Below are 56,366 nucleotides of genomic sequence, written 5' to 3'. Positions count from 1 at the left end.
GTTTCGAGCTGCTGCCCGGCTTCCGTACCGAGCTCACCGGCCTGAACCACGACGAGGCGCTCGCCCTGCTCGTCGCCGGATCGCGGCGCGGCGCCCAGGTGTTCGGCCTCGGATCGGCGCTCGCCTCGGCCATGCTGAAGGTGGTCGACGCGCTGCCCGCCGGCTATCGGGCCACCGCCGCGGGCGCGGCTCAGCGGCTGCTCATCGACCCGGAGACCGACCTCCTCTCGCGCCGGCTGGTCGCCGAGGAGGTCCCCGACAGCATCGCGGCCGAGGTGCGGAGCGCGGTGTTCGCCGGACACAAGCTGCGCATCCACTACGCGGCCGTGGACCAGACACCGAAGTGGCGCACGGTGGACCCGATCGGCCTGGTCACCGTCCGCGACCAGGGCTACTTGCTCGCCACGCGCTCCGGCGCGGACCGCACCTACCGGCTGTCCCGCATCCTGGCCGCCGAGGAACTCACCGAACCGGCCCAGCGACCGGACCGGGTCGACCTGGACCGGGCCTGGCAGGAACGCAGCAGGCAGTTCAGGACCGGCGGCGACCAAGTCACCGTGCTGGTACGGATACACCCGTCCCGGCGGGACGACCTGGTGGGCACCGCCCTTGCCGTCCTCACCGACGAAGCAGACGCGGCAAGCGAGTGGCTACGACTCGAGGTCACCTTCCAGGACCCGCGTCACGCCGAATGGGCGGTGTGGCAACTCGGCACGTACGCGGAGGCCTTGGGGCCGCAGTGGTTGCGCGACTCCCTGCGCGAGCGCGCCACCGTCATCGCCGGCCGATACGGCGTTTCCCCCGAAGACGGTGGGCACTGACGCGCGCCTCGCATGTCCGGATCTGCAGGGGATTCGTCATGGCGGCCCGGCAGCCCCGCGACTGACGATGGAGGCCGTACGGGGACTCGCCCGGAGACCCCTGAAGTGTTGGGAGACAGCCATGCGTGCCAAGGCAGGGACCCTCACCGCGGTTGTGGCCGCCATGACTTCGGTCGCCTTGCCGGCAGCCTGCTCGGCCGGCGACGACGCCGAAGCCAAGGCCAACGCCACGTCCCAGGCCACGAGTGCCCAGGAGAGCAGGAAGACGTCCGCGTTCCTCTCCTTCCCCTCGCCCAGCCTCCCCTGGGAGGAGCTTCCGGAGTCGGGCGGCGTGAAATACGCGAACGTACGCGGCGACCTCGCGGGGAGCGGCAGCTACGAGGCGTTCGTGCGCTTCCCCGCCGGGAAGGACAACCCGATGCACATCCACACCCAGGACCTCCCGACCGTCGTCCTGAAGGGCACCTTCTACGCGGACATCGACGGGAAGCGCGTCCAGTACCCGGCCGGCTCCTACTACAAGCTCCCCGCGGACAAGCCGCACCTGAGCGGATGCGAGAAGGGAGAGGACTGCCTCCTCTTCCAGTACCAGGACGACCACTTCGACCTGGTGCCCACCAAGACCGGGCAGTAGCCCGGGCGAGCCGCGTCGGGTGTCCGGTCGGGAGGCGACCACCTGCGGGCGCGCGGCACCCCGGACATACTGGACGTGTGCAATCGCCGTCACTGCTCGCCCAAGGACTGCGGGAACGAGCCGGTGAGGCCCTGTTGCAGCGGGTCGCGGGCCCGGCGGCGCACCAGAAGCGCGCCCGTATCCACGGCACGCCGGGGCCTCGATGGTTCGGCCCCGACCGGCCTGTGCGCCGGGTGCACTCCGACGCGTCCATGTACGTCGGGGGGCTCGCGGCCCTGTTGCTCCAGTCGCTCCACCCGGTCGCCATGGCCGCGGTCTCCGCGCACTCCGGCTTCCAGGGAGACCCCTGGGGGCGGCTGCAGCGCACCAGCACCTTCCTGGCCGTGACGACGTTCGGCACCAGCGACGACGCCGAGGCCGCGGTGCGCAGGGTGCGGGAGGTGCACGCGCGGGTCGTCGGGCGGACGTCCGCGGGAGTGCCGTACCGCGCGTCCGATCCGCACCTCCTCACGTGGGTGCACATCGCCGAGGCGTCCTGCTTCCTGCGGGCCCACCAGCGCTACGGCCGCCGCCCGCTCGGTACGGCCGAACAGGACGGCTACGTCGCCGACATGGCGCTCGTCGCGCGCCGGCTCGGCGTGACCGACCCGCCCGCGACGATGGCCGAACTGACCGCCCGCCTCGCCGCCTACCGGCCCGAGCTGCGCGGCACCCCGGAGTCCCGCGCGACGGCGCGCTTCCTGCTGGCGCACCCGCCGATCCCCCGCCCCGCACGGCTCCCGTACGCCTTCCTGGCGGCCGCGGCCGTCGCGCTCCTGCCCCGGTGGGTCAGGGCCGCGCTCGACCCGCCGCTCTCCGTCCGCCTCATGCTGCCCGTCGCCCCGCTCGCCGGGCGCGCGATCATCGCCCTGGTCCGGTGGGCGATCCCGCCCCCGCCCCTGCCACCGGCCGCCGGAGCGCCGTCCGCCGCGGGGGTGACCTAGGGCCTGTCGTTTGGATCAGGCCGGATCAGGGAGCGGGGTCTGGTGCCGTGTCTCGCAAGGCGGAGGAGGGAGTCAACGCGGAGCGTTGGCGACCGACGACAACGCGGCTGGGGGTACCCCCTGCTCGAAGAGCTTGGGGGAGCGGTGCCAGGGCCCGCGAGCCCGGCATGATCCAAACGAAAGGCCCTAGAGTGCGGGTGTGCCGTCGTACAGCATTGGGCAGGCCGCGCAGCTGCTCGGAGTGAGTTCGGAGACCGTTCGCCGGTGGGCGGACGGCGGCAGGCTCGGCATGGAGCGCGACGGGGCCGGCAAGCGCACGATCGACGGGGTCGCGCTGGCCCGGTTCGCGGGCGAGCGCGGCGCCGGGCTGCACGCCGTCCCGGAGGACGACGTCCCGACCTCCGTACGGAACTCGTTCGTCGGGATCGTGACCGCCGTACGCGTCGACGACGTGGCCGCGCAGGTCGAGGTGCAGTCCGGGCCGCACCGGCTCGTGTCCCTCGTGACGCGCGAGGCCGTCGAGGAGCTGGCCCTGGAGGTCGGCGTCACGGTCACCGCGCGGGTGAAGTCGACCAGCGTGCACATCGACCTTCCCTGACCCTCACCCTCGTCCCGGCAGCCTTCAGCGGCAGAGCAGGGCCGCCCGCAGGTCGAGCTTGTGGTCGAGGCGGGACAGGTCGCGGCCCGTGAGGGCCTCGATGCGCTCGACGCGGTAGTGGACCGTGTTCACGTGAAGGTGCAGGGCCTCGGCCGTCCTCGCCCAGGAGCAGTTGTGCGCCAGGAAGACCTCCAGGGTCTCCAGGAGCGTCGCGTTCGAACCCTTGCCGGCGTCCAGCAGGGGGCCGAGGACGGTGTCCAGGTACGCCGCCCGTACGTCGACGGGGACGCCCGCGAGCAGCGTCCCGAGGTCGGCGAGGTCCGCAGGGCGCGCCACCCGCGCCGCCGCCGCGCCAGCGGAAGCCTCCGATGTCGCCGACCGGGCGGCCGCGAGGGCGTAGCGGGCCTGGGCGAGGGCGCCGGGGAGGTCGGCGGGGCCCGGGACGGGGTCGCTGACCCCGGCGTGCAGGGCGGCCCCGGGGCGGCAGGCGTGGAGCAGCGGCCACACCTCGCCGAGCCGTGCGGGCACCGCCCCGCCCGGGTCCGGCTCGTGCGCGAGGACCGCGACGGCCTCGCCCTCCACCCGCCCGGCGACGGCGAACGCGACCGTACGCTGGTGCTTCAGGCCCTCCGCGAGGGCCGCGGCGGCGTCGCCCCGCTCGTCCGGGTTGTCCGAGGCCGCGACCACCACGGTGTACGCGGCGGCGCCGGCGAGGCCGCACGAACGGAGCGCCTCCTCAAGGGCGTTCACCTCCCCGTACGCCGAGCCCACCCGGGTCACCAGCTCCTCGTGGGCCTGCCTGCCGGGCGCCGCCCGCAGGTCCTGGCGCCGGCGGTGACGGCCGACCAGGTCACCGATCTCGTGCAGGATCCGGGGCGGCACCTGGCCGTCCTCGGGCAGGTGCAGGTACCAGGTGTCGAAGACGCTGTCGTCGGCCTCGATCCGTACGGTCGTACCGAGCCGGCCGCGCAACGCCTCCGCCGCGCGCCGGGCGGGGAGTTCGGGCGCGGTCGCGGTCCGGGCGACCGTACGCCCGCTGCCGGTGAGGAGGTGGCAGTCGGGCGTGCCGAGGTGGGCGAAGGAGAGGTCGAGGAGTTCGGCCGCCGACGCGCCGCGTTCCAGGGCGCGTTCGAGGTCGACGCGCACGTTCTCGGGGAGCGCGTAGTGGTCCGTGGGGCGGCGGCTGAGCTCGCCCCACTGGCGGAGGTAGACGGCCTCGGTGATGGCCCGGAAGCTGGTGTGCGCGGGCACCGCGAGCAGGGCGACGCGGTGCTTCCGGCAGGCGTCCGCCAGCTCGGCCGGCACCTCGCCGTGCGTCTCCTCCCCCGCGAGCAGGGCCACCGCACCCGCCTCGCGCAGGGCGGACACGAACCGGTCGGTCTTGACCGGATCGCCGTCGCGGGCCCACCACACGAGGCCGCTGAGGACGATCTCGCCCGGCTGCAGGAACCGGGCCGGGTCCTCCAGGTCGGTCGCCGTGACGCCGCCGATCTCCTGGTCGAGCAGGGCCTCTTCGCCCCAGACGAGGGAGAGGTCGAGACGGTCGAGACGGAGAAGGTGATCGACCTGCATACGGGACTCCTTGTCGTACTCGCGGACGAGGCCCGCACCTCACATTCACCAAGCGAATGAGGGTTCCGTCATCGTAGGTGCGAAGTCAGGGTGACGAAACACCTCTCGAATGTGCCGAGGGGCCAGGCTCCTCCCGTCCGAGGGGTGAGACGTCACCCCTCCCTCCCCGTACCTTTCTCCAAGCCCACTCTCATCCGCGATGGAGAGTCACACGACTTTGTTGCAGATGAGAGCCAGATCGCCCTACGGTGTCGCACATGCAGTCCTACACCATCGGGCAGGCCGCACGGCTTCTGGGCGTCAGCCCCGACACCGCGCGGCGCTGGGCGGATGCGGGCAGGGTCGCGACGCATCGCGACGAGAGCGGGCGGCGCGTCATCGACGGCAGGTCGCTCGCCTCGTTCTCGACGGAGATCGCCCAGGGCGGGGGCGAGGACGACGCGTCCTACACCTCCGCCCGCAACGCCTTCCCCGGCATCGTCACGGCGATCAAGCTCGGCGACATCGCGGCCCAGGTCACCCTCCAGGCCGGCCCGCACCGGCTGGTATCCCTCCTCACCCGCGAGGCCGTGGAGGAACTCGGACTGGAAGTCGGCATGCAGGCCACCGCCCGCGTGAAGTCGACCAGCGTGCACATCGACCGCACCTGAACGCACCCACCCGGCCGCCGGCGCGACCGGCCCCCGCCGCACCTTCCGTTCGTCCCCAAGGAGTTACGACCCTCATGTCCTTCACCCTCACCAGACGACGTGCCGCCGCTGCCGCCCTCACCGCGGCCCTGCTCGTCCCGCTCGCCGCGTGCGGCAACGACGACACCAAGAAGGACACCGGCGGCTCCACCGCCTCCGGCTCCGCGAGTGCCGCCCCCAAGGCCAACCTGACCGTGCTCGCCGCGGCTTCGCTGACCAACGTCTTCAAGACGGCCGGCGCCGCGTACGAGCAGGCCAACCCCGGCACCAAGGTGACGTTCTCCTTCGCCGGCTCGCAGGAGCTCGTCGCCCAGGTCTCGCAGGGCTCGCCCGCCGACGTCCTGGTCACCGCCGACACCAAGAGCATGGACAAGGTCAAGGCCGACACCGGCACCCCGGCGATCATCGCCAAGAACCGGCTCGTCATCGCCACCGGCGAGGGCAACCCGCACAAGGTCGACGACCTGAAGGACCTCGCGGACACCAAGCTCAAGGTCGTTCTCGCCGCGCCCGAGGTCCCGGCCGGCAAGTACAGCAAGCAGGTCCTCGACGCCCAGAAGATCACGGTCAAGCCGGTCTCCCAGGAGCCCAACGTCCGCGCCGTGCTCAGCAAGGTCGAGCTGGGCGAGGCCGACGCCGGCCTCGTCTACAAGACCGACGCCGCGAGCGCCGGGGACAAGGTCGACGCCGTCGAGATCCCCGACGCGCAGAACGCCATCGCGCAGTACCCGGCCGCCACGCTCAAGGACTCCAAGAACGCCGAGGCGGCCGCCGCCTTCGTCGCGTGGCTGTCCTCGCCCGAGGGCCAGAAGATCCTCCAGGACGCCGGCTTCCAGAAGCCGTAACAGCCCGGGATCGCTCATATCGTGAGGGGCTGTCCGCGTCCGGGGGGACGGACAGCCCCTCCTCATGTCTTCTCACTGCGGGGTCATCGATGAAACGAGCAGGCGCGCGTACGCCAGGCGCACGTCCCCCCCTGACGCTGGCGCTGCCCGCGTTGCTTGCCGTGGCCTTCCTGACGCTCCCGCTGCTCGGGATCCTCGTACGGACCGAGTGGGGCGAGCTCGCCGACCACCTGTCCTCGCCGGGCACCGTCGAGGCGCTCAAGCTGTCGCTCGTCGTCTCCTTCTGGGCGCTCGGGCTCTCGCTGCTGCTCGGCGTGCCGCTCGCCTGGCTGCTCGCCCGGGTCCCCTTCCCCGGCAAGGCGCTCGTCCGCTCGCTCGTCCTGCTGCCGATGGTCCTGCCGCCCACGGTCGGCGGTGTGGCCCTGCTCCTCGCCTTCGGCCGGCGCGGGCTGCTCGGGCCGTGGCTGGAGAACACCTTCGGCATCACGCTGCCCTTCCACACTTCAGGCGCCGTCCTCGCGGCCACCTTCGTCGCGATGCCCTTCCTCGTCATCAGCCTGGAGGGCGCCCTCGGCGGGCTGCGGCCCCGTTACGAGGAGACGGCGGCCTCCCTCGGCGCCTCGCCGGTACGCGTCTTCTTCACCGTCACCCTGCCCATGGTGGCCCCCGGGGTCATCGCGGGCGCGGCCCTCACCTGGGCGCGGGCGCTCGGCGAGTTCGGCGCCACCATCACCTTCGCCGGCAACCTGCCCGGCACCACCCAGACCCTGCCCCTCCAGGTCTACCTGCTGCTCCAGGACGAACCGGAAGCGGCCACCTCCGTCTCCCTGCTGCTCCTCGCCATCGCCATGGGCGTGCTCATCGCCCTGCGCGGGCGGTGGACCGGCACCCCGACCGACCGGGAGCGGCGTCCCGCTCCCCCGGTGGACGCGGACGCGGAAGCCGAAGCGGAGGCGGGACGTGTCCCAGCAGCCAAGGCGGAGCCTGTCGCGGCGCAGTCCTCTGAACGCTGGACCCTGCACGCCGAACTCACCGGCTTCACGCACCTCACCCTGGACGCCGAAGCGGGCACCACCATCGCCGTCGTCGGCCCGAACGGCGCCGGGAAGACCACCCTGCTCCGCGCCCTCCTCGGCCTCACGCCCCGCGCGCACGCGGACCTCACCCTCGGCGACACCGACGTCACCGCCCTGCCGCCGCACCGCCGCCACGTCGCCTGGGTCCCCCAGGACGGCGCGCTCTTCCCGCATCTGACGGCCCTCGCCAACATCGCCTTCGGCCTGCGCGCCCAGGGCGTCTCCCGGGGCGAGGCCCGGCGCGAGGCGCAGGCGTGGCTCGACCGGCTCGGGGTCGGCCATCTCTCGCACCGCCGCCCCGGCCAGCTGTCCGGCGGCCAGGCCCAGCGCGTCGCCCTGGCCCGTGCCCTCGCGGCCCGGCCCCGGCTCCTGGTCCTGGACGAACCGCTCGCCGCGCTCGACCAGACCACCCGCGCCCACGTACGGCACACCCTGCGCACCCACCTCGCGGGCTTCGGGGGCGTCTGCCTGATCGTCACCCACGACCCCGTCGAGGCCGTCTCGCTCGCCGACCGCGTGCTCGTGCTCGACGACGGACGCGCCCTCCAGGACGACTCCCCGGCCGAGGTCACCCGCCACCCGCGCTCGCCCTGGGTGGCCCGCATGCTCGGCCGCAACGCCTGGCCGGGCACCGCGACCCCGGAGGGCCTCGCCCTCGACGGCGGCGGTGTCCTGGTGGCGACCGATCCGCCGCCGCCGGGCACGCCCGCGCTCGCGATCGTCGCGCCCGAGGCGGTCTCCGTCCACCGTGAGAAGCCCGCCGGAAGCCCCCGTAACGTCTGGCCCGGCACCGTACGCGAGATCACGACCAGCGGCAGCCGGCTGCGCGTGCTCATCACCTCACACGAGACTCCCGACCTCGTCGCCGAGATCACCCCGCAGTCGGCCGCCGAACTCGGCATCGCCGACGGCGTGTCCGTCTGGACCAGCGTCAAGGCGACGGAGCCGACGCTCGTTCCGCTCTGATCCCCGACCGGAGGTCAGGCTGCGGCGAGGGAGATCTCCGTCGACTTGATCAGGGCGACGACGGAGGTGCCGGCGTTCAGGCCGAGGTCCTCGACGGCGTCCTTGGTGATGGCGGCGGTCAGCTCGCCGCCCTGGACGGAGACCTTCACCGAGCCCATGGCGCCGCCCGTCGCCACCTCGGTGACGGAGCCGGCGAGCTGGTTGCGGATGGAGATGCCCGTGACGGGGCCGGTCGCGAGGGCGACCTCGGTGGACTTCACCAGGGCCTTGACCGAGGAGCCCTCGGCCAGGCCGAGGTCCTTGGCGGCGTCGGCGGTGATGGCGGCGGTGATCTCCTGGCCGCCGTCCAGGCGTACCTTCACGGACGCCATGGCCTCACCCAGGGTGACCGCGGTGACGGTGCCGGGGAGCTGGTTACGAATGGACAGGGTCATGGAGCACACGCCTCACATAGCCGGGATCCAGCAGTCGTCACTTCTGCGACCTGCACTGAGACCGACGCTACCCGCGAGAAGATCACTCGCCGCGAACCACATCGCATCCACCAGCCGAACGGACGCGATGACCTCGCGTTTCCAGGAATGTCCCGCTTGATCTTGATGACACGGGAGCTCAGGTGGGTCCCGGGCGGGTCGCGGTCGCGGACCGGTGGTGGCGGCGGCGCTCTCTCAGGGCGTCCGTGGGGCGCCGGTGGACGATACGGAAGCGGTGGCTCTCGCGGGCGAGTTCGCGGCCCTCGGCGTCCACGAACCGGCCCGTCACGTCGTACGTCCCGCAGCCCCGGCCGACGGGCAGCCGCTCGGCCGGCAGCTGGACCTCGTACGGCCCTCCGGCCCGGAACCCGCCGAGGACGTTACGGGCGGTGGCGATCGTCCTCCCCTCGTACGACCGCTTCTCCACGAATGTCAGCCCGTCGACCCCCTCGCCGGTACGGAAGGTCAGCGCGACGCCGACGACCGTCCCCTCCGGCAGCTCGACGACGTCCTGCTCCGGCAGGCTCAGGTCCACGGTGACCCGGCCGAACTCGTCCGACACCAAGGCCACATCCGTCAATTGGAAGACCGCCATCTCGGACTCACGACCTCTCGCCACGGACGCCCGTCGCGTTCACTCCAGTGGAATCCACGGTACGCCCTGAGCGCGGTCACGCCGCGTGTACAGGGGGCCACGCGACGTGCCGCGCATGGCGGTCGCGCGGCCGGGCAGAGGCTCAGCGAGCCTGCTGCCATCAGCCGGAAGGAGCGTCCGATGGAGTCCGCCCGGACGGTCGAAGGGCTGCTGCGCGAGCACGGACGGACCTACGCCGACGAAGCCGGGATCACTCTCCGTGACACGCCGGCCCCGCTCTACCAGCTCCTCGTCCTCACGGTCCTGTGCTCGATCCGGATCAAGGCCGCGACGGCCACCGCGGCCGCCAGGGAACTGTTCGCGGCGGGTCTGCGGACGCCGCAGGCGATGGCGGACACCACCTGGCAGGAGCGCGTCGACGCCCTCGGGCGGGCCCACTACGTGCGGTACGACGAGAGCACGTCGACCGCGCTCGGTGAGGGCGCGCGGCTGGTGCTCGACCGCTTCCACGGTGACCTGCGAAAGCTCCACGAGGAGGCCGCAGGCGACACCGAGCGGCTGCGCGGGCTGCTGCGGGAGGTGCCCCGGATCGGGCCGGTGGGCGCGGACATCTTCTGCCGCGAGGCCCAGGCCGTGTGGCCGGAGTTGCGCCCGTACTTCGACGCACGCTCCCGCGCGACCGCCGCCGAACTCGGGCTCCCGCACACCCCGGCGGGCCTCGCGCGGCACGTACCCCCGGAGGATCTGGCCCGCCTCGCGGCCGCCCTCGTACGCGTCAGCCTGTCGTCGAAGACGTCCAGGTCGTCCCCGAGTTCCCCGTCGTCCCGTAGGACATCCTCAGACCGCTGACCCGGACGGCTCGGTCTCCTGCGCCGCCGTCAGCTTGCGGTGGCGGTCGAGTTCGAACATGGCGAGGACCGGGGCGGACATGCTCAGCGCCAGGACGAAGGCGCGGGAGACGGCGCCGCCGTCCCAGACCCGGGCGACGTTCGCCACCAACGCGCAGAGCAGCAGCACCGCAGGCAACACCCTGCGCCACAACGGCAGTTCAGTGATCCGCCACACGCGGACACACTGGACCGTGTTGAAGACGAGAAGGGCCAGCGCGACGAGCGCGAGGACCGGCAGCATGACGGGCACGACGGGACTCCTGAGCAGGCGGAACGGTGAGCCGCGGACCTCTCGGCTCACCAGCGCATGATCGTACCGGCGCCGTCTCCTCAGCCGTGCCCCGCGGCTACGTGGTCGCCCTGCGGTGCCGGTAGTTGACGGCGGACGCCTTGGCCACCGCCACGGGGTTCAGGAACCGCAGCGGGCCGATCAGGCGGGACGCGAACCGGTGCATGTGCCGGGCCATGGACGCGTCGCGCGCAGCCGCCGAGAACATCAGCCGTTCCACGGGGTTGAACGGCCTGGACCTGGCGAAGTCGACGGCCAGGTTCTGGTGCGGGGACAGCGTGCGCCGGTGCTTGCGGGCGTACAGCGCGAGGGACTTGTCGAGGTCGCCCTGACCCGCCAGGGCCGGGCCGACCGCTTCCGTCAGCCATTGCGCGGTCTCCAGGGCCCACGCGCAGCCCACTCCCCACAGCGGATCGCCGGTCAGCGCGGCGTCGCCGATGAGCGCGAGGCCCGGCGCCGTCGGCTTGCGGCTGTGCAGGGGGTAGTCGACCAGGCCGATGATCTTCGAGACGCGCTCGGCGGAGTCGATGGGCGGCGCCTCGGGCAGGCCGCGGATCATGGCGTTGAAGCTGCCCTCCAGGTCCTCCCGGAAGGCCGGCAGCCGCTTCTTGTCCGGGACCACGGCGAGGACCGTGATCCCGTCGTCGTTCGGGAACGCGTACGCCATGTCGGGCTCCAGGAACCAGACGTGCCCGATCCCGTCGCGCAGGGGAAGGTCCCGGTAGTGCGCGAGGTAGGCGAACCGGGCGTTCTCGTACTGCCGTGTGGCCACCCCGGCGTACTTCGCCACGGCCGAGTCCTTGCCGTCGGCGCCGACCACCAGGCGGGCCCGTATCTCCCGCTCGCCCTGCGGTGTCGAGGCCCGCACCCCCACCGTCCGCCCGGCTTCCGTGACCAGGCCGGCCACTCGATGGCCGAGGAGCAGATCGACGCCGGGAGTCTGCGCCGCCTGGGACCTGATCAACGGATCGAGGACGCTGCGCCGGATGTTGTACGCGTACGGCAGCTCTGGGCCCCCGGGTGCGGGCCTCGGCTCGATCCAGCCCCAACGGGTGTACCAGCGGGCGTCGTTGTGGAGGGCACCCGCCTTCTCCAGGGCGGGGACGAGGCCGATCTCCTCGAGGACCGGGTAGGCGTTGGCCGAGATGGAGTGGGTGCACAGCACCTTGTACGCCTCGGGGTCCGAGCGGCGTTCCAGCAGGGCGACGCGGGCGCCTCGTCGGGCGAGCAGGACCGCCGCCGCGCTGCCGGCGAGGCCGGCTCCGCCGATGACGACGTCGTAGTCGTCCCCCGCGCTCTCAGGCTTGGTCATTGCGCTGATCTCCCCCTCGGGGTGTGATGAGCCGTTCACAGGAGTGGTCGTCCAGTACAACTGCGGTCAGGCGCAAGCGAATGGTAGTGCGAGATAGTGTGCCGCTGACGGTGCGTACACGGGGGCGAGGCGGGAGATGACACTGCGGGACGGGGATCCGCGGGCGATCGGTGGGTATGTCCTGATCGCCAGGCTCGGATCCGGCGGGATGGGGACGGTGTACTCGGGGCGAGCCGCTTCGGGCCGGCTCGTCGCGGTGAAGCTGGTGCACCAGCAGTTCGCCGACGACCCCGAGTTCCGTACCCGGTTCCGGCAGGAGGTGGCGGCCGCCCGGCGGGTGAGCGGGGCCTTCACCGCCGCCGTGGTGGACGCCGACCCGGACGCGGAGCGGCCCTGGATGGCCACCCAGCTCGTGCAGGGGCGGACGCTGGGCGCGCGCGTGAAGGCGGACGGGCCGCTGCGCGGGGAGGAGTTGCGGGGGCTCGCCCTCGGTCTGGTGGAGGCGCTGCGCGAGCTGCACACCACCGGGGTCATCCACCGCGACCTGAAGCCGGACAACGTGCTTCTCACGGACGACGGGCCGCGGGTCATCGACTTCGGGATCTCGCGGGCGGCCGGGCAGAAGACGCTGACCTCGACCGGCCAGATCCTGGGCACGCCGCCGTACATGTCGCCCGAGCAACTGTCGGCCCCGGCACGGGTGCAGGCGTCCTCGGACGTGTTCTCGCTGGGCTCCGTGGTGGTCTTCGCGGCGACCGGCCGGGGGCCCTTCGACGCGGACTCGCACTACATGACCGCCTACCGCGTGGTGTCGGAACCGCCGGAGATCGGCGCGCTGACCGATCCGCTCCAGGCCGTGCTCGCAGCCTGCCTGGCCAAGGAGGCGGCCGACCGACCGGGACCGGACGAGCTGCTGGCCGCGCTTGCGGCGATCCCGGCGGCCGGCTGGGAGTCTCCCGTACGCGAGGGGGAGGCCGAGGAGACGGGATCATCCTCGGACGGGCCACCGACCGAGGACGCCGGGGGTCCGCCGACCGGAGACGCCGGCGGACCGCCGACCGGGCCGGTCAGAGACATCGCCTCCGGCGCGAGCGCGGCGGCCGTGCGGCGGCGGCGGTTCCGCCGGCGCTCCCTCCTCGCCCTCGCGCTCGTGGCCTCGCTGCTGGCCGGCGGCGGGGTCTACGTACGGTACTTCCAGCCGGACGGCGGTCCGCGGGACGACGCCAAGCCCCCGTCCCAGGGCGCCACGCGGCCGCCCGCGCAACCCGCCGCCAACGGGACGCTCCCCGCTTACGTGGCCACCGACGGCGGCAGCCCGGCCGGCAACCGGGCGTACGCGGACTCGCCCGCCCGGCGCCCCGCCGGCTGGCGGGCCTGGAACGGCGGGAACGACATGGGGGCCTGCGTGTACGCGGACTCCTCGCTGGTGTGCACGGCCCCCGGCCCCGAGGCCGGTTCGGACGACACCCTCAGCCGGTTCGACGCGGCGACCGGCGAGCCGCTGTGGGGGCAGCTCCTGGAGGACGTCGTCGACGGGCAGAGCCCGCTGGTGGCCCCCGGAGCCGTCGCCGGAAGCCACACGGTGATCGTGCTCGGCAGGGACGGGTTCACCGCCCACGACCTCTCCGACGGCGCTCCCCGCTGGCAGTTCCCCACCAAGAAGCGGCTGGGGCGGCCGGTCCTGGACGCGGACGGCAGCCGGGTGTTCGCGGTCGACGCGTCGGGCACGGTCACCGCTCTGGAGACCCGGTACGGCAAGGTCCTGTGGCAGCGGACGGTGTACGGCTCCGAGGACGGCCACCCGGTGCTGCGGGTGGCGGCGGACCGGGTGTACGTACAGGGGCGGTCGCAGAGCACCGGCACCTTGGCCCACAGCTCCGTGACCGCCCTCGACGCGTCGACCGGGAAGGAGCTGCCGTTCGGGACTCCCGAGGACGGCACCCGGTTCGCGCTGCCCGGGACGTGCGCGGCGCGTGGACTGACGCTGGCCCAGGACGAGGGCCCTGGCCCGGCCGAGGGCGAGTCCGATACCGGGTCCGCGGACGGGGCGACCGTCTTCCTGTGTGCCAAGGAGGACGGGACGGGTGTGCTGCGCGGGGATCCCGCCTGGCGGCGGACCACGGACCTCCGGTACGCCGGTACGACCCTGTCCGGACCGGCCTCGGCCGGGGCCAAGGTGTACCTCGTGGCGGCCTCGCCGAAGGGCGAACCGGCCTTTGTCGAGCTCGACCAGAAGTCCGGCGAGGCCGTGTGGCGGGTGCCGCTGGCGGAGGAGTGCCCCGGCCTGAAGCGCACGGAGGCGGCGAACGCCGTGGTGGTGACCGAGGGACTCGCGTACGTACGCTGCAAGACCTCGGGCGTGGTGATCGACCTGGTCTCCCGTAAGAAGACCGGCCGGTTCACCGTCCCGCGCGGTGGCGTCCCCACCGGCCCGGACGGCCCGGCCGGCTTCCTGGTCGTGGGCGGAGTGGTCTTCACCCCGACCACGAAGGGCTGGTCCGCCGTCGAACCCACCCGGGCCTAGGGGGTGTCCGGAAAGTATGGTCGTCCGCCCGAAGGGCGGGGCTCGCGGCGTCCGGTGCGTGCGATCGCAAGGCGCCGGGATGCCCTCGTAGCGAGCTACGTGGGCATGTCGGCAACGCAGCGTGGGGGTTCCCCCTGCTCGAAGAGCTTGGGGGAGTGCGTGCCGGGCGTCGCGAGCCAGACCAGACTTTCCGGACACGACCTAGACCCGGGTGGGGCCCAAGAGGGTCAGGCGACGGGCTGCTGCTGCGTGACGCAGTGGATGCCGCCGCCGCCCGTGCCGAGGCGGTCGATGTTCAGCTGCTCGATGACACGGTCCGGGTAGAGCCGGGCCAGGGTCGCGCGGGCGGCCTGGTCGGCCTTGGTGTCGCCGAAGTGGGCGCTGATGACGGCGCCGTTGCAGAGGTAGAAGTTGGCGTAGGAGGCCAGGAAGTCCCGGTTGGTGGAGCGGATCTTGTTGTAGTCCGGGCCCTGGAGCTTCATCGTGTCCATGGGGACGCCGCTCGCGGTCGTCGAGGCGGAGAGGATGCTGAACTGCTGGCGGGCGTCGCGGGCGTAGGCGTCGTTGTCCGAGGCCAGGGGCATCTGGACGAGGGCCTCGCCGGGGGCGAGGAAGCGGGACGTGGCGTCGACGTGGTCGTCGGTGATGTCCTGGCCGCGGACGCCGTCGAACCAGATCATCTTGGAGGCGCCGTACGCGTCGAACAGCGCCGTCTCGATCTGGCGCTCCGTCATCCCGGGGTTCCGGTTGCGGTTCACCAGGCTGCTGCGGGTCGCCATGAGCGTGCCCGCACCGTCCTGCTCGACGGCGCCGCCCTCGCCGACCAGGTCGGCGGAGGTGAACGGGACACCGACCCAGGCGGCGATCCGCCCGGCCACCAGGGCGTCCTTGGCGTGGGCCTGCTTGTTGCCCCACCCGTTGAAGTTGAGGCCGACGGCGTCCAGGCCGCCCTGGCCGTCCGTACGGAAGACGGGTCCGGTGTCGCGCATCCACGCGTCGTCGACGGGGATGGAGCTGAGGACGGTGACCGAGGATCCGCACTGCGAGCGGGCCTTGGCGGCGCTGCCGGAGTTGGCGCACATGACGACCGGTTCGTACTTGGCGATCGTCCGGGCGATCAGGGCGATGTCCGCCTGGACGCCGCTCAGCTTGTTGCCCCAGATGGAGGTGGAGTCGGGCCAGGCCATCCAGGTGCGGGCGTGGCGGACCTCCTCGTTGGGGACCCGGAAGGTGCCGGCGGCCGCGCGGGCCCGGCCGAGGTTCGTCGTCGTGGCGAGGGCGGCGCCGACGGCGGTCGCGCCGGCGGCGACGAGGAATCCTCGCCTGTTCAGGGATCGCGTCACTTCATCCTCCTGTGTGGGGGTGTGCCTGAGGGGACGACAGCTCCAGGTGGGCGGCCGCGATCCCGTCCGGGTTCCAGCCGGGGCGCGGTACGGAGTCCAGGAGCAGCCGGGTGTACGGGTGGTGCGGCGCGGCGAGCACCTCGCTGGTGGCGCCCGCCTCGACGACGCGGCCGCGGTGCATGACGAGGACCTCGTCGGTGACGCACCGGACCACGCCGAGGTCGTGGGTGATGAACAGGTAGCCGATCGGGGTCCGTTCGCGGATGTCGGCGAGCAGGTTGAGGATCTGGGCCTGGACGGACACGTCGAGGGCGGCGACCGCCTCGTCCAGGACGAGGACGGCGGGTTCGACGGCGAGGGCGCGGGCGATGGCGACGCGCTGACGCTGGCCGCCGGAGAGCTGCCGGGGCAGGGCGTCGGCCGCGCGGGTGCCGAGGCCCACCTGGTCGAGGAGTTCCCGGATGCGGGGCTCGGGGTCGCGGTCGGGGAAGTGCAGGCGCAGGGTCTCCCGCAGGACCCGTTCGACGCTGGTCCTGGGGTCGAGGGAGAGGTACGGGTCCTGGAAGACCATCTGCACCTCGCGGGCCCGGGCGAGGCGCTGTGCCCGGCCGCGTACCCGGGCGGGCCTGGCCCGGCCCCGTACCCGTACCTCTCCTGCGTCGGCCCGCTCCAGGCCCACGACGATGCGGGCGGTGGTGGTCTTGCCGGAGCCGGAGCCGCCGACGATGCCGAGGGAGCCCCCCTCGGGCAGGGTGAACGAGACGTCGTCCACGGCCCGTACGGTGCCGAAGGTGCGGCTCAGACCGGACACTCGCAGCAGGGGTTCGGTTTCGGTTTCAGGCATCGACGACCGCTCCTTCTTCGGCGAGCCGGTCGCTGTGGTGGCAGGCGGCGAGGTGTTCGGGCCGGTCGGGGGCCGGCCGGGGGTCCGGGGCGGTTTCCCGGCAGATCCCGGTGGCGAGGGGGCAGCGGTCCGCGAAGGCGCAGCCGGGCAGGGGGCTGCGCAGGTCGGGGGGCTGTCCGGGGATGGCGGAGAGTCTGCCGCCGGGGGCCGTGAGGCGGGGCGTCGAGGCGAGCAGGGCCGCGGTGTACGGGTGGCGGGGGCGCTCGAAGAGGGCTTCGGCGGGGCCCGTCTCGGCGATCCGTCCGGCGTACATGACGTAGACGCGGTCGCTGATCGCCGCCGCGAGGTCGAGGTCGTGGGTGACGAAGAGCAGCCCGGTGCGGAAGGTCGCGCGGAGCCGGGCGAGGAGGGCGATCACCTCGGCCTGGGTGGTGACGTCGAGCGCGGTGGTCGGTTCGTCGGCGAGGAGGAGGGCGGGGTCGCCCATCAACGCGGCGGCGATCACGACCCGTTGCAGCATGCCGCCCGAGACCTGCGTCGGGTACTTGTGGAGGGTGGCCGCGTCGAGGCCTACGGCGCCGAGCAGTTCGGTCGCCCGGGCGGTGGCGGTCGGCCCGTCCATGAGCCCGGTCGAGCGGACGCCCTCGGTGAGGAAGTCCCCGATGCGGCGCAGCGGGTTGAGGGTGGCGCGCGGGTCCTGGAAGATCATGGCGACGGTGCCCGCGCGCAGGGCGCGCAGCCGGTCGGCGGTCGCGGTGAGGACGTCGCGGCCCTCGACCAGGACGGTGCCTTCGGTGGTGGCGCCGGGCGGCAGGAGCCCCAGGGCGGCGCGTGAGGTGAGGGACTTGCCGGAGCCGGACTCGCCGACGAGGGCGACGGTCTCCCCGGGGCCGACGGTGAGGTCGACGCCGTCGAGGACGGGCCGGGCGGCGCCGGGCAGGCCGAGGCGCAGGCCCCGGATGTCGAGCGTGGGCACGGGCGGCTCGGACGTGGCCGAAGTCGACTGGGTCATGGGGCTCATCGGGCTCTCCTGGCTACGCGGTCGGCCCAGCGCTCTCCGACCACGTTGAACGCGACGACGGTGAGCACGACGAGGACGCACGGCAGGATCGCGGAGAGCGGATAGCCGTGCTGGATCGCGGTCTGGCCGTCGAAGACCATGCGGCCCCAGTCGGGCGTCAGCGGGGGCACGCCGAGGCCGAGGAAGGACAGGCCGGCGAGGTCCATGAGGGCGTAGCCGAAGTTGATGGTGGACTGGGCGAGGACGACGGGGGCGATGTTGGGCAGGATGTGGCGCAGGCAGATCTGGAGCGCCGAGTGCCCCTGCACCTGGTAGGCGCTGACGTACGGGCGGGCCCGTTCGGCGAGGACGAGGGTGCGGGTGAGCCGGCTGACGTACGGCAGGTAGGCCAGGCCGAGCGCCGCGACGGGGGCGAGCAGCCCCTCCCCGTACACCGAGACGACGAGGATCGCCAGGAGCATTCCGGGGAAGGCGAAGACGAGTTCGGTCGACCGGGACAGGACGGAGTCGAGCCAGCCGCCGCGCCAGGCCGCGGCGGTGCCGACGGCCACCCCGGCGAGGGTGGAGAGGGCGACGACGCCGAGCGGACCGAGCAGGGAGGTACGGGCGCCGAGGAGCAGCCGGGACAGGGTGTCGCGGCCGGCGGTGTCGGCGCCGAGCGGGTGGTCGGCGGAGGGCCCGGCGAGGGCGGCGCCGAGGTCGACCGCGTTGGGGTCGTGCGGCGCCAGCCAGGGCGCGAGGAGCGCCGCGAGGACGACGAGCCCGACCACGCCCAGGCAGACCAGGTGGAGGGGTGAACGGCCGGAGCTCGCGGTGATCTTCGCGAGTCCGGGGCGTCGGGTGAGGACGGCGGTCATGCGGTGGCCCCTCTCGTGCCGAGGGTGATCCGGGGGTCGACGAGGGGCAGCAGCAGGTCGACGATCAGGTTCACGGCCATGAAGAGGGCCACGATGATCAGGGAGACGGCCTGGACGGTCGGGAAGTCCTTGGTCGTGGTGGCCAGTTCGAGGAGTTGTCCGATGCCGCCGATGCTGAACGCCGTCTCCACGAGGACCGTGCAGACGAGGAGCGTGGAGACGATCAGGCCTCCGGTGGTGAGCACGGTCCCGAGCGAGTTGCGCAGCACATGGCGCCGGATGACCTGGCGTTCGGGGACGCCCCGGCTGCGCGCCACGGTCACGTGCTCGCTGTCGAGGGCTTCGAGCATGGCGGCGCGGGTGACACGGGCGAGCATGCCGATCAGGTAGAGCGCGAGGGCGATCGCGGGCAGGGTCAGGTGCCACACCATGTCGAGGAAGCCGTCGCCGGCGCCGCCGCTGGGGAACCAGCCGAGCCTGACCGCGAAGAGGCCCTGGAGCAGGACGGCCGCGACGAAGGACGGGGTGCCGACGGCGAGCGCGGTGGCGACGAGGACGGTGGCGTCCGTCCTGCCGCCGCGTACGGCGGCGACCTTGCCGAGCACGAGTCCGACGATGACGACGACGGCGAGCGCCATGGTGATCAGCAGCAGCGTGGTGGGCAGCCGGTCGGCGAGCAGCCGGGAGACGTCGGTGCGGTAGGTGAGGGACCGCCCGAAGTCGCCCTGGACGACGTCGCCGAGCCAGCGGAGGTAGCGCTCGGCGAAGGGGTCGTCGAGGTGGTAGCGGGCGTTGATCGCGGCGAGCGCCTCCGGCGAGGCGGAGCGCCCGGAGAGCAGGAAGCTCGCGGGGCTGCCGGGCGCCAGATACATGGCGCCGAAGACCACGAACGAGGCGACGAGGAGGGTGGCCGCCATCTCGGCGACCCGCCGTACGGCGAACCTGAGGAAGGCGGGGAGGGCTACGGATCTCACGGCGCGGCCCCCGGCTCGGTCCGGTCGGCGCCCGTGGCACCTTCGCCGGAAGCGCCCACGTCCGCGGCCCACGGGTAGTACATGTAGGCGATGGTGGTCGGGGCTCCGGTGATCCTCTTGTTGAGGAAGAGGGCGGTCGGCCACTCCGCCACCGGGATCCACGGCAGCTGCTCGGCGGCGTGCCGCTGGAGCTCGCCCTCGATGCGCAGACGCCGGTCCTGGTCGTAGGTGGAGGTGGCCTCCTCGACGATGGCGTCGTACCGCTTGTCGCTGTACCCGGCGAAGTTGAGGTACGCGCCGGTCCTGAAGTTCGTCAGGAAGTCGAGCGGGTCGGTGATCGAGTCGTAGTAGGTGAGCGGGAACATGTCGATGCCCTCGCGTGCCTCCGGGTCGGTGAAGAGCGCCGTGAAGGCGTTGGGGGCGACGGACTTGAGCTCGATCCGCAGCCCGATCTCGCTGCCGGCGGCCTGGACGGCGGTGGCGAGCAGGGAGACGTCCTGGCCGATGGAGCTGGTGGCGACGGTCAGGGTCTTGCCGGTGGCGCCGGCCTCCTTGACGAGCGCGCGGGCCTTCTCGACGTCCCGTTCGGTGGGCGGCAGTCCGGCGAAGGCGGCCTTGCGCACGTCGGGCGAGCCCGCCGCCCACGCGGCGCGCGTGGTGAGGGAGCTGGTGGCCGTACCGGCGCCGCCGAGCCCGGCCTTCACGAACCCGGAGCGGTCCAGGGCGAGGGAGAGCGCCTGACGTACGCGTACGTCGCCCAGCGCGCCGCGCATGTTCGTGATGCCGAGGTTGACCGTACTGAGGCCCTCGCCGAACCAGAGCGTGCCGACGCCGCTGGTCTTGAGCCGCCCGTAGCTCTCGGTGGGGATGAGGTAGCCGCCGTCGGCCTCGCCGCTGAGCAGCGCGTTGGTCCGGGCGGAGGGGTCGGTGAGGAAGCGGAAGACGACCTTTCCGGCCTTGGCTCGGGTGCCCTTGGGGCCGCCCCAGTAGCCGTCGAAGCGCTTCAGTTCGAGCGACTGCCCCTTCTGCCAGGCGCCGAGGGTGAACGGGCCGGTGCAGGCGAGGCCGCCGGAGGTGCCGTAGTCGGCGCCGGCCGCGGTGACTCCCGCCTTGGAGGCGACGACACCGGCGGCGGTCGCCATGTACTGCGGGAACTGCGAGTCGGGCTTCTTCAGCTTGACGGTGACCTGGAGCGGGCCGGTCGTGCGGATGGAGGCGACGTTCTGGAAGTTCTGCGCCCAGGCGGCGGCGTTCGCGGGATCCGTCTGCCGGCCGAGGCTGAAGACGACGTCGTCCGCCGTCATCGTCCGGCCGTCGTGGAACCGCACACCGCTCCGCAGGTCGTACACCCAGGTGTTCGGGTCGGGGTTGGTGGCCTGCCGCGCGAGTCCCGGTTCGAGGGTGAGCCCGGGCGTCCAACGCATCAGGCTCTCGCAGACGTTGGAGAGGATCGTGTTCTGCGGGTAGTCGAACGCCATCGTGTAGTCGAGCGTCGGCGGTTCCGCGTAGACGGCCCAGGTGAAGGAGTCGATCTCCCCCTTGGGCTCGGGCGTACCGGCCGAGAGCGCGAACGAGGCACCGGTTCCGTCCGCCCCGGCACGGGGCGGACCGGCGCAGGCCGCGAGGCCGGTGAGCACGGCGAGCGAGGCGAGGGCCGCGAGCGCGGTCCTGGCCTGGCGGCGTCCTGGGACGCGGGGCGGGGGCGGTGCGGTGCTCATCGTCGCGCTCTCTTTCGGTACGGCAGTCGGTACGGCGAGGGGAGGAGTGCCGAGGGGTACGGAGGGAGGGGTGAGGATGCGGCGGGGGCGGTGCCCCAGGGGGCTGCGCGCGGAGGCTGGGCCGGGGACGGGCCCCCAGGGGCTGCGCGGCGAGGCCTACGCGCGGGGGCGGGCCGCCGGGAGCTGCTGGGTGATGCAGTGGACTCCACCGCCGCCGTACGCGATCACCGGAGCCGGGACCCCGACGACCTTGCGGTCCGGGTGGGCGGCGGCGAGCACCTCCATGGCGGCGAGGTCCTGCGGCATCCCGGCAACGGGGACGACGAGGCCGCCGTTGGCCAGGTAGTAGTTCAGGTAGGAGACCTCGATCGGGACGCCGGCGACCTCGCCGAACGCGGTCTGCGGCACGTCGACGATCTCCAGGGCCCGGCCCCGGGCGTCGGTGGAGACCTCCAGGACGGCGCGGTTGGCGCGCATCCGGGCGTAGTCGGGGTGCTCGGGGTCCGCGGGCAGGGACACGACGACCTTGCCGGGCGCGGCGAAGGCGCAGACGCCGTCGACGTGACCGTCGGTCTCGGTGTCGAGCAGTCCGCCGTACGGGAGCCAGATCACCTTCTCGACCCCGAGCCGCGCCTTCAGCTCGGCCTCGATCTGGTCCCGGGTCAGGTCGGGGTTGCGGTTGGGGTGGAGGAGGCACTGCTCGGTGGTGATGAGGGTGCCCTCGCCGTCGACGGTGATCGCCCCGCCTTCGAGGATCATGTCGGAGGCGACCCGGTCGACGCCGAGGTGCTCCAGGAGCAGGGCGCTGATCCGGTCGTCGGAGTCGTACGGGTGGTGCTTGCGGCCCCAGGCGTTGAAGCGGAAGTCGACACCGGCCCGGTTCCCGTCCCCGTCCAGGACGAACAGGGGCGCGGAGTCGCGGAACCAGGAGTCGTCGAGGGGCAGTTCGACGACGGTGACGTCGTCACCGCAGTGGGCGCGGACGTCGTCGCCGAAGCCGGGCGGGGCGACCATCGTGACGGGCTCGAAGCGGGCGATCGCGCGGGCGACCTCGGAGTACTCCCACTTCACGGCGGAGAGGACGCCGCTCCACAGGTCCTCGCGGGTGGGCCAGGCCATCAGGCAGCCCTCGTGCTCGTCCCACTCGGCGGGCATACGGAAACCGGTCATCAGGGGTCTCTTTTCGGTCGTTGGAGAGGATCGTGGCCCTAACTGAATTTTCAGTCAAGACTCTGGACAGGGGAAAGCGGGGAGGAGAGAGGAAAGAGGTGCGTCAGAGGAAGTAGAGGCGGTTGAGGGAGATGGAGTCCGCCGGCTCCGAGCGCAGGGGCGCCCCGTCGAGCGTCACGAGGCCGGTGCGGCCGTCGACCTGTACGTCTCCGGTACGGGAGTTGCGGAGCATGTCGGCCGGTCCGATGCCCCGGGTGCCGCGTACGGCGACCCGGCGACGGCGGGTGGCCAGGGCGTCGTACGGCCGGCCCGAGGAACCCGACTCCGCGGCGGCGCGGCTCACGAACGCCACGGAGAGGTCCGCGGGCGCGGCCCCGTGGGCGCCGAACAGCGGCCCGAGGACGAGCGGTTCGCAGGTGTCCGTGGCCGCGTTGGGATCACCGGTCACTCCGTACGCGGGGAAACCGTTCTTGACGACCATCTGCGGCTTGGCGCCGAAGAACGGGGGCCGCCAGAGCACGATGTCGGCCATCTTGCCGACCTCGATCGAGCCGATCTCGTGAGCGAGGCCGTGGGCGATCGCCGGGTTGATGGTCAGCTTGGCCATGTAGCGCAGCACGCGCGCGTTGTCGTCGTGCGCGCCGTCGCCCTCCATCGGGCTCAGCTCGGCCTTCATCTTCCCGGCCATGGCGAAGGTCCGGCGTACGGTCTCGCCGGCCCTTCCCATCCCCTGCGCGTCGGACGAGGTGATCCCGATCGCGCCCAGGTCGTGCAGGACGTCCTCCGCCCCCATCGTCCCGGCCCGGATCCGGTCCCGCGCCATCGCGGCGTCACCCGGCAAGTCCGTCTTGAGCGCATGGACGGAGACGATCATCCCGTAATGCTCGGCCACGGCATCACGGCCGAAGGGGAGCGTGGGGTTGGTGGACGAGCCGATGACATTCGACACGCCCGCCATCTTCAGCACGTTCGGTACGTGGCCTCCGCCGCAGCCCTCGATGTGGAACGCGTGGATCGTCCGCCCGTCCAGAACCTTCAGCGTGTCCTCGACGGACAGACACTCGTTCAGACCGTCACTGTGCAGCGCGACCTGCACATCGTGCTCCTCCGCCACCCGCAGCGCCGTGTCCAGGGCGCGGGTGTGGGCGCCCATGTCCTCGTGGACCTTGAACCCGGACGCCCCACCCTCCGCGAGCGCCTCGACCAACGGCGCCGGATCCGAGGACGAACCCCGCGCCAGGAAGCCGATGTTGACCGGCCAGGCGTCGAACGCGCTGAAGGCGTGCTTCAGGGCCCATGGCGAGTTGACGCCGACGCCCCAACTCGGGCCTATCTCCTGCCCGATGATCGTGGTCACGCCGCTCGCGAGGGACGCCTCCATGATGCGGGGCGAGAGCAGATGCACATGGGTGTCGACGGCTCCGGCGGTCGCGATCAGCCCCTCCCCCGGAATCATCGTCGTCCCCGTGCCGACGACCACGTCGACACTGTCCAGGGTGTCCGGGTTGCCGGCCCGGCCGATCGCGTGGATCCGGCCCTCCCGGATCCCGATCGACACCTTGCGGATGCCCAGGACCGCGTCGATCACCAGGACGTTGGTGATCACCATGTCGCAGGTCTCGCGGACGGCCGCGGCCTTCAGGTGCATCCCGTCGCGCGCGGTCTTCCCGAAGCCCGCCAGGAACTCGTCCCCCGGCTGCTGCGAGTCGGACTCGACCCGGACGACGAGCCCGGAGTCGCCGAGCCTGACGCGGTCGCCCGCGCGCGGCCCGTGCACGGCGGCGTACTCGTGCGGGTCGATGTGGCGGCTGCGCCCGGGGGCGCAGTGGTCGCCGTGGCGGGTCGGCCGGCTCATGCCCGTACCCCTTCCGGTGCCGAGGTGTCGTGGGTGGGTTCCGAGGCGTCGCAGACCGGTGCCGCGCCGAGATAGCCGCAGGCCGCGGCGCGGGCCAGGGCCCTGAGCCTGGCGCCCGGCGCGTCGAGCGGGCCGTCGACGAGCCCGGCGAAGCCGGTGACGACACGCGCCCCGCCGATCGGGACGAGGCCCACCTCGACGGTCTGACCGGGGTCGAAGCGGGTCGAGGAACCGGCGGGGGCCGCCTGCCGCATGCCGTAGGCGGCGGCGCGGTCGAAGTCCAGGCGCGGGTTGGCCTCGAAGAAGTGGAAGTGCGAGGTCACGCTGATCGGCACGGTGGCCGTGTTGCGGACCCTGAGCGTCACGGCCGGCTCGGGCACGGCGAGGGTGTCCGGCCCTGGCAGTACGGCTCCGGGGGCGCCGTCGTTCCGGTCCGGGGCGCCGAACGGCTCGGCGACGGCGGCGAGCCGGCTGCCGTCGTCGAAGACGGCCTCGACCTGGATCTCGGTGACCACGTCGACGACGCCGGGCAGCACGTCGTCCGGGCCCAGGACCGAGCGGCCGCGCTCGATCGCCTCGGCCAGGCGCAGCCCGTCACGGGCGGCCTCGCAGACCGTGTCCGCGATGAGGGCGGTGGCCTCGGGGACGTTGAGCCGCAGACCGCGCGCGTGGCGGGCCCTGGCCAGTTCGGCGGCGGTGAACAGCAACAGCCGGTCCCGCTCGGTGGGCGTCAGTGGCATGTCGACCTCGCGTACGTGACGTACATGGGTTGTTCCTTCCTCCCCTGCGACGACGACGGCGGGGAGAGAGCGAGGGGGTCCGGGCTTCCGTGACGCGGCCGGCGCGGTTCGAATGCTCCGAGGTGGGCGACCGGGCCGGTGGGGCCCTGCGATGAACTCACTGTGGCACTGACTGAAATTTCAGTCAATAGTGGGGACGCACCTCGGCCACCTGGATGAAGTACACGGTCCGAAGGTGGCCCTACGGCTGCCGAGGTGGCGCTACGGCTGCCGCAGCCCGGCCAGCTCGACCTCGACGGCCTCCGACATGAGGGTGCGCGCGTGCTCGATCGCGAGGCCGCCGCTCAGCCAGCGCATGCTCAGGCCCTCGAGCAGCGCCGTGAGCCGCTCGGCGGCCGCCGCGAGCGTGACCGCCGGCGTGAGGGGCTGCACCTGGCCCAGGAGCCCGGCCACCTCCTGCACCCAGACCAGGGTCGCCCGGGCGAGGTCCTCGCGCAGGACGGGGTCGAAGACGGCGCTCGCGCGCAGCTCGCCCCAGGCCGTGCTGTTCTCCCGCACCTCGGGGGTGTCCTGGAGTTCGAGGAGCAGGACCTGGTCGAGCTCATCGCGCGGGCTCAGCGGCTCCGCGTCGACGTCCTGCGCGGTGGTGTAGCGCTCGGCGCGGTCGTTGATGAACTCCAGCGTGTGCCGCAGGATCCCGGTGCGGTCCTTGAAGTGGTAGTAGATCAGACCGGTGGAGACGCCCGCCTCTTCGGCCAGTTCCTCCACGCGGAGCCCGCGGACACCACGCCGGGCGATCACCCGCGCGGCCGCTTCCAGGATCTGAGTACTACGAGATGCCATGCGACGAACCCTATCCGCACCGGTCGGCCCGGGCGTAAGGCCTGCCATCACCCCCGCCATCGCCCCGCCATCACCCCCGCCGTCAGCCCTGGCGTCCGTACTGGCTCAGGACGAGCGTGACGGGCCCTGGCCCGGGGGCTCCCTCGACAAGGCGCGCGACGACGAGCCGCCGGCCGTCGGCGCTGCGGACGCAGAACGGCCGCTCGTCGGCGAGCTCTTCGTACGGCAGGCTCGTGACCGGTTCCGCGTCGATCCCGCGCTCGCAGTCGGCGGGGCCGAGGGCGTACCCCGAGGCGATGAAGGCGTCGGCGTCCTCGGGGAGCACGAACCCGCCCTTGTCGCGGGCGAGATACCAGGTGGCGGTGTCGGCGGGCGCCACCTTCCCGGCCGCCAGGTCGAACTCGTAGCCGTCGTCGGGCGCGGTCAGCTCCACGTCCGCGTAGCCCGGGGTGTACGCGACCCCCGAGGCTCCGCCGCCCGGGTCGCCGCCCAGCCAGTACACGGCCCCGGCTGCCACGACGAGCGCCGTGAGGACGGCGGCGCCGATCGTCAGCGTCGTACGGCCCCGCCGGGATCTGCGGCGGTCCCGGCGGGCGACGGTTCCGCCCGTTCCGCCCTGCGGGCCGTGGCCGCCCCGCACGTCCCCGCTCGTCGCGACGCGCTCCGTGGGGATCGGGACGGCCGGGACCGCAGGGGCGACCGGGACCCCAGGGGCGGTCGGGGCGGCAGCCCTGCGCATGACCTCGCGTCCGACCGCGCCGAACTCGGGTGCGGCGCCGACGGCGGGGTGGGCGCGGACGGCTGCGATCAGCTCGGCGGGGGTGGGGCGCCGCTCGGGCGCCTTGGCCAGGCAACGCCCGACGATCTCGCGCAGTTCCTCCGGTACGCGCGAGAGGTCGGCCGGCTCGTGGACCACGCGGTAGAGGGCCGCCGACTCGGGCCCCGTACCGAAGGGCAGGGCGCCGCCGGCCACGTAGGCGGCCAGCGCGCCGAGCGCGAAGACGTCGGTCGCGGGCGTCACGGCGTGCCCGAGGGCCTGCTCGGGGGCCATGTACGCGGCGGTGCCGATCCTCAGGCCGGTGCCGGTGAGCCCGGTGGCGTCGGCCGCGCGGGCGATGCCGAAGTCGATGACGCGTGGGCCGTCCTCGGCGACGAGGACGTTGGCGGGCTTGAGGTCGCGGTGGATCACGCCCGCCGCGTGGATGACCTGGAGGGCCTCGGCGATCCCGGCGACGAGCAGCAGCACGGTGGGCGCGGGCAGCGGGCCCCGGCTCTCGACCACCTGCTGGAGCGAGGGGCCCGCAACGTACGCGGTGGCGAGCCAGGGGACGGCGTCGTCGGCGCCGGCGTCCACCACCTGCGCGGTGAACAGGCCGTGGATGCGGCGCGCACTCGCGACCTCCTGGGCGAACCGCCTGCGGAACTCCGGGTCGGCCGCGAAGTCCTCCCGTACGACCTTCAGCGCGATGGGGCGACCGCCCGGCGTGTGAGCGAGGTAGACCACGCCCATGCCGCCGGAGCCGAGCCGGGCCTGGACGCGGTAGCCGCCGATCTCGTGGGGGTCGTCGGGGGTCAGCGGCGGGTGGACCTGCTGCACCACGGGCGGCTGGGTCGAGGACATGGGCGGCTCTTTCGGCGGTACGGAACGGCGAGGCCGATGGGGCGCACGGCACGCCCTGCGCCTGAGAGTGCCTGTTGACTAAAGTTTCAGTCAATCTCAGTAGTCCGATCTCGGAACCCGATGAAGGAGCACACGATGGCGGAGCGCAGGGCGGCGGAGCGCACGGCGAAGGGCCGGAAGACGGCGATCCTGGAGGCCGCGGCCCGGGTGATCGCACGCCGTGGCGTGCGCGGGCTGCGGATGGAGGAGCTGGCCGCCGAGGCGCGCGTCTCCAAGGCCCTCGTCTACTACCACTTCGCGGACCGCGCCGACCTGCTGCGCCACACGCTGCGCTTCATCGTCGACCGGGCCGAGCGGTACACCCGCGACGGACCGCTGGAACGGCGCCTGCTCCGGGAGCTCCAGGACACCCCCGAGGTACGGGAGAACAGCACCGCCTGGGCGGAGCTGCGGGCCAGCGCCGTCTTCGAACCTGAGCTGCGGGAGGAGCTGGCGCGGGCCGGCCAGGACTGGATCCGGGAGATCGCGGACCTCCTCGGCCAGGCCGGCCCGGCGGCCCCGGACGCGGCCCTGGTCGCCGCCTCCGAGCGGCTCACCGTGCTCCTGGAAGGCCTGAGCACGCGGTGGCTCATCGGCCTCCTGCCGGTCGGCCACGCGTCGGAGCTCATGCGCGGCGCGATCGCGGCGGAGGTCGAGGGGCTGCGCAGACCCGAGACGCGCACCCCGTGCACCGTCGCCTGAAGAGCCACAGCCGCGCAGCGCCAGGAACACACGTCCGCATTTGACTGAAAATCCAGTCAGTGCCACAGTGGCGCCACGGCCACCCCCACTCGCGCCTCTGCCCAGCCGTCTCCACGGCCGCCATTCGCGTGAAGCCAAGGCCCGCGATCTCCGCCGCCGCGCCGCGTCACCGCGACCCGTCAGGCCGCCGCCGGATAGTCTCGCCAGCCCACGAACGGAGCACGTCGTGTCCCACTTCATCCCCTCCCGCCGCACCGCCCTGCGCGCCTTCGCCGGGATCGGCGCCGCCCTCGGCCTCGGCGCCACCGCCTGCGGCCCCGACGGGTCCGTGAGCGCGGGTTCGACCACCGCGCCCTCCCGCACCCCGGCCGCCGGCGGGGAGCGCCGCTTCGGCGCCGAGTGGGACAGCCACACGCGTACGTTCATGTCCTGGCCCGCCCTCGCCTCCGTCTGGGAGGACGACCTGCCCTACGTACGGGAGGACATCGCCCGCATCGCGCGGGCCGTCGGGGAGTACGAGGAGGTCGTGATGATGGCCCGCCCGGAGCAGGTGGCGGCAGCCCAGCGGGCGTGCGGATCGCAGGTCGAGGTCATCCCGCTCCCGGTCGACGACCTGTGGGCCCGCGACACCGTCCCGGTCTTCGTCGAGGACGGCGGGGAGCTCATCGGGGTCGACTTCAACTTCAACGGCTGGGGCGACAAGCAGGAGCACACCAACGACTCCCAGGTGGGCCGGAAGCTGCTCGCCAAGTACGGCATCCCGCGCGAGGTGGCGCCGCTCGTCGCCGAGGGGGGCTCCTTCGAGACCGACGGCGAGGGCACCCTCCTCGTCACCGAAAGCTCGATCGTCAACGACAACCGCAACCGAGGGAAGAGCCGGGACCAGATCGAGGACGAGCTCATCGAGACCCTCGGCGTGGAGAAGGTGGTCTGGCTCGCGGGCGTCCGCGGCGAGGACATCACCGACGCGCATGTGGACAGCCTGGTGCGCTTCGTCGCGCCCGGCGTGGTCCTGCTCGACCAGGCGTTCCCCGGCACTCCCCCGGACTCCTGGTCCCGCTCGGCCGACCAGGCGCGGTCGGTGCTCAGCAAGGCGACCGACGCGCGGGGCCGGCGCTTCGAGATCATCGACCTTCCGCAGCCCGACCTCGACAAGATCACCGGCGAGGGCGACGACTTCGTCTCCACGTACGCCAACTTCTACGTGGCGAACGACTCCGTGTTCCTGCCGAAGTTCGGCGACCGGAAGGCCGACGCGCGGGCGAAGGCGATCCTGCAGGAGCACTACCCGAAGCGGGACGTCGTGCAGCTGCAGATCGACACCATCGCCTCCGGCGGCGGCGGAATCCACTGCGCCACGCACGACCAGCCCGGAAAGCCCGCCGCCTGACCGTGTCCGGACGACGACCCCACCCGCGGCCCCGCGGCGGACTCCTCGGCGCGCTGCTCGTGCTCCTCGCCGTCGCGGCGGCCGTCGCGTGCGGGTTCTGGCTCCAGTACGGCGAACGCCAGGACCTGGACACCCGTTACGCGGCGGGTGGCGAGGCTCCCGACCGGGTCGACATCGACGCCACCGTCCAGCGCGTCGACGCCACCGGGCGGGAGCTGACCCTGCGGATTCTGGTCACGCCGCGCGGCGCCCTCGCCGAGGCGGGCGGGCTCTCGCCCGCCGAGGACCTGACGCTGCAGACCTCGCCCGCAGTCCGCGGCGACCTCACCTTCCCCGCGCACAGCCGCATCGCCACCGTCGACGTGCCCGTCGCGCTGTCGGGCGGCCCGATCACGGACTACCCCTTCGACAGTTACGACACGGAGCTGGAGTTCGCCGCCGTGCAGGGCGGCGAGAGCGTGCCCGTACGGATGCTGCTGTCCAACGGCGACACCCTGTTCTCCCTCGCCGCCGACGCCTCGGAGATCCGCGGCGCGGCCGTCTTCTCGTTGGAGGCGGCACGCTCCGGCAGCGCGCTCGTCTTCGCCGTGTTCATGATGGTGGCGATGTGGGCCCTCACGGTCGCCGTCCTCATGGGCGGCTGGTATCTCGTACGCCGCCGCAAGGGCCTGACCTGGCCCGCCCTGGGGTGGATGGCGGCCACGCTCTTCGCCCTGGCCGCCTTCCGCAACACGGCACCCGGCGCCCCGCCCATCGGCAGTCTCCTGGACTACCTCGCCTTCTTCTGGGCGGAGATACTGATCGCGTTCTGCGTGATCGTGGTGGTCGTCCGCGCCGTACGGGCGGAGGGCCCGGCGGCGTCCGACCCCCTGACCGAGCCGTAGAGCCTCAGCCGGTCCTGTCGAGGAGTCGGCCGGTGGGTGCGGCGAGGCTGCCCCGGTCGGCGATGCGCTCACCGCGCAGCCAGGTCGACGTCACAACGCCGTGCAGGGTCCGGCCCGCGTACGCCGTCACCCGGTTACGGTGCTCCAGCTCCGCCGGGTCGACGGTGAACGTCGCCTCCGGGTCGAGCACGGCCAAGTCGGCGTCGCGGCCCACCTCGATCGCGCCCTTCCGGTCCAGGCCCGCCAGCCGGGCCGGGGCCTCCGACATCCAGCGGACGACGTCCTCCAGGCTCCGGCCACGGCGCCGGGCCTCGGTCCAGATCGCCGGCAGACCCAGCTGGAGCGACGAGATACCGCCCCAGGCCGAGGCGAAGTCCGGCGTCTTCAGATCGGCCGTCGACGGCGAGTGGTCGGAGACGATGCAGTCGATCGTCCCGTCGGCCAACCCCTCCCACAGCGCGTCCTGGTTCGAGGCCTCGCGGATCGGCGGGCAGCACTTGAACTCCGTCGCCCCGTCCGGCACTTCCTCCGCCGTGAGGGTGAGGAAGTGCGGGCACGACTCGACCGTGATCTTCACGCCCTCCGCCTTCGCCGCCCGGATCAACGGCAGCGCATCCGACGAGGACAGATGCAGCACATGCACGCGCGCGTTGAGACGGCGCGCCTGATTGATCAGGTTCTCGATCGCCGTGTTCTCCGCGTCGCGCGGCCTCGACGCGAGGAAGTCGGCGTACTTCTCCCCCGCCTTCTGCGGTGCCGCCGCCAGGTGGTGCGGGTCCTCCGCGTGCACGATCATCAGGCCGCCGAACCCGGCGATCTCGGCAAGCGAGTTCGCCAACTGCTCCTGGTTCAGCTGCGGGAACTCGTCCACGCCCGAGGGCGACAGGAAGCACTTGAAGCCGAAGACCCCGGCGTCGAAGAGCGGACGCAGGTCCTTCACGTTGTCCGGGAGCGCGCCGCCCCAGAAGCCGACGTCGATGTGCGCCTTCGAGCGGGCCACCTCCTGCTTGATCCGCAGGTGATCCACGGTCGTCGTCGGCGGGAGCGAGTTCAGCGGCATGTCGAGGAGGGTCGTGATCCCGCCGGCCGCCGCCGCCCGGGTCGCCGTCCAGAAGCCCTCCCACTCCGTGCGCCCCGGGTCGTTCACGTGCACGTGGGTGTCGACGAGGCCCGGCAGGACGACGTCGTCGCCGACGTCCTCGATGCGGGCGCCGGCCGGTACCTCGGCGTCGTACGGGAGCACACCGGCGATCGTCCCGCCGGAGACGGTGATCGACGCGGGACGCGTGCCCTCCGGGGTGATCACGCGGGTCGAGCGCAGGACGAGCTGTACTTCGGGCAACGGACGTTCCTCTCCTGGTGGTTGGCGATCGGCGGAGTCAGCGACGCGGCTGCGGGGGCCAGTTGACGATCCGCTTCGGGCGCGGCTGCGCGTAAGTGCGGACCTTCGACGTCGACAGGCCGAGGCGGACGAGGGACTCGGCGATGGTCACGGCCGCGCTCACCCCGTCGACGACGGGGACGCCCGTGCGCTCCACGACGCGTTCCGTGAGGCCGGACATGCCGCCGCACCCCAGGCAGATCACCTCGGCGCGGTCGTCCTCGACGGCCCTCGCGGCCTGTTCGACGATGGCGTCGACCGCCGCCTTCTCGTCCCGCTCCAGGTCCAGTACGGCGAGCCCGCTGGCCCGCACCGAGGCGCACCGCGCGCTGAGGCCGGCCGCGTGGAGGCGCTCCTCGATCAGCGGGACCGTACGGTCGAGGCTGGTGACGACGGAGTAACTGCGGCCCAGGAACTGGGCGGTGCTCGCGGCCGCCTCGGTGATGTCGACGACCGGGACGTCGAGCAGCTCCTGGAGGCCTTCGCGGCCGTGCTCGCCGTAGCCCGCCTGGATCACGGCGTCGAAGGGCTCGGGGTAGGCGCGGACGGTCTCCATCACGGCGATGGCGGCCAGGTAGCTCTCGTAGTTGCCCTCGACGGACTCCGCTCCGAAGGCGGGGGTCAGCGGGACGATCTCGGTGCCGGGCGAGGCGGCGCCGGCGGCCTGCTCGCCGATGGAGTCGGTGATGGACTGCGTGGTGTTGACGTTGGCTACGAGGATGCGCATGGTGCGTGTCTTCCGTACCTTCTGCTCGGCTCGGTGGGTCATTCGGCGGCGACGGCGATGGCCTCGCCGTCCACGTCCCGGATCGTGGCGGTACGGTCCGCGATCAGCGCGTACACGACGGCGGCGAGGATGGCGCCGACGAACCAGGAGAAGCCGGCCACCGCGTGGAAGAAGGGCACCAGGGCGACGATCACGGCGATGCCGGCGCTGGGCACGAACGCGGCGACGGCCCGGGGGTTGAAGCCGCTGCGGTAGTGGTACTCGCCCCGCGGGTCCTCGGTGTAGAGGTCGGGCACGTTGACCCGGGACTTCCGCAGCAGCCAGTAGTCGGCCATGATCACGCCGAAGAGCGGTCCGAGCAGGGCGCCGAGCCCGCCGAGGAAGTAGTTCACGACGATCGGGCTGTTGTAGAGGTTCCACGGCAGGATGACCAGGCCGATGACGGCGCTCACCACTCCGGCGCGACGGAAGTTCAGCCGGCGCGGGAACAGGTCGATGAGGGCGTAGATCGGCGCCACGAAGTTGGCCAGCAGGTTCACGGCGACCGTGAGGGCGATGAGGGCGAGCGAGGCCGTCGCCAGGAGCGCCATGTTCGGGATGGTGCGGACGATGTCCGTGGGGCTCGTGATGACGTGTCCGTCGATCGTGAACTGCGCGCCGCTGAGGACCACCACGATCACGGCGAAGAACAGCATGTTCACCGGGATGCCGATCACGTTGCCGCGCACGATCGAGCTCCGGCTCTTCGCGGACCGGGTGAAGTCGCAGAAGTTCAGGACGAACGTCCCGTAGATCACCACCCACAGCGCGGCCGCCTGCAGGATCTGCAGCCACAGCGCGCCACCGGTGAGCGGTTCGTCGATGGAGACGGAGATCGAGGCGTCGGCCCGCACGAACATCCAGACGGCGAGGGCGCACATGGTGATCAGGGTGGTGGGCGCGGCGAAGGCCATGTACCTCCGGATCATCTGCATCCCGTAGCTGACGATGAGGAGTTGGAGGGCCCAGAGGGACAGGAAGGTGATCCAGCCGAGGGTGGACTGGCCGAGGAAGGAGTTCGTGTCCAGGCCGCTGAGTCCGGGGAACATCGCGAGGAGCAGGGCGCCGAGGACGGCGGAGGCGAGGTAGGTCTGGATGCCGAACCAGGCGATGGCGACGATGCCGCGGACGGCGGCCGGGATCTTCGCGCCCCTGATGCCGAAGGCGATGCGGCTCATCACGGGGAAGGGGACGCCCGTCTTGTGGCCCATGAACCCGGAGAGTGTCAGCAGCAGGAAGAGCAGGACCGAGGCGAGGACGAACGCGGCGAGGATGCCCCACACGTTCAGTCCGAGCGCGAAGAGGCCGATGGCGAACGCGTAGTTCCCGAGGCTGTGGACGTCGTTGGCCCAGAGCGTGAAGACGTTGTACGCGCCCCAGCGGCGCCCTTCCTTTTTCGTGGGGGCGAGGTCGTAGGTGTACAGAACGGAGCTTGCGGCTCCGGTGGCCGTCCGGGGCGGCCGGTCCTCCACAGCAGTCATCGAGCGGGCCTCGCAGATCATAGGACGTTTCCACAGAGTGGAACTTGAATTCCGCGAGACAGAACGTAGTTTTCACCAAAGGAAGCGTCAACAGTCGGGGCGTTCTTCGTAGGATCGTCCGATGCGCACGCCGGAGGGCCCGCTTCCGCTCCGCGTGCGCGGGGTGGAAACGGGCCCTCCGGGCCGCCGGTGACCGGTTCAGCGGCCGTTCCGGCGGTGCCACTCCTCCGCGAGAAGGCGGTACGAACGCACCCGGTCGGCGTGGTCGTGCGTGATCGTGGTGACGAGGAGTTCGTCCGCGCCCGTGGCCTCCTGGAGCTGCTCCAGCTGGTCGGCGACCCGGGCCGGGGAGCCGACGAACTGGGTGTCGACCCGGTCGGCGACGAGCGTCAGGTCCGCCTCGGTCCAGTCGTGGTCGAGGGCCTCGTCCGGGGTCGGGAAGGGAACGGCGCCCTCGCCGGTGCGGATGGAGCGGACCCAGAGGCCGTAGCCGGTCGCCAGTTCGCGCGCGGTCTCGTCGTCCTCCGCCACGACGACGTCCGCGGAGACGCTGACGTACGGCCGGTCGAGCTCCTCGGACGGCTTGAAGGCGGCGCGATAGCCGTCGGCCGCCTCCAGTACGGTCGCCGGGCTGACGTGGTAGTTCGCGGCGAAAGGCAGCCCGTTGCGGCCGGCGACCTCGGCGCTCGCCCCGCCGCTGCTGCCGAGGATCCAGACCTCCACCTCGGCGCCCTCACCGGGGACGGCGTGCGCCTCGACCCCGTCGGCCGAGCGGTACTCGCCGCGCAGCAGCGCCAGGATGTCGTCCACCTGCTCGCCGTACTCCTGAGAGCGGGCGCCGGGCAGGTGCAGGAGCTGGTGCTGGACGCGGAAGCGCGGCGAGTCGATCAGGTGCTCGAAGGAGAACCGCGCCGGGATCGCGAGCCCGTTGGGCGCACGCCCGGCGACGACGGGCGTGGCGGCCTCGGCGGACCCGGCGGCTCCGGCCGGCGGCCCCGAGGGGCGGCCGCCGGAACGGCCGAGGCCCAGGTCGATGCGGCCGGGGTGCAGGGCGTCGATCAGGCCGAACTCCTCGACGGTGGACAGGGCCGTGCGGTGGCCGAGCAGCACGGCCCCCGAACCGATCCGGATCGTGGAGGTCGCGGCGGCCGTCAGCGCGAGGACGACGGCGGGCGAGGCGCCGGCCACGCCCGGGTTGAGGTGGTGCTCGGCGAACCAGTAGCGGGCGTAGCCGAACCGCTCGGCCTGCTGGGCGAGGTCGATGCTGTTGCGGAGCGCGTCGGCGGCGGTCGAGCCGGACGATATCGGGACGAGGTCGAGGACCCCGAGCGGGATGGCGGGCATGAACGGGTGCTCCTCAGCGGTCGGCGGGCGTGGGGGTCGGGGCGGCCTCGGTCCGGGCGGCCTCGGTCGGGGCGGCCTCGGTCCGGGCGGCCTCGGTCGGGGTGGCCTCGCCGCCGAGGACCGGGGCCCACGGGAACGGCGGGTCGGGGATCTCCTTGCGCAGCACCGGCGCGATGTCGGACTGGAAGCGCTCCAACGACGCTCGGTGCTGACCTTCCGTCAACCCACCTGCGTCTGCCTGGAGATGGAGCACGCTGTGGCCCAACTGCTCGTGGTACCGGTGTACCTTCTCGATCACCTGCTGCGGGCTGCCGATGAGCGCCGAGCTGCGCTCGACGAAGTCCTCCAGGGTCAGGAACACCGGCTCCAGGCCCAGCTGCTTCTGGAACGCGAGGTTCGCCTCGAAGACCGGCCGGTACGCGGCGAGCGCCTCCTGTGACGTACGGGCCGTGTGGAAGCCGGCCGTCCCCGCGCCGACGACCGCGTGGGCCGGGTCGTGCCCGTGGTGCTCCCAGCGCTCGCGGTAGTGGCGGACGAGCGCGGCGTACGGCTCGACGGGGTGCGTGACGTTGGCGGAGAAGAGCGGGTCCCCGTAGCGGGCGGCGAGGTCGACGGACTCCTCGCTGGTCGCGCTGCCGTGCCAGACGCGGACCGGGCGCTGGAGCGGCCTCGGCCACACCTCGGCGGCGTCGAGCGCGGGCCGGAAGCGCGGGGTCGCGGTCACCCGGTCCTCGCGCCAGATCCGGCGGAACAGCTCGTACCCCTCGGCGTTGCGGTCCCACTGGTCCTCGGGGGTCACGTGGAACAGCTCGCGCTGGGCGGTGCCGTTGCCCTTGCCGATGATCAGGTCGAGCCGGCCGTCCGACAGGTGGTCCAGGGTCGCGTAGTCCTCGTACGCGCGCACCGGGTCGAGCAGGCTGAGCGTGGTGACGGCGGTGAAGAGCCGGATCCGGGCGGTGCGGGCGGCGATGTGGCTGAGGACGACCGGGGGCGAGGAGGAGATGAACGGCCGCTCGTGGCGCTCGCCGACGCCGAAGCCGTCGAAGCCGAGCTCCTCCGCGAGGACGGCGTTGTCGATCACCTCGCGGAAACGCTCGCGGGTGGGCTTCTTGACGCCCGTCACGGGGTCCGGGTCGTGCACGATGAGGGTGATGGCGAGGAACTTCACGACGCGGACCGCCCGTTGCCCGCGTGCGAGCGTTCGTCAGTGCGTTGGTCAGGGCGTTCGCCAGGGCGATCGTCAGGGCGTTCGTCCGGGTGGGCGAGGCCGAGATGGTCGCGGAGGGTCGTACCCGTGTACTCGTGCCGGAAGACGCCGCGCTCCTGGAGCAGCGGGACGACGGTGTCGGCGAACGCGTCCAGGCCACCGGGGGTCAGGTGCGGGACGAGGATGAAGCCGTCGGCGGCGTCCGCCTGGACGAGGGAGTCGATGGACTCGGCGACGGTGGACGGGGAGCCGACGAAGGACTGCCGGCCGGTGGTCTCGATGACCAGCTCGCGGATCGACAGCTTCTCCGCCTCCGCGCGGGCCCGCCACTCCCGGGCGACCGCGAGCCGATCGCGGAACATCCGGACGCTGGCCCGGCCCTGGACGACCGTGTGCTCACCGGGGTCCGGATCGATGTCGGGGAGCGGGCCGTCCGGGTCGTAGCCGGACAGGTCCCGGTTCCAGACCTGCTCCAGGTGGGCGAGGGCCGTCTGCCCGCTGACCTGCTGCCGGCGCACCTCGTGGGCCAGCTCCCGCGCCTCGGCGTCCGTGTCGCCGAGGACGAAGGTGGCGGCCGGCAGGATCAGCAGCTCGTCGTGGGTGCGGCCGTAACGGGCGAGGCGCCCCTTGACGTCGGCGTAGAAGGCACGTCCCGCGTCGAGGCCGCTGTGCCGGCTGAAGATCGCGTCCGCGTCGGCGGCGGCGAACTCGCGGCCCTCCTCCGAGTCGCCGGCCTGGAAGATCACCGGCCGGCCCTGCGGGGAGCGCGGGACGTTGAACCGGCCCGCGATGTCGAAGTGCCGTCCCCGGTGGGCGAAGGCTCCGGCCCCCGCGTCCTTCAGGAAGATGCCGGCCTCCGGGTCGGCGACCAGCTCGTCGCCGTGCCAGGAGTCGAAGAGTTCGCGTGCCGTGGCGAGGAACTCCTGGGCCCGGGAGTAGCGCTCCTCCTGCGGGAGGAAGCCGCCGCGCCGGAAGTTCTCGCCGGTGAACGCGTCCCAGGAGGTGACGACGTTCCAGGCGGCGCGCCCGCCGGAGAGGTGGTCCAGGCTCGCGAACTGGCGGGCCACCTCGTAGGGCTCGTTGAAGGTGGAGTTGATGGTGCCGGTCAGGCCGAGGTGCTCGGTGACGGCGGCGAGCGCCGACAGGACGGTGAAGGTGTCGGGGCGCCCGACGACGTCCAAGTCGTAGATCTGCCCGCCCTGTTCGCGCAGCCGCAGCCCCTCGGCGAGGAAGAGGAAGTCGAACTTGGCGCGCTCGGCGGTCCGGGCGAAGTGGGCGAACGAACTGAACTCGATGTGGCTGCCGGCTCTCGGGTCGCTCCACACGGTGGTGTTGTTGACGCCCGGGAAGTGGGCGGCCAGATGGATCTGCTTGACGGGCTTACGGGACTCACGGGGCGTGCTCGAACGGGTCATCGTCGTACGGCTCCTGCTGCTCGCGCGGTGGTGTGGCGGTTGGCCGGCCGGGCGAGCCCGAGCAGCCCGCGCAGGGTGTCCGCCTCGTAGCCGGAGCGGAAGACGCCCCGGCGCTGGAGTTCCGGCACCAGCTCCCGGGTGATCCGCTCCAGGTCGTGAGCGAGCACGCCGGGGCGCAGCCGGAAGCCGGTCAGGCCCGCCGCACGCCACTCCAGGAGCAGGTCCGCGAGCTCGGCGGGCGTCCCCGTGAAGATCCTGGCGTCGCTCGTGTGCGCCTCGCCCGCGAGCGCGTCCAGGCGCGCCTTGCGGGCGGCGGCCGCCCCCGGCTCGGCGTCCAGGAAGACGACCAGGTCGCCGAAGACGTGCAGGGTGTCCCCGGCGCGCCCGGACGCGCTCTGGGCGGTACGGATCTCGGCGACGATGGCGCGGGCGTGGTCGGCGTCGCGCGGGGTGACGTATCCGATGTCCGCCGCGCGGCCGACGAGCCGGTACGGGATGCTCAGGTGGGCCAGGGCGCTGACGACGGGCTGGCCCTGCGGCGGGCGTGGCGTGATCGACGGGCCCCTGACGCTGAAGTACCGGCCCTCGAAGTCGACGGGGTGGAGCCTGTCGCGGTCGATGAAGCGCCCGGTGGCGGCGTCCCGGATCTCCGCGTCGTCCTCCCAGCTGTCCCAGAGCCGGCGCACCACCTCGACGTGGTCGGCGGCCTCGTCGAACAGCTCGGTGAGAAGCTCGTCGCCCGCGGGGGTCTCGTACTCCTCGACGCCGAGCTTCGGGAACGTGCGGCGGCCGAAGTGCGCGGCCTCGCCGGTCCGCCCGGAGACCTGGATCCGCAGGCCCGCGCGGCCGTTGCTGACGTAGTCGAGGGTGGCGATCGCCTTGGAGACGTGGAAGGGCTCGGTGTGGGTGGCGACCACGGTCGGCACGAGGCCGATGTGCCGGGTCAGCGGCGCGACCCGGGCGGCGACGAGCACCGCGTCGAGCCGGCCGCGCACCTGGTCGGTGCGCTCGTCGGGCTCCGTGGGGTGCGAGGACTGGGGGCCGAGGGAGTCCTCGATGGTCACGAAGTCGAGCAGGCCGCGCTCGGCCTCGGCGACGAGGTCGGCCCAGTAGGCGGGGGTGAACAGTTCGTGGGGCCGGGCGCCCGGCTCGCGCCAGGCGGCCGGGTGCCAGCCCGCGCCGTCGAGCGCGACGGCGAGGTGGAGAGGACGGGTGGACGGGGGTGCGGACACGGCGGGAGTGCCTTCCTGGGCGGGCGACGGTACGGGGCAGGCCTGCGGGCCCGCCGTCAACCGGCCGCCGCCAGGACCGCCGTACGGCCGCCGAGGGCCTCGGAGAACTGGTCGACGATCTGGGCAAGAGCCCGGTCGGGGCCCGGCGCGACGGTCAGGGTGCCGTCGCCGGCGACCGCGATGTCCTTGTCGAGCGTGAACCAGCCCTGGACGATGTGCGCGGCGCCCATGGAGCTGAGCACCGGGCGGAGCGCGTAGTCGATCGCGAGGACGTGCGCGGTCGTCCCGCCGGTCGCCAGCGGCAGCACCGTCTTGCCGGCCAGCGCGTACTGCGGGAGCAGGTCGAGCAGCGACTTCAGGAGGCCGGAGTAGGCCGCCTTGTAGACGGGCGTGCCGATGACGACGCCGTCGGCGCGGGCGAAGAGCGCGGCCGCCTCGACGATCGCGGGATGACCGAAGTCGGCGCCGAGCAGCGCCTCGGCGGGCAGCGTACGGACGTCCAGCGGGACGACCTCGTGGCCCTGGGCCGTGAGGCGCGCGTCCAGGTGGCGCAGGAGTCGGGCGGTGCGTGAGGTGGCGGAGGGACTTCCGGAGACGGACAGGACGGTGGCCATGGCGGACCCTTCGGGCAGAAGTGGGGTGGGGACGGCTACTTGTTGGTCCGGGGCAGGCCGGGCGGGTTGATCTCGGAGCGCGTCACGGCCTCGGCGGTGAGCCCCCAGCGCTTCAGCACCTCGGCGTACGTGCCGTTCTCGATGACCTGGTTGAGCGCGTCGGCCAGCGGCTCGACGAGGCCGCTGTCCTTCTTCGTGGTGGCCGCGATGAGGCCCTGGAGGGAGGCGCCGGCGCCGGAGTAGGTGCCCACGACCTCCGTCTTCCCGGTGCTGGCCGCGTGGTAGGCGGCGGTCGGGTTCGGGCCGAGGAAGAGGTCGATACGGCCGGACTGGAGGGCGAGGTAGGTGTCGGAGGCGTTCTGGTAGTAGGCGATGTCAACGGGCTTGCGGCCGGCCTTCTCGTTCTCCTTGCTCCACTCCACCAGCAGTTTCTCCTGGTTGGTGCCGCTGCTCACGGCGACCTTCCTGCCCGCCACGTCCGCGGGTCCCGCGACCTTCAGACCGCTGCCCTTCTTCGACTCGAAGGCGAGGTCGTCCTTGCGGTAGGTCGCGAAGTCGTACTTGTCCTTGCGCTCCTCGGTGACGGTGATGTTGCTGAAGCCGACGTCGTACTTGGCGCTGTCGAGGCCGACGAAGATGTTCTCCCAGGAGACGGTGTTGATCTTGAGCTTCAGGCCGAGCACGTCGGCGACCAGCGAGGCGATGTCGGTCTCGACGCCGATGACGGTCTTGTTGTCGGTCGCGTAGAAGGTCAGCGGCGCCGCGGAGCCCGAGGAGTCGACGATCTCCAGGGTGCCTCTCTGGCGGATCTTCTCCGGGACCTTGGCGGCTATGGAGTCGACCTTGGCGGTGGTGACGCGCTTCTGGTCCGGGCCCAGGTTGATCTTCGTCGTGGTGCCCGAGGCCCCGGCGACCTCCGTCGTGCCGCCGTCGGACGGGTTGCCGCAGGCGGTGAGGGCGAGGGTGAGGACAAGGCCGAGCGCGGCGGTCAGGGACGTACGGCGGGTGAGCGAGGCGGTGGACATCGTCGTGCTCCTAGAGAAAGAGGGATCAGGGAAGGAAGGGGGTCAGAGGACCTTGGAGAGGAAGGCGCGGGTGCGCTCGTGGCGTGGGCTGTCGAGAACGGCCGAGGGCGGGCCCTGCTCCACGACGAGACCGCCGTCCATGAAGACCACGGTGTCGGCGACCTCGCGGGCGAAGCCGATCTCGTGGGTGACGACGATCATCGTGGTGCCGCTGCTCGCCAAGTCCTTGATGACGTCGAGGACTTCACCGACGAGTTCGGGGTCGAGCGCGGAGGTCGGCTCGTCGAAGAGGAGCACCTTCGGTTCGAGGGCCAGGGCGCGGGCGATCGCCACCCGCTGCTGCTGGCCGCCGGAGAGCTGGCGCGGGTAGGCGTCGGCCTTGTCGGCGAGACCGACCCGGTCGAGGAGGCGCCGGGCGGTCTCCTCCGCCTCCTTGCGGGGGCGGCGCAGGGCGGAGACGGGGGCCTCGACGAGGTTCCCGAGGACGGTCAGGTGCGGGAAGAGGTTGAAGTTCTGGAAGACGAACCCGATGTGGGTGCGCTGCCGCAGGACGTCCTTCTCCCGCAGCTCGTACAGCTTGTCGCCGGAGCGGCGGTAGCCGATGAGCTCGCCGTCGATGGCGATCCAGCCGCGGTTGACCTTCTCCAGGTGGTTGACCGTCCGCAGAAGGGTGGACTTGCCCGAGCCGGACGGGCCGAGGATCACCGTGACCTCGCCGGTCCGCACCTGGAGGTCGACTCCGCGCAGCACCTCCAGCGGGCCGAAACTCTTGTGGACGCCGTGGACGTCGACCATCACCTCGCTCATCGGTTGCCTCCCAACGGCTCCGAGGGGTTCGTGGACTTCAGGGGCTTGAGGGGCTTCAGGGGTGTGACGGGCAGGTCGCGCCGGGCCGCCGCCGTCCGCAGGTCGCGGAGGAAGCGCCGGGCCCGCTGGAGCGGGGTGGGCGGCGGGGTGCGGCTGCCGCCCCGGGCGAAGTGGCGCTCCACGTAGTACTGGCCGACCGTCAGGACCGTGGTCAGGACCACGTACCAGGCGGTGGCGACGAGCAGCAGCGGGATCACCCGCCCGTTGCGGCCATAGATGACCTGCACCTGGTAGAAGAGCTCGCCGATCGCCATCACGTAGACGACCGAGGTGCCCTTGAGCAGCCCGACGACCTCGTTGCCGGCGGTCGGCAGGATGGCGCGCATGGCCTGCGGCAGCACGATCCGGCGGATCTGCCGCAGCCGGGGGATCCCCAGCGCGGCGGCGGCCTCCAGCTGCCCGTGGTCGACGGCGAGGACTCCGCCCCGGACGATCTCGGCGGCGTACGCGGCCTGATGCAGCGTCAGGCCGATGATGGCGGCGCCGATGGTGCCGATCAGGCTGTTGCTGTCGACGGACCAGAAGACCGGCCCGAAGGGGATGCCGACGCCCAACCGCTCGTACAGGGCGCTGAGATTGAACCAGAACACCAGCTGGACGATCATCGGGATGGACCGGAAGATCCAGATGTACGTCCAGGCCACGGTCTGCAGCACCGGACTGTGCGACAGCCGCATGAAGGCGAGGACGGTGCCGAGGAGAAAACCGAGGACGGTGGCGTACGCGGTGAGCTGGAGGGTGACCCAGACGGCCTGGACGATCGTCTCGGACAGGATGTACTCGCCGAAGACGCTCCACTCCCAGACCGGGTTGGTGGCGAGGCCGTGGATGAACTGGGCGACCAGGACGGCGACGGCGACGGCGGCCGCCCAGCGGGCGTAGTGGCGGACGGGGACGACCTTGAGGGCGGCCGGGTCGGGCCGGCCGGATCTTCCGGGCGGGGCGTGGGGGCCCGGGCCGGCGGGCGGAGCGCTCGCGGCGGGGGCGGGGTCGGTGGTGAGTCCCATCGTGGTGACCTGCTCAACTCTTCTTGTGTTCGGGCGGGTTGATCCGCGAGGTCTCGATCGCGGACTCGGTGGTCCCCCACTTCTTCAGGATCCGGTCGTACGTCCCGTCCTTGATCAGCTCGTTGACGGCGGCCTGGAAGGCGGGGGTGAGCGGGGAGCCCTTCTTGAAGGCGAAGCCGACGTCGAGGCGGTGGAACTCGCCCAGGAAGGTGGTCTGCGAGGCGGGCTGGGCGGCCTGGTGGCGCAGCCCGTTGATGGTCGACATGACGACGTCGATCCGGCCCTGCTGGAGCGCGGTGAGCGTGGCCCCGTTCTCCGCATAGACCTTCACGTCGTACGGCTTCTTGCCGGCCTCCGCGCAGACGCCCTTGCGTGCGGTGAGGGTGGCCTCGAAGGTGGTGCCCGCGCCGGTGCCGATGGTCAGCCCGCAGAGCTGGGTGAGGTCGGTGACCCCGGTGCCGAGCGCCGTGTTGCCCTTCTTCACGGCGAAGCCCTGGCCGTCGTTGATGTACGTGACGAAGTCGATGGTCTTCAGGCGCTCGGTCGTGACGCCGAAATTGCCGGTCCCCAGGTCGTACTTGCCGCTGCCGAGGGCGGGCAGGATCGTCTCGAAGGAGGCGTCCTGGCGCTCCAGCTTCAGGCCGAGGACCTTGGCGGCCGCGTCGGCGAGGTCGATGTCCTGGCCGGCGGGCGGCTTGTCGGGGCCGTTGGGGTAGTACGCCCCGGGCGGGAAGCCGACGGAGCTGCCGACCCGCAGCGTGCCCGCCGCCCGCACGTCGGCGGGGAGCAGGGCTGCGACCTTGTCCACCGTACGGACGGTGGCGACCGGGTCGTCGGCCGGCGGCGCGGACGCCTGGGCACCCGCCGGGGTGGCGGACGTGGCGCCGGAACCGCAGGCGGTCAGCGCGAGGACCGGCAGCAGCGCGAGCGGGACGGCGACGCGCATCCGGGTGCCGAGCGCGCGTATCGCGGGGAGGTTCACTGGTCGGCGGCCTTTCCGGGCGGGTTGTCGGTGAGGTTCGGGGTGAGGTGCTCAGTGAGGTGCTTCTCGAAGGGCAGGAGGCCGAGGGTCTCCGGGGCGGCCTCGGTGTCGAAGAGCGGTGTGTAGCCGGTGACCAGGTAGAGGCCGCGCGCCTCCGGCTGACGCGGGCCGGTGGTCAGGTAGATCCGCCGGTAGCCGCGCTCGCGCGCCTCGCGCTCCAGTTCGGCGACGACCCGGCGGGCGAGGCCGCGCCTCCGGTGGGCGGAGTGCGTCCAGATCCGCTTCAGCTCCGCCGTGTCCGGGTCGTACCGGCGGAACGCGCCGCCCGCGACCGGCTCGCCGTCCTCCAGGAGCAGGATCAGGGCGCCGCCGTGGGGCTCCGTGAACTCCTCGTCCGGATAGCGGGAGAGTTCGGTGTGGGCGTCCTTGCCGTAGCGGGTGCTGTACTCCTCGCCGAGCTCGCGGATCAGCGGCTCCACCCGCGGGTCGGAGACCGGAACCTGAATCGACGTCAAGGCATCGAGCGGCGACGCCGGTTGAGCCGTCTCGGCGGCGTACGTCATGCCCGCACCGCCGCGAGGGTCCGCTCCGACGGCAGGCTCTCGCCCTTCGCCGCCCGCTCGGCGTCGCGTGAGGCCTCGCGCGCGGCGTCGCGCTTGGCGACCTCCTCGCGGACGATCGGGATCACGAACCGGCCGAAGTCGACCGCGTCGCCGAGCAGGTCGTAGCCCCGGGCGGAGAGGATGTCGACGCCGAGGTCGTAGTAGTCGAGCAGCGCCTGCGCGACCGTCTCGGGCGTGCCGACGAGGGCGTTGGAGTTGCCCGCGCCGCCGGTCGCGGCGGCCGTCGGGGTCCACAGCGCGCGGTCGTACCGCTCCCCCGCCTCGGCGATCGCGATCAGCCGCTGCGAGCCGGTGTTCTGCGGCGCGTCTCCCCGGTGGTGCCGGACGAGGCCCTGCTCGCGCCGGGCGCGGATCGCGCCGACCGTGCGGTGTGCCTTCTCCCAGGCCAGCTCCTCGGTCGGAGCGATGATCGGGCGGAACGCCACCTGGATGCGCGGTACGTCCGTACGCCCCGCGGCCTTCGCGGCGGCCTTGACCGCCTCGATCTGCGCGGCGGTCTCCGCGAGCGGCTCGCCCCACAGGCAGTAGATGTCGGCCTCGGCGCCGCCGGCTTCGTACGCGGCGGGCGAGGAGCCCCCGAACGAGACGCCGGGCCGGGGCTGTTGGACCGGGAAGACGTCACTGACGAAGTCGTGGAAGCGGTAGTGCTCGCCCTCGTGGTCGAAGGGCTCGTGCGTGGTCCAGATCTTCTTGACGATCCGGATGTACTCACGGGTGCGGGCGTACCGCTCGTCCTTGGTGAGTGGGTCGCCCTCCCGCCCCTGCTCGTGGTCGCTGCCGCCCGTGATGAAGTGGACGGTCAGCCGGCCCCCGCTGATCTGGTCGAGGGTCGCGAAGGTCTTCGCGGCGAACGTCGGGTACGAGACGTTGGGCCGGTGCGCGAGCAGGATCTGCAGCTTGTCCAGTCTGCTCGCGACGTACGCGGCGGCCGGCGCGGGATCCGGCGAACCGGAGCCGTACGCGAACAGGACCCGGTCCCAGCCGTGGTCCTCGTGCGCCCGGGCGAGCCGGAGCGTGTACTCCTTGTCGAACGCGCCGCCGGAGCGTGCGGTGGTCTCGGAGCCGTCATGGGTGGCGGCGATGCCAAGGAACTCCACTGGCATGGGAGATGGCCTTTCCTGAGGTCCTCAGTGGCCGCGCTCCCCGGGGGCGCCCGGGCACGCCGGAGCGGCCCTGGATGCGGCCGGGTGCGACGGCGCTTCAGGGTGGGAAGCGGGAGGGTGAGCAGGGGTGATGACGCCCGGGGCTGAGCCTCGGCCGAGGTGGTGCGGTGGTGGTGGGTGCGGCGGCGGCGCGTCACGTCACACACGCGGGACCTGCCGTACGGCGTCGTACGGCGGTGGTGCGACAACGTGGGAGAACGGCCCGCGACGGGGTTACCGAGGGAGGGAATGGGCCGGTCGGACGGCCCGCGGCCGCGTCAGGCGCAACACGCGGCGGACCACACACGACCGAAGTCGATGTGGTCTCGGGTGACCAGGCGCTGATCGGCATCCATGCGACCCATTCAGCAGCACATCTCGACTCTCGTCAACCATGGCCCGGGTTCGCGGCCCCAGTTGGGCGAAAGGTTTGCGTGGTTGACACAAACGCGAAGCGGCCGCCTACGATCGAGCCAGGAGCGGCTCCGCCTCGCGCGGTCGCCGCCCCCGCCGCGTTGAGGGACGCGGCGCGTGTGATGACGTCGTGCCCGAGGCCCACCCCACCCGCGCCTCCCTCTCCAGGAGACCCTCTGATGGTCCCGCCCTCCGCGCCCACGACCGCCCTCAAGGCCGACGGCCCCGCCGGCCCCGGCAGCCCCGGCACCGACCGCGGCGTCCCCGACCCCCACCTCGATCTGCCGCGCATCGTCCCGCGCCGGCGCGTCGGGCGATGGCTGACGGCCGTCGCCGCGCTGCTGGTCTTCGCGATGGTGGTCAACTCCGTCATCCGTAACCGCGCGTTCCAGTGGGACGTGGTCGGCCAGTACTTCACCACGGCCGCCGTGCTCGACGGGCTGCTGCTCACGCTCTGGCTGACCGCCGTCGTGATGGTGCTCGGCTTCGTCCTCGGCACCCCGCTGGCCGTGATGCGCCTCTCCTCGAACCTGGTCCTGTCCAGCCTGAGTTGGGGCTTCGTGTGGATCTTCCGGTCCACCCCGCTCCTGGTCCAGCTGCTCTTCTGGTTCAACATCGGTGCCCTGTATCCGATGCTCGGCCTGGGCATCCCCTTCGGCCCGGAGTTCCTCACCGTCAAGACGGTGAACCTGCTCGGCCCCACGCTCACCGCCGTCATCGGGCTGACCCTGCACGAGGCCGCGTACGCCGCCGAGGTGGTGCGCGGCGGCATCCTGTCGGTGGACGCCGGCCAGACGGAGGCCGCGCAGGCCCTCGGCATCGGCAGACGGCGCACCCTGCTCCGGATCGTCGTCCCGCAGGCGATGCGCTCGATCGTGCCGACCGCGGGGAACATGCTGATCGGCACGTTGAAGGGCACGAGCATCGTCAGCGTGCTCGCGGTGCACGACCTGCTGTACTCGGTGCAGCTGGTCTACAACCAGACGTACCAGGTCATCCCCCTGCTGATGGTCGCCACCGTCTGGTACGTCGCGGTCACGACCGTGCTCAGCACGGCCCAGTTCTACGTCGAGCGCCACTACGCGCGCGGCGCCGCCCGCGCCCTGCCGCCGACACCGCTGCAACGGCTCAGGACCCGGCTCACCGCGCTGAGGAGCGGCTGACGATACTGGACCGCATGCGGATCTCAGCCAGGGCGGACTACGCGGTACGTGCCGCACTGCAGCTCGCCGCGTCCCATGACGACGAGCCCCTCAAGACGGAGGCCATCGCCGACGCCCAGGACATCCCCCACAAGTTCCTCGAGGGCATCCTGAACGACATGCGCCGGGGCGGCCTCGTGGTCAGCCGGCGCGGTGGCAACGGGGGGTACCGGCTGGCGAGGCCCGCGGAGTCCATCAGCATCGCGGACGTCATACGCGTCGTGGAGGGGCCGCTCGTCTCGGTACGGGGTGTCCGCCCACCGGACCTGTCGTACACCGGCGCCGCCGTGTCGCTGCTGCCCCTGTGGGTCGCGCTGCGGTCCAATGTGCGCGAGATCCTCGAAGGTGTGTCGCTCGCCGATGTCGCGGCGGCCGAACTCCCCACCGGCGTAACCGAATTGGCCAGCGCGCCGGACGCCTGGACGAACCCCTGAACCGCTCCTGAGGCGCCCCCGAAGTCCCTTCGATCTCACCAGACGAGACCATGCCGTCCACCATATGAACACCCTCTTGGGGTGTTCGCCGCCTTCTGCCACGATCCCTATCAACCAGGTAGGAGAACTAGGGATCTGCGGGGGTGGCCGACGTGCGCATGCGAATGTCCGACCGTGCTGTCCGCGTGTCGCTCCTCCTGACCTCGCGCCGTCACATCGACCTCGGCCGTCACTCCAGCGCCATCTGTCGCACCGCCTGAGGCACCGTCCACACCACGGGCCGCTCCGCCCACCCCTTGAGATCACTCACCACGTGCAGCCGTGCCCGTACACGCCTGTACGCACCTTCCTGATCACCCAGCTTCCGAGAGGACACCTCCGTGTCTGCCGCCAGACCGCTCACCACCCTGCGCAACGTCGCCGTCATCGCGGCGCTCCCCCTTCTGCTCGCTTCGTGCGGCTACGGCTCCGAGACCACGACGACCGACGAGAAGAAGGTGGCCGCCGAGGGCGCGAAGCTCTCCGCGGACACGGTCCGGCTCGGCTACTTCCCGAACCTGACCCACGCCACCGCCCTGGTGGGCGACCAGGAAGGCATCCTCCAGAAGGAGCTCGGCGGCACCCAGCTGAAGGTCTCCACCTTCAACGCGGGCCCCTCCGAGATCGAGGCCCTGAACGCCGACTCCATCGACATCGGCTTCATCGGCCCCTCCCCCGCCATCAACGGCTACACCAAGTCCAAGGGCAAGAACCTCCGCATCATCGCCGGCTCCGCCTCCGGTGGCGTGAAGCTGGTCGTCAACCCGGCCAAGATCAAGACCCTGGACGACATCAAGGGCAAGCGGATCGCGACCCCGCAGCTCGGCAACACCCAGGACGTCGCCTTCCTCAACTGGATCTCCGAGAAGGGCTGGAAGGTCGACGCCCAGAGCGGCAAGGGCGACGTCTCCGTCCTGCGCACGGACAACAAGGTGACCCCGGACGCCTACAAGTCCGGCTCCATCGACGGCGCCTGGGTCCCCGAGCCGACCGCCTCCAAGCTGGTCAGCGAGGGCGCCAAGGTCCTCCTCGACGAGTCGACCCTGTGGCCCGACAAGAAGTTCGTGATCACGAACATCATCGTGTCCCAGAAGTTCCTCACCGAGCACCCCGACGTCGTCGAGGCCGTCCTGCGGGGATCCACCAAGACCAACGAGTGGATCAACGCCAACCCGGACAAGGCCAAGGCCTCGGCCAACGCCAAGCTCAAGGAGCACACGGGCAAGCCGCTCGGCGCCCAGGTCATCGACTCCGCCTGGCCGTCCATCCAGTTCACCGATGACCCGCTGGCCACGACGCTCCAGGCCCAGGCCGACCACGCCGTCAAGGCCGGACTCCTCAAGCAGCCCAACCTCGACGGCATCTACGACCTGCGCCCCCTGAACAAGATCCTCAAGGCCGCGGGCAAGCCCGAGATCGGTGATGCCGGGCTCGGCACCAAGTAGGTCGTCGAGGTAGCTCGACGGAGATCGCCGTAGGTCGATCATCCAGGACCCTGTGCGCCACACGGAAACCTTTCCGTGTGGCGCACCAGTCGTTTTCGGCCTTCCTCGCGGGCTTCACTGGCCTGGAAGGAGTGGCCGAGCGGCTGGGGAGACATGGACCTGAACACCGTGAACGACGTGCGCGACGCCCGGCGCCGTGAGCCCTGGCGGGCGGGCGACGCATGGCTGGGCGGGGGTACGTATCTGTTCTCCGAGCCGCAGCCGCACCTGCGCCGCCTCGTCGATCTGAGCCGCATGGGCTGGGAGCCGCTCACGCTCAGGACGGACGGCTCGCTGGAGATCGCGGCCACCTGCACGATCGCCCAACTCTCCCGGTTCGGCCGGTCGTTCGGCGCCCGGGCGGCTCCGCTGATCGAGCAGTGCTGCCGGGCGTTCCTCGCCTCGTTCAAGATCTGGAACATGGCGACCGTCGGCGGGAACCTGTGCAACGCGCTGCCGGCCGGGCCGATGATCTCGCTGACCGCCGCCCTCGACGGGGAGTGCCTGCTCCAGTCGCAGGCCGGGACGGTGCGCCGGGTGAAGGTCGCGGACTTCGTCACCGGCGCGGGCCGCAAGGACCTCGCCGAGGGCGAGCTGCTGCGCTCGGTCACCCTGCCGGCCCGGGCGCTCGCCTCCCGTACGGCGTACCGACAGGCCTCGCTCTACGGGCTCGGCCGCTCGGGCGCCCTGGCCATCGGGGCGCTCGACCCGGTGGACGGCTCGCTGGCGGTGACGATCAGCGCGGCGACCGTACGGCCGTTCCGCCTCTGGTTCCCGCTGCCGCCTGACCGGGAGGAGCTGCGCCGGGCGGTCGAGGCCGCCGTCGGCGCGGACGACTGGTTCGACGACATCCACGGCCTGCCCGAGTGGCGGCGGCACATGGGTTTCCGCCTCGCCGAGGAGGTCCGCCGCGAACTGGCGGCCCCGGCCATCGCGACGACCGGCGCCCCGACCACCGCACCGCCGCTCCCGGAGGGGGACCGATGACGTACGAGATCGAGATCAACCGGCGCACCTTCGACGAGGCGCCCCGCGCCGGCCAGTGCCTGCGCACCTACCTCCGCGAGCGCGGCTGGTTCGGGGTGAAGAAGGGGTGCGACGCGGGCGACTGCGGCGCGTGCACGGTCCACGTCGACGGGGAGCCCGTGCACAGCTGCCTCTACCCCGCCGTGCGGGCCGAGGGCCGCTCCGTCACCACCGTCGAGGGCCTCGCCTCCCCCGAGGGTGAACTCCACCCGGTGCAGCGGAAGTTCCTCGACGCGCAGGGCTTCCAGTGCGGGTTCTGCACCGCCGGGTTCCTGATGACGACCGCCGCCCTGGACGAGGAGCAGCTGACCGACCTGCCCCGCGCTTTCAAGGGCAACATCTGCCGCTGCACGGGCTATCGGGCCATCGAGGACGCCGTGCGCGGTGTGCGGCACACCGAACGCCCGTGCGCGGGGAAGGCGGTGGGGAAGAACCTCGGCGCACCCGCCGGGCCGCTCGTCGTCACCGGCACCGCCCGCTACACCTTCGACGTCGAGGTCCCCGGGCTGCTGCACATGAAGCTGCTGCGCTCCCCGCACCCGCACGCCCGGATCGTCTCGATCGACACCGCCGCGGCGCTGCGCGTCCCGGGTGTCCACGCCGTCCTCACCCACGAGGACGCCCCGGCCACCCTGTACTCCAGCGCCCGGCACGAGCACCCCACCGAGGACCCCGACGACACCCGGGTCCTCGACGACACCGTGCGGTTCGTCGGGCAGCGGGTCGCGGCCGTCGTCGCCGACAGTGAGCAGGCAGCCGAGGAGGGGTGCCGGCGGATCGAGGTGGTGTACGAGCAACTCCCGTACGTCACCGACCCCGAGGCCGCGATGGCGCCCGGCGCGCCCGCGCTCCACGGTGACAAGGGGCCCGAGGCGCGGATCGCGCGGGCCGCCGAGAACGTGGCGGGCGAGGTGCACGGCGAGATCGGCGACGTCGTGACGGGGTTCGCGGAGGCGGACGTCGTGTACGAGGAGGCCTTCCGCACCCAGCGCGTCCAGCACGCCAGCCTCGAGACCCACGGCTGTGTCGCGTACTTCGAGCCGAAGGAGGACGGCACGGGTGAGCGGCTCACCGTCCGTTCCTCCACCCAGACCCCGTTCCTGACGCGGCGCGCCCTCTGCGCCCTGTACGGCCTGCCCGAGGACGAGGTCCGGGTCGTCGCGGGCCGGGTGGGCGGCGGCTTCGGCGGCAAGCAGGAGATGCTGACGGAGGACATCGTCACGCTGGCCGCGCTGAAGCTGCGCCGGCCGGTGAAGCTGGAGTACACCCGGGCCGAGCAGTTCTACGGCGCGAGCACGCGCCACCCCTTCACCATCCGTATCAAGGTCGGGGCGCGCGCCGACGGCACGCTGACCGCCGTGCAGATGCGGGTCGTGTCCAACACGGGCGCGTACGGCAACCACGGTCCTGCCGTCATGTTCCACAGCGTGGGCGAGTCGTTCGCCGTCTACCGCGCCCCGCACAAGAAGGTCGACGCGTTCTCCGTGTACACGAACGTGGTCCCGGCGGGCGCCTTCCGCGGGTACGGCCTCGGCCAGGTCACGTTCGCCGTGGAGTCGGCGATGGACGAGCTGGCCCGGCTGCTCGGCATGGACCCGCTGGCCTTCAGGGAGAAGAACATCATCGGCCCCGGGGAGGCCATGCACAGCCCGATCGGCGAGGAGGAGGACCTGCACATCGCCTCGTACGGACTCGACCAGTGCCTGGCGGTGGTCCGCAAGGCCCTCGCCGAGGACACCAGCCACCGCGACGCGCCCGAGGGCTGGCTCGTCGGCCAGGGCACGGCCATGGCGATGATCGCGACCGGTCCTCCGGGCGGCCACTACGCCGACGCCCGCGTCTCCCTGCTCGCGGACGGTACGTACGACATCGCCGTCGGCACCGCCGAGTTCGGCAACGGCACGACCACCGTCCACAAGCAGATCACCGCGGGGGCGCTGAACACCACCGAGGACCGCATCGCGATCCGGCAGTCCGACACCGACGTCGTACGGCACGACACGGGCGCCTTCGGCTCGGCCGGCACCGTCGTCGCCGGCAAGGCGGTCCTGCTGGCCGCGACCTCGCTCGCCGAACGGTTGCGGACGTTCGCCGCCCGGCACACGGGCGTGGCCCGGCACCTGTGCGTGCTCGGGGCCGAGGCCTTCGACTGCGCGGGCCGGACGGTGACCCTCAAGGAGCTGTACGAGGCGGCGCACGCGAGCGGCGCCGTCGAGGAGATCCGGGCGGACGGCCACTGGGGCGGGTCCCCGCGGTCGGTCGCGTTCAACGCCCAGTGGTTCCGGATCGCCGTCGACCCGGACACGGGCGAGATCCGCATCCTGCGCAGCGTCCACTCCGCCGACGCGGGCAAGGTGATGAACCCGATGCAGTGCCGGGGCCAAGTCGAGGGCGGTGTCGCCCAGGCGCTGGGCGCGACCCTCTTCGAGAACGTCCGGGTCGACGAGCGGGGCGAGGTGACCACGGCCACGTTCCGCCGGTACCGGCTGCCGCAGTACGCCGACGTCCCGCGCACCGAGGTGCACTTCACCGAGACGACGGACGCGATCGGCCCGCTCGGCGCCAAGTCGATGAGCGAGAGCCCGTTCAATCCGGTCGCCCCCGCCTTCGCCAACGCGCTGCGCGACGCCACCGGCATCCGCTTCACCGAGATGCCGGTCACCCGCGACCGCGTGTGGCGGGCGATCCACCACCGGCGCCTTGGCACATGAACCTGGAAGGTGCGTAGGTTGGACGACGCCGACCTCGACGAGGCGGGCACCCAGCTCGTCGTCCCGTCCGACCGCTGCGGCGCGCGGTACGTGAGCGCCGTGAAGCGGATCTGGGTCGGCACGTGCCGACCGCCGGCCGACATGGAGACCTGAACCGCTCTACGGTGTCGCCCATGCAGTCCTACACCATCGGGCAGGCAGCCCGTCTTCTGGGCGTGAGCCCCGACACCGCGCGACGCTGGGCCGATGCCGGCCGCGTTCCGACCCTCCGCGACGACAGCGGCCGCCGGCTGATCGACGGCCGCGACCTGGCCGCCTTCTCCGTGGAGCTCGCCCAGGGCGGGGGCGAGGACGACGCGTCCTACACCTCCGCCCGCAACGCCTTCCCCGGCATCGTCACGGCGATCAAGCTCGGCGACATCGCGGCCCAGGTCACCATCCAGGCCGGCCCGCACCGGCTGGTCTCCCTCCTCACCCGCGAGGCCGTGGAAGAGCTGGGCCTCGAAGTCGGCATGCAGGCCACCGCCCGCGTGAAGTCGACCAGCGTGCACATCGACCGCACCTGAGACCCGCCGCTCCCCTGGCCACTGGCGCCCATGGCACTGAGTGTGTTTTGCTGAGGGTACTCAGTGCCACAAGCCTTAGGGGAGCTCACCATCATGGGCAAGGACTTCGACCTGTATCGCCTGTCGGAGGAGCACGAGATGCTCCGGGAGACGGTCCGCGCGCTGGCGGAGGCGAAGATCACGCCGTTCGCGGCCGCGGTCGACGAGGAGGCCCGGTTCCCGCGCGAGGCGCTGGAGGCCCTCGTCGCGGCGGACCTGCACGCGGTGCACGTGCCGGAGACGTACGGCGGCGCGGGCGCGGACGCGCTGGCGACGGTGATCGTGATCGAGGAGGTCGCCCGCGCGTGCGGCTCGTCCTCGCTGATCCCCGCGGTCAACAAGCTGGGCTCCCTGCCGGTGATCCTGTCGGGCTCGGAGGAGCTCAAGAAGACCTACCTCGGCCCGCTGGCGCGCGGCGAGGCGATGTTCTCCTACTGCCTGTCGGAGCCGGACGCCGGCTCGGACGCGGCCGGCATGAAGACCCGCGCGGTCCGTGACGGCGACACCTGGGTCCTCAACGGCGTGAAGCGCTGGATCACCAACGCCGGCGAGTCGGAGTTCTACACGGTGATGGCCGTCACCGACCCCGAGAAGCGCTCCAAGGGCATCTCCGCGTTCGTGGTGGAGAAGGGCGACGAGGGCGTCTCCTTCGGCGCGCCCGAGAAGAAGCTCGGCATCAAGGGCTCCCCGACCCGCGAGGTCTACCTCGACAACGTCCGCATCCCCGCCTCGCGGATGATCGGCGCTGAGGGCACCGGGTTCGCCACCGCGATGAAGACCCTGGACCACACCCGTATCACCATCGCCGCGCAGGCCCTCGGCATCGCGCAGGGCGCGCTGGACTACGCCAAGGGCTACGTCCAGGAGCGCAAGCAGTTCGGCAAGCCGATCGCCGACTTCCAGGGCGTGCAGTTCATGCTCGCGGACATGGCGATGAAGCTCGAGGCCGCCCGCCAGCTCACCTACGCCGCCGCCGCGAAGAGCGAGCGGGTGGAGGGCGACCTGACGTTCTTCGGCGCGGCCGCGAAGTGCTTCGCCTCCGACGTCGCGATGGAGGTCACCACCGACGCCGTCCAGCTCCTCGGCGGCTACGGCTACACCCGTGACTACCCGGTCGAGCGCATGATGCGCGACGCCAAGATCACCCAGATCTACGAGGGCACCAACCAGGTCCAGCGCATCGTCATGGCCCGCAACCTCCCGTAAGCACCCGCCACTTGAAAGGAGCCAGGCCGTGACCCTGAGGATCGCTGTCTGTGTGAAGTACGTTCCCGACGCGACCGGTGACCGCGGTTTCGCCGACGACCTGACGGTCGACCGCGACGAGGTCGACGGGCTGCTGTCGGAGCTCGACGAGTACGCGGTCGAGCAGGCGCTGCGCATCTCGGAGGAGTCCGACGACGCCGAGGTCACCGTCGTCACCGTCGGCCCGGACGACGCCAAGGACGCGCTGCGCAAGGCGCTGTCGATGGGCGCCGACAAGGCCGTCCACGTCAACGACGACGACATCCACGGCACCGACGTCATCGGCACCTCCGCCATCCTCGCCAAGGCCCTGGAGAAGACCGGTTTCGACCTGGTCATCTGCGGCATGGCGTCGACGGACGGCACGATGGGCGTGCTGCCGGCGCTGCTCGCCGAGCGGCTGAGCCTGCCCCAGGTCACCCTGCTCTCCGAGGTCTCGGTAGAAGGCGGACTTGTCAAGGGCCGCCGGGACGGCGACGCCGCCACCGAGCTCCTCGAGGCCCCGCTGCCCGCCGTCGTCTCGGTCACCGACCAGTCCGGCGAGGCCCGTTACCCCTCCTTCAAGGGGATCATGGCCGCCAAGAAGAAGCCGGTCGAGGAGCTGGACCTGGACGACCTCGGCATCGACGCCGACGAGGTCGGCCTCGCCGGGTCCTGGACCCTGGTCGAGTCGGCCGCGGCGCGCCCGGCGCGTACCGCGGGCACGATCGTCACCGACGAGGGCGACGGCGGCAAGCAGCTCGCCGCGTTCCTCGCCACCCAGAAGTTCATCTGATCCACCGTCACTATCGTTCAGGAGCAAGGAATCATGGCTGAGATCCTGGTTCTCGTGGACCACGCCGACGGTGCGGTCCGCAAGCCGGCGCTCGAACTGCTCACGCTGGCCCGCCGGATCGGCGAGCCGACGGCCGTCGTGCTCGGCGCCGGCGAGGCCGCCGCGTCGATCGCCGCCACCGCCGGCGAGTACGGCGCCGCGACCGTGTACGTCGCGGACGGCGCGGAGTTCACCGATCAGCTCGTCGTGCCGAAGGTCGACGCGCTCACGCAGCTCGCGAAGGACAAGGGCGTCGCCGCCGTCCTCGTGACCTCCTCGGGCGAGGGCAAGGAGATCGCCGCGCGCGTCGCCCTGCGCCTCGGCTCGGGTCTGATCACCGACGCCGTGGAGCTGGAGGCCGGTGACGAGGGCCCGGTCGCGACCCAGTCCGTCTTCGCCGCCTCGTACTCGGTGAAGTCGCGGGTCTCGCACGGCGTGCCGGTCATCACCGTCAAGCCCAACTCCGCCGCCCCGGAGGCCGCCCCGGCCGCCGGTACGGTCGAGAACGTCACCGTCGCCTTCACCGGCAACGCCGCCACGGTCGTCTCGCGCACCCCGCGCGTCTCCACCGGCCGCCCCGAGCTGACCGAGTCCGCGATCGTGGTCTCCGGCGGTCGCGGTGTCGGCGCGGCCGAGGGCTTCGCGGTCGTCGAGAAGCTCGCGGACTCCCTCGGTGCGGCGGTCGGCGCCTCGCGCGCCGCGGTCGACGCCGGCTGGTACCCGCACTCCAACCAGGTGGGCCAGACCGGCAAGCAGGTCTCGCCGCAGCTGTACATCGCGGCGGGCATCTCCGGCGCGATCCAGCACCGGGCGGGCATGCAGACCTCGAAGACGATCGTGGCCGTCAACAAGGACGCGGAGGCCCCGATCTTCGATCTGGTGGACTACGGCGTGGTCGGCGACCTCTTCGAGGTCCTGCCGCAGCTGACCGACGAGATCGGCGCGCGCTAGCGGCACCAGGGGCACTCCCCCGTCGAACGGAAGCGGCCCGGGGGCCGGGGGGGCCCCGCGCCCCGGGCCGGGGGGTGGGGGGGGCCG

General features: G+C 72.2%; 52 protein-coding genes and 1 pseudogene (1 of these 53 running past the window's edge). 23 read left to right on the top strand and 30 right to left on the bottom strand.

Features of this window, described 5'->3' with window-relative positions:
• The 4 genes from AB0F56_RS22720 to AB0F56_RS22705 form a co-directional block, all read left to right on the top strand.
• On the top strand, positions 1-821 hold the 3' portion of the coding sequence (locus AB0F56_RS22720) for a WYL domain-containing protein (RefSeq protein ID WP_362012594.1). Its footprint begins 172 nt before the window's first position; the window shows 821 of its 993 coding nt (coding positions 173-993); the start codon falls outside the window, past its left edge; it ends in the stop codon at positions 819-821.
• Between the two features lie 121 nt (positions 822-942).
• Positions 943-1,455 (top strand): cupin domain-containing protein, encoded by a 513-nt coding sequence (locus tag AB0F56_RS22715; RefSeq protein ID WP_362012591.1) that lies wholly within the window; start codon positions 943-945, stop codon positions 1,453-1,455.
• Between the two features lie 77 nt (positions 1,456-1,532).
• On the top strand, positions 1,533-2,438 hold the full coding sequence (locus AB0F56_RS22710; RefSeq protein ID WP_362012588.1) for an oxygenase MpaB family protein: 906 nt from the start codon (positions 1,533-1,535) through the stop codon (positions 2,436-2,438).
• 199 nt (positions 2,439-2,637) lie between these two features.
• Positions 2,638-3,036, top strand: a complete 399-nt coding sequence (locus AB0F56_RS22705; protein ID WP_362012585.1) for a helix-turn-helix transcriptional regulator — start codon at positions 2,638-2,640, stop codon at positions 3,034-3,036.
• Positions 3,037-3,060: 24 nt separating this feature from the next.
• Here the strand turns inward: AB0F56_RS22705 and AB0F56_RS22700 are convergent, their stop codons facing one another.
• On the bottom strand, positions 3,061-4,608 hold the full coding sequence (locus AB0F56_RS22700; protein WP_362012583.1) for a PucR family transcriptional regulator: 1,548 nt from the start codon (positions 4,606-4,608) through the stop codon (positions 3,061-3,063).
• Positions 4,609-4,865: 257 nt separating this feature from the next.
• On the opposite strand from AB0F56_RS22700, the gene AB0F56_RS22695 reads away from it, so the two are divergent.
• The 3 genes from AB0F56_RS22695 (at position 4,866) to AB0F56_RS22685 (ending at position 8,184) form a co-directional block, all read left to right on the top strand.
• Positions 4,866-5,258 (top strand): helix-turn-helix transcriptional regulator, encoded by a 393-nt coding sequence (locus tag AB0F56_RS22695; protein WP_362012581.1) that lies wholly within the window; start codon positions 4,866-4,868, stop codon positions 5,256-5,258.
• Between the two features lie 74 nt (positions 5,259-5,332).
• Positions 5,333-6,142: a molybdate ABC transporter substrate-binding protein gene (gene modA, locus AB0F56_RS22690; protein WP_362012579.1), complete on the top strand. Its 810-nt coding sequence runs from the start codon at positions 5,333-5,335 to the stop codon at positions 6,140-6,142.
• 89 nt (positions 6,143-6,231) lie between these two features.
• Entirely contained in the window at positions 6,232-8,184 is a 1,953-nt protein-coding gene (locus tag AB0F56_RS22685; RefSeq protein WP_362012576.1) for an ABC transporter permease, read from the top strand.
• Between the two features lie 14 nt (positions 8,185-8,198).
• Here AB0F56_RS22685 and AB0F56_RS22680 read toward each other — a convergent pair whose 3' ends face one another.
• The gene (locus AB0F56_RS22680; RefSeq protein ID WP_362012573.1) at positions 8,199-8,618 is read right to left on the bottom strand and encodes a TOBE domain-containing protein; all 420 of its coding nucleotides are present in this window, start codon (positions 8,616-8,618) and stop codon (positions 8,199-8,201) included.
• A gap of 178 nt (positions 8,619-8,796) precedes the next feature.
• Positions 8,797-9,219, bottom strand: coding sequence for a hypothetical protein (locus AB0F56_RS22675; protein ID WP_362012570.1), 423 nt, complete (start codon positions 9,217-9,219; stop codon positions 8,797-8,799).
• 213 nt (positions 9,220-9,432) lie between these two features.
• Between AB0F56_RS22675 and AB0F56_RS22670 the strand changes: the two genes are divergently transcribed.
• Positions 9,433-10,101: an endonuclease gene (locus AB0F56_RS22670; protein WP_362012568.1), complete on the top strand. Its 669-nt coding sequence runs from the start codon at positions 9,433-9,435 to the stop codon at positions 10,099-10,101.
• Here the strand turns inward: AB0F56_RS22670 and AB0F56_RS22665 are convergent.
• Together AB0F56_RS22665 and AB0F56_RS22660 are read right to left on the bottom strand one after the other, a co-directional pair.
• Positions 10,090-10,443 (bottom strand): hypothetical protein, encoded by a 354-nt coding sequence (locus AB0F56_RS22665; RefSeq protein WP_362012566.1) that lies wholly within the window; start codon positions 10,441-10,443, stop codon positions 10,090-10,092. The genes AB0F56_RS22670 and AB0F56_RS22665 overlap by 12 nt on opposite strands.
• A gap of 46 nt (positions 10,444-10,489) precedes the next feature.
• A complete protein-coding gene (locus tag AB0F56_RS22660) occupies positions 10,490-11,743 on the bottom strand; it encodes an NAD(P)/FAD-dependent oxidoreductase (protein WP_362012563.1) in 1,254 nt (417 codons plus the stop codon).
• Positions 11,744-11,879: 136 nt separating this feature from the next.
• On the opposite strand from AB0F56_RS22660, the gene AB0F56_RS22655 reads away from it, so the two are divergent.
• Positions 11,880-14,267: a protein kinase gene (locus AB0F56_RS22655; protein ID WP_362012561.1), complete on the top strand. Its 2,388-nt coding sequence runs from the start codon at positions 11,880-11,882 to the stop codon at positions 14,265-14,267.
• A 227-nt stretch (positions 14,268-14,494) separates the two neighbouring features.
• Here the strand turns inward: AB0F56_RS22655 and AB0F56_RS22650 are convergent, their stop codons facing one another.
• From AB0F56_RS22650 to AB0F56_RS22600, 11 genes are all read right to left on the bottom strand, one after another.
• The gene (locus tag AB0F56_RS22650; protein WP_362012559.1) at positions 14,495-15,610 is read right to left on the bottom strand and encodes an agmatine deiminase family protein; all 1,116 of its coding nucleotides are present in this window, start codon (positions 15,608-15,610) and stop codon (positions 14,495-14,497) included.
• A 1-nt stretch (position 15,611) separates the two neighbouring features.
• Positions 15,612-16,454, bottom strand: coding sequence for an ABC transporter ATP-binding protein (locus tag AB0F56_RS22645; protein WP_362012556.1), 843 nt, complete (start codon positions 16,452-16,454; stop codon positions 15,612-15,614).
• Complete coding sequence (locus AB0F56_RS22640) at positions 16,447-17,475, bottom strand: ABC transporter ATP-binding protein (protein ID WP_362012553.1); 1,029 nt, start codon at positions 17,473-17,475, stop codon at positions 16,447-16,449. Before AB0F56_RS22640 ends, AB0F56_RS22645 begins: the two co-directional genes overlap by 8 nt.
• Positions 17,472-18,332 carry an ABC transporter permease gene (locus AB0F56_RS22635; RefSeq protein WP_362012551.1) on the bottom strand — a complete coding sequence of 287 codons (861 nt, stop codon included), beginning with the start codon at positions 18,330-18,332 and terminating at the stop codon, positions 17,472-17,474. The genes AB0F56_RS22640 and AB0F56_RS22635 overlap by 4 nt, the downstream gene beginning before the upstream one ends.
• Positions 18,329-19,306: an ABC transporter permease gene (locus tag AB0F56_RS22630; RefSeq protein WP_362012549.1), complete on the bottom strand. Its 978-nt coding sequence runs from the start codon at positions 19,304-19,306 to the stop codon at positions 18,329-18,331. The genes AB0F56_RS22635 and AB0F56_RS22630 overlap by 4 nt, the downstream gene beginning before the upstream one ends.
• Positions 19,303-21,024, bottom strand: coding sequence for an ABC transporter substrate-binding protein (locus AB0F56_RS22625; protein ID WP_362012547.1), 1,722 nt, complete (start codon positions 21,022-21,024; stop codon positions 19,303-19,305). Before AB0F56_RS22625 ends, AB0F56_RS22630 begins: the two co-directional genes overlap by 4 nt.
• Positions 21,025-21,180: 156 nt before the next feature.
• The gene (locus AB0F56_RS22620; protein ID WP_362012544.1) at positions 21,181-22,194 is read right to left on the bottom strand and encodes an agmatine deiminase family protein; all 1,014 of its coding nucleotides are present in this window, start codon (positions 22,192-22,194) and stop codon (positions 21,181-21,183) included.
• A gap of 103 nt (positions 22,195-22,297) precedes the next feature.
• Positions 22,298-24,049, bottom strand: coding sequence for an urease subunit alpha (locus AB0F56_RS22615; RefSeq protein WP_362012541.1), 1,752 nt, complete (start codon positions 24,047-24,049; stop codon positions 22,298-22,300).
• Entirely contained in the window at positions 24,046-24,789 is a 744-nt protein-coding gene (ureA, locus tag AB0F56_RS22610) for an urease subunit gamma (RefSeq protein ID WP_362012539.1), read from the bottom strand. The genes AB0F56_RS22615 and ureA overlap by 4 nt, the downstream gene beginning before the upstream one ends.
• A 261-nt stretch (positions 24,790-25,050) precedes the next feature.
• Complete coding sequence (locus AB0F56_RS22605; RefSeq protein ID WP_362012538.1) at positions 25,051-25,632, bottom strand: TetR/AcrR family transcriptional regulator; 582 nt, start codon at positions 25,630-25,632, stop codon at positions 25,051-25,053.
• A gap of 82 nt (positions 25,633-25,714) precedes the next feature.
• Positions 25,715-27,253 carry a serine/threonine-protein kinase gene (locus AB0F56_RS22600; RefSeq protein WP_362012536.1) on the bottom strand — a complete coding sequence of 513 codons (1,539 nt, stop codon included), beginning with the start codon at positions 27,251-27,253 and terminating at the stop codon, positions 25,715-25,717.
• Positions 27,254-27,388: 135 nt separating this feature from the next.
• On the opposite strand from AB0F56_RS22600, the gene AB0F56_RS22595 reads away from it, so the two are divergent.
• The 3 genes from AB0F56_RS22595 to AB0F56_RS22585 all read left to right on the top strand — a co-directional run bounded on the left by AB0F56_RS22595 (position 27,389) and on the right by AB0F56_RS22585 (position 30,268).
• Positions 27,389-27,994 carry a helix-turn-helix domain-containing protein gene (locus AB0F56_RS22595; RefSeq protein WP_362012534.1) on the top strand — a complete coding sequence of 202 codons (606 nt, stop codon included), beginning with the start codon at positions 27,389-27,391 and terminating at the stop codon, positions 27,992-27,994.
• A gap of 226 nt (positions 27,995-28,220) precedes the next feature.
• Positions 28,221-29,384, top strand: a complete 1,164-nt coding sequence (locus AB0F56_RS22590) for an agmatine deiminase family protein (protein ID WP_362012531.1) — start codon at positions 28,221-28,223, stop codon at positions 29,382-29,384.
• A gap of 2 nt (positions 29,385-29,386) precedes the next feature.
• Positions 29,387-30,268, top strand: a complete 882-nt coding sequence (locus AB0F56_RS22585; protein WP_362012528.1) for a DUF4436 domain-containing protein — start codon at positions 29,387-29,389, stop codon at positions 30,266-30,268.
• A gap of 4 nt (positions 30,269-30,272) precedes the next feature.
• Here the strand turns inward: AB0F56_RS22585 and allB are convergent, their stop codons facing one another.
• The 14 genes from allB to AB0F56_RS22515 form a co-directional block, all read right to left on the bottom strand.
• On the bottom strand, positions 30,273-31,610 hold the full coding sequence (gene allB, locus AB0F56_RS22580; RefSeq protein WP_362012525.1) for an allantoinase AllB: 1,338 nt from the start codon (positions 31,608-31,610) through the stop codon (positions 30,273-30,275).
• A gap of 37 nt (positions 31,611-31,647) precedes the next feature.
• Entirely contained in the window at positions 31,648-32,376 is a 729-nt protein-coding gene (locus AB0F56_RS22575) for an aspartate/glutamate racemase family protein (RefSeq protein ID WP_362012523.1), read from the bottom strand.
• Between the two features lie 38 nt (positions 32,377-32,414).
• Positions 32,415-33,896 (bottom strand): NCS1 family nucleobase:cation symporter-1, encoded by a 1,482-nt coding sequence (locus AB0F56_RS22570; protein WP_362012520.1) that lies wholly within the window; start codon positions 33,894-33,896, stop codon positions 32,415-32,417.
• A 198-nt stretch (positions 33,897-34,094) separates the two neighbouring features.
• Positions 34,095-35,240, bottom strand: a complete 1,146-nt coding sequence (locus tag AB0F56_RS22565) for an MsnO8 family LLM class oxidoreductase (RefSeq protein WP_362012518.1) — start codon at positions 35,238-35,240, stop codon at positions 34,095-34,097.
• A gap of 13 nt (positions 35,241-35,253) precedes the next feature.
• The gene (locus AB0F56_RS22560) at positions 35,254-36,408 is read right to left on the bottom strand and encodes an LLM class flavin-dependent oxidoreductase (RefSeq protein WP_362012516.1); all 1,155 of its coding nucleotides are present in this window, start codon (positions 36,406-36,408) and stop codon (positions 35,254-35,256) included.
• A complete protein-coding gene (locus tag AB0F56_RS22555; protein ID WP_362012513.1) occupies positions 36,405-37,862 on the bottom strand; it encodes an NtaA/DmoA family FMN-dependent monooxygenase in 1,458 nt (485 codons plus the stop codon). The genes AB0F56_RS22560 and AB0F56_RS22555 overlap by 4 nt, the downstream gene beginning before the upstream one ends.
• A complete protein-coding gene (locus tag AB0F56_RS22550) occupies positions 37,859-39,094 on the bottom strand; it encodes an LLM class flavin-dependent oxidoreductase (RefSeq protein ID WP_362012510.1) in 1,236 nt (411 codons plus the stop codon). Before AB0F56_RS22550 ends, AB0F56_RS22555 begins: the two co-directional genes overlap by 4 nt.
• A gap of 56 nt (positions 39,095-39,150) precedes the next feature.
• On the bottom strand, positions 39,151-39,708 hold the full coding sequence (ssuE, locus tag AB0F56_RS22545; protein WP_362012508.1) for an NADPH-dependent FMN reductase: 558 nt from the start codon (positions 39,706-39,708) through the stop codon (positions 39,151-39,153).
• Between the two features lie 35 nt (positions 39,709-39,743).
• A complete protein-coding gene (locus AB0F56_RS22540; RefSeq protein ID WP_362012506.1) occupies positions 39,744-40,733 on the bottom strand; it encodes an ABC transporter substrate-binding protein in 990 nt (329 codons plus the stop codon).
• Between the two features lie 42 nt (positions 40,734-40,775).
• A complete protein-coding gene (locus tag AB0F56_RS22535) occupies positions 40,776-41,540 on the bottom strand; it encodes an amino acid ABC transporter ATP-binding protein (protein ID WP_362012503.1) in 765 nt (254 codons plus the stop codon).
• Entirely contained in the window at positions 41,537-42,607 is a 1,071-nt protein-coding gene (locus AB0F56_RS22530) for an amino acid ABC transporter permease (RefSeq protein WP_362012501.1), read from the bottom strand. The genes AB0F56_RS22535 and AB0F56_RS22530 overlap by 4 nt, the downstream gene beginning before the upstream one ends.
• Before the next feature lie 13 nt (positions 42,608-42,620).
• Complete coding sequence (locus AB0F56_RS22525) at positions 42,621-43,553, bottom strand: ABC transporter substrate-binding protein (RefSeq protein WP_362012929.1); 933 nt, start codon at positions 43,551-43,553, stop codon at positions 42,621-42,623.
• A 32-nt stretch (positions 43,554-43,585) separates the two neighbouring features.
• On the bottom strand, positions 43,586-44,104 hold the full coding sequence (locus AB0F56_RS22520) for a GNAT family N-acetyltransferase (protein ID WP_362012498.1): 519 nt from the start codon (positions 44,102-44,104) through the stop codon (positions 43,586-43,588).
• 44 nt (positions 44,105-44,148) lie between these two features.
• On the bottom strand, positions 44,149-45,315 hold the full coding sequence (locus AB0F56_RS22515) for an LLM class flavin-dependent oxidoreductase (protein ID WP_362012495.1): 1,167 nt from the start codon (positions 45,313-45,315) through the stop codon (positions 44,149-44,151).
• A gap of 632 nt (positions 45,316-45,947) precedes the next feature.
• Here AB0F56_RS22515 and AB0F56_RS22510 point away from each other — a divergent pair.
• The 11 genes and pseudogenes from AB0F56_RS22510 (at position 45,948) to AB0F56_RS22460 (ending at position 56,279) form a co-directional block, all read left to right on the top strand.
• Positions 45,948-46,931, top strand: coding sequence for an amino acid ABC transporter permease (locus AB0F56_RS22510; RefSeq protein ID WP_362012492.1), 984 nt, complete (start codon positions 45,948-45,950; stop codon positions 46,929-46,931).
• Between the two features lie 14 nt (positions 46,932-46,945).
• Positions 46,946-47,404: an Rrf2 family transcriptional regulator gene (locus AB0F56_RS22505; protein ID WP_362012489.1), complete on the top strand. Its 459-nt coding sequence runs from the start codon at positions 46,946-46,948 to the stop codon at positions 47,402-47,404.
• A 158-nt stretch (positions 47,405-47,562) separates the two neighbouring features.
• Positions 47,563-47,664 carry a putative leader peptide gene (locus AB0F56_RS22500; RefSeq protein WP_362012928.1) on the top strand — a complete coding sequence of 34 codons (102 nt, stop codon included), beginning with the start codon at positions 47,563-47,565 and terminating at the stop codon, positions 47,662-47,664.
• Positions 47,665-47,784: 120 nt separating this feature from the next.
• Entirely contained in the window at positions 47,785-48,888 is a 1,104-nt protein-coding gene (locus AB0F56_RS22495) for an aliphatic sulfonate ABC transporter substrate-binding protein (protein ID WP_362012486.1), read from the top strand.
• A 153-nt stretch (positions 48,889-49,041) separates the two neighbouring features.
• Positions 49,042-49,914, top strand: a complete 873-nt coding sequence (locus tag AB0F56_RS22490; RefSeq protein ID WP_362012484.1) for an FAD binding domain-containing protein — start codon at positions 49,042-49,044, stop codon at positions 49,912-49,914.
• On the top strand, positions 49,911-52,664 hold the full coding sequence (locus tag AB0F56_RS22485; RefSeq protein ID WP_362012481.1) for a molybdopterin-dependent oxidoreductase: 2,754 nt from the start codon (positions 49,911-49,913) through the stop codon (positions 52,662-52,664). The genes AB0F56_RS22490 and AB0F56_RS22485 overlap by 4 nt, the downstream gene beginning before the upstream one ends.
• Positions 52,665-52,679: 15 nt before the next feature.
• A pseudogene (locus AB0F56_RS22480) lies at positions 52,680-52,817 on the top strand (molybdopterin-dependent oxidoreductase); the annotation flags it as partial.
• Positions 52,818-52,837: 20 nt separating this feature from the next.
• Positions 52,838-53,230, top strand: a complete 393-nt coding sequence (locus AB0F56_RS22475) for a helix-turn-helix transcriptional regulator (protein WP_362012479.1) — start codon at positions 52,838-52,840, stop codon at positions 53,228-53,230.
• 93 nt (positions 53,231-53,323) lie between these two features.
• Complete coding sequence (locus tag AB0F56_RS22470) at positions 53,324-54,475, top strand: acyl-CoA dehydrogenase family protein (protein ID WP_362012926.1); 1,152 nt, start codon at positions 53,324-53,326, stop codon at positions 54,473-54,475.
• 28 nt (positions 54,476-54,503) lie between these two features.
• Positions 54,504-55,289, top strand: coding sequence for an electron transfer flavoprotein subunit beta/FixA family protein (locus tag AB0F56_RS22465; protein WP_362012476.1), 786 nt, complete (start codon positions 54,504-54,506; stop codon positions 55,287-55,289).
• A gap of 33 nt (positions 55,290-55,322) precedes the next feature.
• Positions 55,323-56,279, top strand: a complete 957-nt coding sequence (locus tag AB0F56_RS22460; RefSeq protein ID WP_362012473.1) for an electron transfer flavoprotein subunit alpha/FixB family protein — start codon at positions 55,323-55,325, stop codon at positions 56,277-56,279.
• Positions 56,280-56,366: the final 87 nt, after the last annotated feature.

The sequence above is a fragment of the Streptomyces sp. NPDC026092 genome, assembly GCF_040638605.1.
In the GTDB taxonomy this organism is placed as follows: domain Bacteria; phylum Actinomycetota; class Actinomycetes; order Streptomycetales; family Streptomycetaceae; genus Streptomyces.
This window is presented reverse-complemented; position numbering and strand designations above follow the sequence as displayed.

Bases quoted from the DNA above. Each gene is read 5' to 3' on its own strand.
- ureA (WP_362012539.1), bottom strand. From the start codon at position 24,789: ATGCCACTGACGCCCACCGAGCGGGACCGGCTGTTGCTGTTCACCGCC.
- AB0F56_RS22515 (WP_362012495.1), bottom strand. From the start codon at position 45,315: ATGCCAGTGGAGTTCCTTGGCATCGCCGCCACCCATGACGGCTCCGAG.
- AB0F56_RS22530 (WP_362012501.1), bottom strand. From the start codon at position 42,607: ATGGGACTCACCACCGACCCCGCCCCCGCCGCGAGCGCTCCGCCCGCC.
- AB0F56_RS22640 (WP_362012553.1), bottom strand. From the start codon at position 17,475: ATGAGCCCCATGACCCAGTCGACTTCGGCCACGTCCGAGCCGCCCGTG.
- AB0F56_RS22680 (WP_362012573.1), bottom strand. From the start codon at position 8,618: ATGACCCTGTCCATTCGTAACCAGCTCCCCGGCACCGTCACCGCGGTC.
- AB0F56_RS22645 (WP_362012556.1), bottom strand. From the start codon at position 16,454: ATGCCTGAAACCGAAACCGAACCCCTGCTGCGAGTGTCCGGTCTGAGC.
- AB0F56_RS22695 (WP_362012581.1), top strand. From the start codon at position 4,866: ATGCAGTCCTACACCATCGGGCAGGCCGCACGGCTTCTGGGCGTCAGC.
- AB0F56_RS22460 (WP_362012473.1), top strand. From the start codon at position 55,323: ATGGCTGAGATCCTGGTTCTCGTGGACCACGCCGACGGTGCGGTCCGC.
- ssuE (WP_362012508.1), bottom strand. From the start codon at position 39,708: ATGGCCACCGTCCTGTCCGTCTCCGGAAGTCCCTCCGCCACCTCACGC.
- AB0F56_RS22575 (WP_362012523.1), bottom strand. From the start codon at position 32,376: ATGCGCATCCTCGTAGCCAACGTCAACACCACGCAGTCCATCACCGAC.
- AB0F56_RS22625 (WP_362012547.1), bottom strand. From the start codon at position 21,024: ATGAGCACCGCACCGCCCCCGCCCCGCGTCCCAGGACGCCGCCAGGCC.
- AB0F56_RS22620 (WP_362012544.1), bottom strand. From the start codon at position 22,194: ATGACCGGTTTCCGTATGCCCGCCGAGTGGGACGAGCACGAGGGCTGC.
- AB0F56_RS22635 (WP_362012551.1), bottom strand. From the start codon at position 18,332: ATGACCGCCGTCCTCACCCGACGCCCCGGACTCGCGAAGATCACCGCG.
- AB0F56_RS22685 (WP_362012576.1), top strand. From the start codon at position 6,232: ATGAAACGAGCAGGCGCGCGTACGCCAGGCGCACGTCCCCCCCTGACG.
- AB0F56_RS22565 (WP_362012518.1), bottom strand. From the start codon at position 35,240: ATGCCCGCCATCCCGCTCGGGGTCCTCGACCTCGTCCCGATATCGTCC.
- AB0F56_RS22470 (WP_362012926.1), top strand. From the start codon at position 53,324: ATGGGCAAGGACTTCGACCTGTATCGCCTGTCGGAGGAGCACGAGATG.
- AB0F56_RS22475 (WP_362012479.1), top strand. From the start codon at position 52,838: ATGCAGTCCTACACCATCGGGCAGGCAGCCCGTCTTCTGGGCGTGAGC.
- AB0F56_RS22715 (WP_362012591.1), top strand. From the start codon at position 943: ATGCGTGCCAAGGCAGGGACCCTCACCGCGGTTGTGGCCGCCATGACT.
- AB0F56_RS22655 (WP_362012561.1), top strand. From the start codon at position 11,880: ATGACACTGCGGGACGGGGATCCGCGGGCGATCGGTGGGTATGTCCTG.
- AB0F56_RS22700 (WP_362012583.1), bottom strand. From the start codon at position 4,608: ATGCAGGTCGATCACCTTCTCCGTCTCGACCGTCTCGACCTCTCCCTC.
- AB0F56_RS22600 (WP_362012536.1), bottom strand. From the start codon at position 27,253: ATGTCCTCGACCCAGCCGCCCGTGGTGCAGCAGGTCCACCCGCCGCTG.
- AB0F56_RS22555 (WP_362012513.1), bottom strand. From the start codon at position 37,862: ATGACCCGTTCGAGCACGCCCCGTGAGTCCCGTAAGCCCGTCAAGCAG.
- AB0F56_RS22615 (WP_362012541.1), bottom strand. From the start codon at position 24,049: ATGAGCCGGCCGACCCGCCACGGCGACCACTGCGCCCCCGGGCGCAGC.
- AB0F56_RS22485 (WP_362012481.1), top strand. From the start codon at position 49,911: ATGACGTACGAGATCGAGATCAACCGGCGCACCTTCGACGAGGCGCCC.
- modA (WP_362012579.1), top strand. From the start codon at position 5,333: ATGTCCTTCACCCTCACCAGACGACGTGCCGCCGCTGCCGCCCTCACC.
- AB0F56_RS22505 (WP_362012489.1), top strand. From the start codon at position 46,946: ATGCGGATCTCAGCCAGGGCGGACTACGCGGTACGTGCCGCACTGCAG.
- AB0F56_RS22490 (WP_362012484.1), top strand. From the start codon at position 49,042: ATGGACCTGAACACCGTGAACGACGTGCGCGACGCCCGGCGCCGTGAG.
- AB0F56_RS22535 (WP_362012503.1), bottom strand. From the start codon at position 41,540: ATGAGCGAGGTGATGGTCGACGTCCACGGCGTCCACAAGAGTTTCGGC.
- AB0F56_RS22605 (WP_362012538.1), bottom strand. From the start codon at position 25,632: ATGGCATCTCGTAGTACTCAGATCCTGGAAGCGGCCGCGCGGGTGATC.
- AB0F56_RS22595 (WP_362012534.1), top strand. From the start codon at position 27,389: ATGGCGGAGCGCAGGGCGGCGGAGCGCACGGCGAAGGGCCGGAAGACG.
- AB0F56_RS22540 (WP_362012506.1), bottom strand. From the start codon at position 40,733: ATGTCCACCGCCTCGCTCACCCGCCGTACGTCCCTGACCGCCGCGCTC.
- AB0F56_RS22525 (WP_362012929.1), bottom strand. From the start codon at position 43,553: ATGCGCGTCGCCGTCCCGCTCGCGCTGCTGCCGGTCCTCGCGCTGACC.
- AB0F56_RS22570 (WP_362012520.1), bottom strand. From the start codon at position 33,896: ATGACTGCTGTGGAGGACCGGCCGCCCCGGACGGCCACCGGAGCCGCA.
- AB0F56_RS22670 (WP_362012568.1), top strand. From the start codon at position 9,433: ATGGAGTCCGCCCGGACGGTCGAAGGGCTGCTGCGCGAGCACGGACGG.
- AB0F56_RS22660 (WP_362012563.1), bottom strand. From the start codon at position 11,743: ATGACCAAGCCTGAGAGCGCGGGGGACGACTACGACGTCGTCATCGGC.
- AB0F56_RS22500 (WP_362012928.1), top strand. From the start codon at position 47,563: ATGCGAATGTCCGACCGTGCTGTCCGCGTGTCGCTCCTCCTGACCTCG.
- AB0F56_RS22510 (WP_362012492.1), top strand. From the start codon at position 45,948: ATGGTCCCGCCCTCCGCGCCCACGACCGCCCTCAAGGCCGACGGCCCC.